The sequence below is a fragment of the Marinobacter maritimus genome (assembly GCF_007671675.1).
GTDB lineage: Bacteria > Pseudomonadota > Gammaproteobacteria > Pseudomonadales > Oleiphilaceae > Marinobacter > Marinobacter maritimus.
This window is the reverse complement of the sequence record NZ_VCGW01000009.1, coordinates 1-57,671: the sequence shown is the minus strand read 5'-3', so window position 1 is coordinate 57,671 and position 57,671 is coordinate 1. Positions and strand designations below refer to the sequence as shown.

Here is a 57,671-nt window from a genome sequence, read left to right as displayed (position 1 = left end):
GTCGGACGGCATCAACAAACGATGGCGGGAACGACCAGCTTTCCAGGACCGCGGTACCAACATCAGCCCGGAGTTCACTGATGGCATTCTGTAGATTTGTGTCGTCGGCAAACAGGTTTACGTGGTGTTCGGCTTGCACCAGAATCGGAACTACGCCTATGTCATGAAGCAGGCCCGCCAGCAATGCTTCCTCCGGGTTCAGACGGGTAGCGTGGTCCGCCAGCACCCAGCAAAGCGCTGCCACTTCGCGAGAATGTCGCCAGAGTTTTTCTATTTCCTGCTGCAGCGACGGGTGTCGGCTTTTGAACACTTCCCGCATGGAGAACACGGTGACAAGCTGGCGAGTCGTCCTCATACCCAGCCGAATAACCGATTCACGAACATTGCGCACATCGCTGAAACCACGGTATAGCGGGCTATTACAGGCCCGCACCAACTTGGCTGCCATAGCCGGGTCGGCCGACACAGCGCTGGCCACCTGATCGGCGGTCGTATCGTCCCGATCCACCATGCGCCGCACTTTCCAGGCTACGTCGGGAACACTGGGCAGCTTGAGCTGGTTCGAGCGGAGTTCAGCATAGAACTCCATCAGGAGGTGGTGTTCTTCGCTCTCACCGCCGTCGTGGCTTTCGCCTGAGTCCATCTCTACCTGTGCAACCGGGGCTGCCCGAAGAAGCTGATTGAGAACATCCTGTTCTACCACCAGAAACTCACACGGCTTTACCGCTGTCACTTCGTACATTCGAGGCTGTAGCCTGGCGATGGGGTTCAGGGCCTTATCGGTTTCGGCTTCAATAACTGTTTTGCGCCCATCAACGGATTCGAGCTCGACCTTCCCGGTTACCAGGAAATAGTCCAGACCATCACGCACACCGCGTTCCAACACCCGTTGGCCCGGGCCATGAGATCTGCGCTCGGCACGACTGGCTAGCAATACCAACTGGTCATCGGTCAGCCGGTTCAATGGCTGAAACTCTTTCAGACGACGTAGCGGCAGGCTTTCCTGGCTAGCCATAGGCAATCTCCTAAGTAAGCTCAAGGCGGGGAATTGATTTGTGGTATCTGTTAATCATTGTAACCATGGAGCAGTAAAACAACCATGCGCCGGGAGTCTAATCTGGTAGACTTTGTCATTTAATCAAAGCTATCACCGAGTATTCCTACAGAGAGACCAGAGCACCATGCCTCAGTATCGTTCGCGGACTTCCACCGCAGGCCGTAATATGGCCGGCGCCCGCGCCCTCTGGCGCGCCACCGGCATGAAAGACGGTGATTTCGGCAAGCCGATTATTGCCGTTGTTAACTCCTTCACCCAGTTTGTCCCCGGACACGTCCACCTCAAGGATCTCGGGCAGCTGGTATGCCGCGAAATCGAGGCAGCCGGCGGGGTTGCCAAGGAATTCAACACCATCGCAGTGGATGACGGCATCGCCATGGGCCACGACGGCATGCTCTACTCCCTGCCCTCCCGGGAACTCATTGCTGATTCTGTCGAGTATATGGTGAATGCCCACTGCGCCGACGCGATGGTTTGCATCTCCAACTGCGACAAAATTACACCTGGCATGCTGATGGCCGCAATGCGCCTGAACATTCCCGCTATTTTCGTTTCCGGCGGCCCTATGGAAGCCGGCAAAACCAAGCTTTCAGAACACAAACTGGATCTGGTCGATGCCATGGTCATTGCCGCAGATCCGACTGCCGATGACGAAATGGTTGCGGAATACGAGCGCAGCGCCTGCCCAACCTGTGGCTCCTGCTCCGGCATGTTTACCGCCAATTCCATGAACTGTCTGGCCGAAGCCATAGGCCTTGCGCTCCCGGGCAACGGCTCCATGCTGGCGACACACGCCGACCGGGAGCAACTGTTCCTCAAAGCCGGTCGCCAGATTGTGGCGAATGCAAAACGTTATTACGAACAGGACGACGCCAGTGTTCTGCCCCGGAGCATCGCCTCCATGGAGGCATTTGAAAACGCGATGATTATGGATATCGCCATGGGCGGGTCCACTAATACCATTCTTCATTTGTTGGCAGCCGCTCAGGAAGGCGGGGTTCCATTCACTCTGAACGAGATTGACCAGCTTTCCCGCCGCGTACCCCAGTTGTGCAAAGTGGCCCCGAATTCTCCCAAGTATCACATGGAAGACGTGCATCGCGCCGGCGGCATTATGGGCATCATGGGAGAGCTGGAACGTGGCGGCCTGATCAATACCGATCTGCCCACGGTACACAGCAAAACCATGAAGGAAGCTCTGGAAACCTGGGACATCATGCGCTCTCCGACCCCAGAGGTTGTTGAGTTCTATAAAGCCGGGCCTGCGGGCATCCCCACCCAAACAGCCTTTAGCCAGAGCACCCGCTGGCCAAGCCTGGACGGCGACCGTCAGACAGGCTGTATCCGCTCTGCAGAGCACGCCTACAGCGCCGAGGGCGGCCTTGCGGTTCTGTATGGCAACATCGCTGTTGACGGCTGTGTGGTAAAAACCGCTGGCGTGGATGAAAGCATTTTCGTATTTGAAGGCAAGGCTAAGGTATTTGAAAGCCAGGATGCTGCTGTAGCCGGCATTCTGGATGACCAGGTCAAGCCCGGCGACGTGGTGATTATCCGCTACGAAGGCCCCAAGGGTGGCCCTGGCATGCAGGAAATGCTTTACCCCACCAGCTATCTCAAATCCAAAGGATTGGGCGCAGCCTGCGCACTGCTCACCGACGGGCGCTTTTCTGGCGGAACCTCAGGGCTCTCGATTGGTCACGCTTCACCTGAAGCTGCAGCCGGTGGCGCGATCGGACTCATCGAAAACGGTGATCCGATCCTTATCGATATCCCCCGGCGATCCATCAATGTACAGCTGGATCAACAGGAGCTCGATCGTCGCCGCGAAGCCCGGGACGCGAAAGGCTGGAAACCCGAGCTGCCCAGAGCGCGTGCAGTATCGGCTGCGCTGAAAGCCTATGCCCTGCTGGCAACCAGCGCTGACAAAGGTGCCGTAAGGGATCTGGAGAAGCTCGGCTGATTCGGGTTGTGGTACAAAAAAGCCCGCGCAGGCAATCTGTGCGGGCTTTTTTGTAATGCGTGCTGGACAGCTGCGCAAAACCGGGAAGGACACCCTAATCAGAACAGGGACCAGCCACCGTCGTCTTCTTCCTCAATGGCGTCTTCTTCGACCGGCTCGGGGTTGCTGGCCGTTGCCGGCTGAGACGCTACCGGCTTGGAGGCCGTCGCGGCCGCCGCAACCCGTACACTGATCATGCCCAGCGCTTTTTTGGTTGCCTCATCCAGAATCCCGTTTGCCTGAAGCCCGTTGTCCTTCTGGAAGCGGGACAGCTCTGCACGGGTGGCATCATCCATTCTGGAGCTGACATTCTTGATATCGTACCCGGCGCCATATAAGGCATTTTTCAGCGCAACCGTTTCATCGGCAAACGCTGTGGGCGCAAAACCCAACACTGCTGCTGCACCTGCTGCAAGCGCAAAGCGGCCCATTCGGGCGGTCGCGTTTTTCATGATACTCACCTGCTTCACTCCTGATATCCAAGCGATATCCGTTTCTTTCTTGTTATGTGGTGCCAATCTCCACAGGCTGGGGCTAACCGACAAAATCCTAACATACTTTTGTCTCATGTCGCCTTAACCGACATCACAGCTTTGACGTCAGACCCTCTGAGACTCCTCACTGAATTCCCGGATGAAGATCCCCCAGAACGCCATGAACAGTGCGGCGACCAGCGGGCCCATCACAAAACCGTTAATGCCAAACATGGCGAGGCCGCCCAAAGTGGAAAGCAGCACAATGTAGTCAGGAAGCTTTGTATCCCGCCCGACCAGAATCGGCCGTAAAATATTATCGGCAAGCCCTATCACGACCACTCCGAATATCGTAAGCACTATGGACTCAGCGACATCACCCACGGCGGCCAGATAAATCGCCGCTGGCACCCAAACCAGCGCGGCACCCACCGCAGGCAGCAGCGAGAATATGGCCATGACCACACCCCACAGTAGGGCTCCACCGATACCCAGAATCCAGAAAATAATGCCCCCCAAAGCACCCTGAATGATGGCTATCAGCAGGTTGCCTTTGACGGTTGCACGGGTTACTTCTGCAAACTTGGCAAACAGCAATCGTTCGCGCTCATCTCCCAGGGGCAGTGCACGAATCAACAGCTCAATCAGCTTTCTGCCATCGCGCAGCAGGAAGAAGGCCAGGTAAACCATGAGCGCCAGCCCGAGGAAAAACTGGAAAGTGTTCTGGCCTATACCCAAGGCCTGCTTGGCCAGGAACTGGCTACCACCCACGAAAAGACTGACCACACGATCACGAATTTCACTGAAGCTGACATCAAACTGCGCCAGAAATGACTGAATGGCCGGGAACGACTGGTTTACCTGATCAATATACTCACCAGGCTTTATTTCTCCGTCCTGAATCTGCTGATAGATTCCCAGTCCCTCAGCCGCAAGGGAGGTCACCAACACCAGCACTGGAATCACCACAATCAACATGCAAACCGTTAACGTAATCAGCGCATTCACGTTTGGCCGGTCACCGAGGCGCCGCACCAGGAACATCTGAAATGGATGAAAAATCAGCGCAATAGCAATGGCCCAGAAGATGGGCCCAAAAAAAGGCTTCATGAGAAGCACGAAAGCCAGGGATACCCCGACCAACATCGCAAGAAAGGTTCGTGTCTCAAGTTTTGCGTACATAGTTCCGTTGTATCCCAGTCAGGTTCAGACACGCATTAGCCTACCACGACCAAATGGCCACTGGCGCCTGCTTCAGGTTATAGTGAAACGTTGTTGGTCAGCTATCAAACAGGTCATGGCATTGGAACTGGAAATCTTTACCACGGAAACTGCTCTGGATGCTGCGACGGAACTGCGCCGGGTGCTGGCCTCCCGAACCCATCGCCGAAAGGTTCTGGGCCAGGAGGTTCTGGTGCCTGGTCAGCTGGGCGAGGCGCTGCAACTGCCGCGTATTATTAATCGCCTGCAGAGCAAACAACAGCGTTTTCGCGAACAGGGTATGGATGATTTTCAGGAGCTCTGGCCCACGCTGTCAGTGACGACGCGCGAGAGGGTGCTCAACGCAATCGGCTGGTATGACCCTAAAGATTTGAGCTGGGAAGACAAGCGCTCTAACCGGCGGCCATTAATCGATCCTGACAGCGCCTGATTCAAAGCCACAACGCTCTGTTACGCAACTCAAACACATGAAATCGTTAACTGCCTTATCCTGAGCTCGCAACCAATCAGTCAGGACAGTCGATGGCATGCGTATTCTGAGAACGGATGAAGACCGCTTCAAAGGTCTCCCGGACTACCCTTTTATTCCACATTATCTGGATGTCGAGCCCGGCCTCCGGATGCACTATGTCGACGAAGGCCCAACTAAGGCATCTCCCGTTCTCATGCTCCACGGGGAGCCGTCCTGGTCATACCTTTACCGTCACATGATTCCTCTGGTAGCTGATGCAGGCCACCGAGTACTGGCACCGGATCTTGTAGGCTTTGGCAAGTCTGACAAACCAGCAGACGTAGACGACTACAGTTATGACCGCCATATGGCATGGCTGACTCACTGGCTGGAAGCTCTGGACCTCAGAAATATCACACTGGTATGCCAGAATTGGGGCTCGCTGCTGGGCCTGAGACTTGCCGCTGAACTTCCTGCCAGGTTCCAACGAATCATCGTCGGCAATGGCATGCTGCCAACCGGCGAAACCCGTGCGCCTGCGGCATTCAGCGTATGGAAGGCGTTTGCTACGCACAGCCCCTGGTTTCCCGTTGGCCGCATCGTGCAACTGGGCACCGAGCGGACACTCAACAAACACGAATTGGCGGCCTACGAGGCGCCTTTCCCCTCAACGGAATACAAAGCAGGCGCACGAGCATTCCCAAAGCTGGTTCCCATGTCACCTGAAGACCCGGCAAGCAGTGCCAACAAGGCCGCATGGAAAGTCCTGGAAAAATGGCGCAAACCTTTCATCACCTGCTTCAGTAGCGGCGACCCTATAACCCGCGGAGGGGACCGCCACATGCAGCGCCGTATTCCAGGTGCACTCGGGCAGCCCCACATTACCCTGCGTGGAGGGCACTTCCTCCAGGAAGATTGCCCCGAAGACTTTGCACGGATCATTATTGACGTGCTAAAAGCAGAAATGGCGGCCTGAGCCGCCATGTCCCGAGAGGCTTTCCGGAGCCATTAACCGAATACAGTCGCTGTTTGGCGGCTGATTGCCAGTAATTCCCCTCGCGGGGTCCAGACCCTGGCATTGAAATGACAATAGCCATCTCCTGCCTGCTCAATCGTCGCCCTGTACAACAGCCAGTCATCGGCCTCCAGGGCCGGCCTTGGGTGAATGATATCGAACGCCCAGGAAAGCGAACTGGCTGGCACACGGGTTTTGAAGTGCTGCAGAACCGGCGCAGGCCAGGCATCAATCAGCGCCACAATGTGGGCATCTGTAAGCACCTCAGGCACCTTCCGGAACCGCATCCAGCCGCCCATTTCGCGGCCGCTTCCACCGCTGAAGGGCAGGCTGCCGTATGCCCAACGCATGTCTATATGACCGATAAAACCGGGGGTCACGCCTTCAATAAACGGCAACCCCTGACACTGATCCACTGGCTTCACCTCCGGAGCTGGCTCTCCGTCAATGCGCACAATTGAATCCCGATCGCCCGCAAAAGCGCCAACACAGACTAGCCGTGGCTCTCCGTTCTGGATAATCCGCCCTTCTACCTGACTGACTGACCCGCCCTCGCGCAGAGTCTGTGCGCCGAAAACAGCGGGAACATCTGCCTCTACCGGCCCAATAAACGACACGTGCATGGATCGCACGGGCCTGTTTTCAGCAACCGATCGCTCCATCCGATCGAATAGCAGAGCTGTCACCAAACCGCCAAACGTTGCGCGGCCCTGAGACCAGGTTGCGGGCATTACCAACTCTTTACTGGCGCGGCCGGCGGCAATCAATTCATCAAAGGTCATAGTGCATTCCTGTTAGCAACCTATCAGCAGAAACAGGAGATTGCACAAAAGGCGCGAGCAATGCAACGGAGCCGCCCCGGCAACTACCTACAGGTCACAATAGATTTTACGTATTAAACCGAGCAAAAAGCGGTTATAATATCGCCACATAATGCATTGCCCGGCAATGCTCTACCTTCCGAATACCGAGTAAATCAATGTCTGAATTGTCCTTTGCCGAACTGGGGCTTGATCCAGCCGTACTTGAAGCTGTATCCGCTATTGGCTATGAAACCCCGACGCCCATCCAGGCCCAGTGCATACCCGCTCTGCTCGCTGGCAAACATCTGCTGGGCGTAGCCCAGACCGGCACGGGTAAAACCGCTGCCTTTGCACTACCTTTGTTGAGCCGGATTGACGCATCTGTCACCGAGCCACAGATTCTGGTTCTGGCACCCACACGGGAGCTGGCCATCCAGGTAGCGGAAGCCTTTACTTCCTATGCCGCAAAATTCCGTAACTTCCACGTGTTGCCTATCTACGGTGGCCAGGATTTTTATCCTCAGATCAAAGGCCTCAGGCGCGGAGCCCAGGTTATTGTTGGTACCCCTGGCCGTATGCTCGACCATCTTCGCAAAGGCACGCTGAGACTTGGCAATCTGAAGGCGCTGGTGCTCGACGAAGCTGACGAGATGCTGCGCATGGGCTTCATTGATGACGTTGAGGCCATTCTCGCCAAAACACCGGAAAACTGTCAGCGTGCGCTTTTCTCCGCGACCATGCCACCGCAGATCAAGAAGGTAGCTCAAACCTACCTGCGCGATGCTGTCGAAGTAAAAATCGAGAGCGAAACCCGCACGGTTGAGCGCATTGCCCAGTTTGTTCTGCCGGTTTATGCAGAGCGCAAGCTGGATGCACTGACCCGCATTCTGGAAGTGGAGCCTATCGAAGGTGCCATTATTTTTGTGCGCACCAAGGCAGAAACCACACTGTTGGCTGAGAAACTCAGTGCCCGCGGACACGCGGTGGCGCCCCTGAACGGGGACCTGAACCAGCGTCAACGCGAACAGACCGTTGAAGACCTCAAGCGCGGTAAGAAAGACATTATCGTTGCGACAGACGTAGCAGCACGCGGCCTGGACGTTCCGAGAATCACGCACGTTATCAACTACGATGTGCCCTACGACACCGAAGCCTATATCCACCGGATTGGACGTACTGGCCGCGCAGGGCGCGAAGGGAAAGCCATTCTTCTGGTAACACCCCGTGAGCGGAGCTGGTTGCGCACTCTTGAACGCGCCACAAACTCGCCCATGGGAGCTTACGAACTGCCTTCGCCTGTTGAGCTGAAGAAAATGCGCGAAGAGCAGTTTGAAACCCAGCTTTTGGGCTTTGCAGAAGATAAAAAGCTCGCGAAGTCGATGGCGTTGCTGGATGAGATCGCTGAGCGCAACGAAATGGACATTGCCATGGTTGCCGGTGCTCTTGCCTGCTGGATGGAAGCCATGCAGCCTGGCTCGCTGCCTTTGGAGCAGCCGGAAGCCCTGCCAGTAGTATCTTCGACTCCACCTCCGCGCCGTGATCGTAAAGGCGGTCGCCCTGGCGAGTTCCGCAAAGGGCCGCCCAAAGGTGGCTACAAGGGACGTGGTGGACCTGGCGGCGCGGGTGCCCGTGGCAAACCACCGGGCAAAGGCGGCAAGCCGGCCGGTAAGCGCCCGCCTCGTCAGTCAGACGCCAAGCGCTGATAGACGACGAAGCTGTAGTCGTAAGGATTGTTATCGGACGCGGAGAAATCCTCCCGTCCGATTTCTTCCCACTCATCCCAGTTCACTTCCGGAAAATACGCATCGCCATCGACCTCGGCGTGCACCTGAGTGATGTATATGCGATCTACCTTGGGTAGCGCTTCCGTATAGATTTGCCCTCCCCCGATAATCATTACTTCGTCACCACCATCGAGTTCGGCCTGTGCTTCTGCTTTTACCAGAGCCTCTTCCAGCGATTGGGCGCCAACGGTTCCTGCGGGTGCTTCCCGGTCTGCATCACGGGAAATGACTACGTTCATTCGGCCCGGCAGTGGTCTGCCAATAGAGTCCCAGGTTTTCCGGCCCATGATGATGGGTTTGCCCATGGTGGCTTGTTTGAAGTACTTCAGGTCGCCTGGCAGGTACCAGGGCAGGTTGTTATTTTTGCCGATTACCCGGTTTCGGGACATGGCTACTATGAGGGCTTTACGCATGCTGGCTCCTTTGACTCGGTGGCTTTTTGCTTCGGGCTTCGGGCTTCGGGGCTGCAAGGATGCGAAAACGGCTCTCCAAAAACCGCTGTGAATACGTCCGTGTACGCTTGGCTCCGCCATCCATGGCTCCGCACATTTTTGGAGAGCCGTTTTCGCATCCTTGCGATCAAATTAAGGTGTTTGCCCGCCCACTCTAGATGGCAATTGGTGCTTTGATACCAGGATAAGGGTCGTAGCCCTCGAATTCGAAGTCTTCCAGCTCATACTCAAAAATGGAGCTTGGCTTACGCTTGATTGAGAGTTTCGGTAATGCTTTTGGCTCGCGCTTTAACTGCTCAAAAACAATGTCGTCTGTCAGGTGGTTTTGGTACAGGTGGCAATCACCAAAGGTATGCACAAACTCACCAACATCTAGGTCACACTGCTGTGCAATCATGTGAGTTAGCAGCGCATAGGATGCAATATTGAATGGTACGCCAAGGAACAGATCCGCACTTCGCTGATAAAGCTGACAGGAGAGCTTGCCGTCGAGCACGTAGAACTGGAACAGGCAGTGGCAAGGTGCCAGTGCCATCAGGCCTTTCTCGGCATTTTCCTGAGGACCAATAGATTCATCCGGAAGCTCGGCCGGGTTCCACGCCGACACGATCAGGCGGCGGGAGTTTGGTTTTTTTCGAATCTGATCGATCACTTCGCTGATCTGGTCCACTACCCGGCCGTCCGGGCACTCCCAGCTTCGCCATTGCTTGCCGTAAATTGGCCCGAGGTCACCGTTTTCCAGCGCCCACTCGTTCCAGATGGAGACTTTGCGCTCTTTCAGCCAGTTGTTGTCTGTGGAGCCTTTCAGGAACCAGAGCAGCTCATAGATAATGCTGCGCAGGTGTACTTTTTTGGTGGTAACCAGGGGAAACCCCTTCTGGAGATCAAAGCGAATCTGGCGCCCAAAGACAGAACGGGTGCCGACGCCGGTGCGGTCGCCTTTGTCGTACCCGTTGTCGACTACGTCCCGCATCAGATCTAGATAGGCTTTCATTCCGCGTTTCTCCGGTAAGCAATAAACATAAGTGCCAACCCGGCCACAAGCATGGGTAAGGAAAGCACCTGCCCCATGGTGAGCCAGTCAAAAGCGAGGTAGCCCAACTGCGCATCCGGCTGGCGAACGAATTCCACCAAAAAGCGGAAGATGCCGTAGCAAATCAGGAAGAGCCCGGACACCGCCATTCTTGGGCGTGGCTTGGCGGAAAACCACCAGAGGATAATAAAAAACAGCACGCCTTCAAGGGCGAACTGGTAAAGCTGGGATGGATGCCGGGCCAGCGCATCTGGCGCTTGGCGGAACACCATGCCCCAGGGCACATCCGTGGGCTTGCCCCAGAGTTCGCCGTTGATGAAGTTACCAATTCGCCCTGCCCCAAGGCCTACCGGCACCAGAGGCGCCACGAAATCGGCAAGGCGCCAGAACCCTGTTCCGATCTTGCGTCCGTACCACCACATCGCAAACATGACGCCCAGCAGACCGCCATGGAAGGACATTCCGCCTTCCCATACCCGCAGGAGCCACAGAGGGTCCGCCAGAAAAGCATCAAAGTTGTAGAAAATGACATAGCCAAAACGACCGCCAAGAATAACGCCGAGCGCGAGGTAGAAGAGGAGGTCGCCCATCTGCTCTTCGGTAATCGGAGATCCGGGTTTGCGGGAACGCAGGCGCCCCAACCACCAGCCGGCGACGAAGCCCACCAGGTAAGTCAGTCCGTACCAGTAAATCTTGAGTGGCCCGATGGCAATAGCAACGGGATCTATCTGTGGATGCTGAAGCATCAATAACCTCTTAGCTCAAAAGAAAACGAAGGCCAACCAGCAAGAGCATGATGGCAAATACGCGTTTCAGCACCTTGGCATTAAGCCGATGTGCCAGATTGGCCCCGACGCGCGCGAACAGCACGCTGGTGAGAATGATCCCGATCAGGGCTGGAAAATAGATAAAGCCAAGGCTGTATTCCGGCAACGCCGGCTCACCCCACCCGGTCCAGGCATTGCCAAGAGCGCCTGCAATCGCGATCGGTAACCCGCACGCGGCAGACGTGCCTACCGCCTGCTGCATCCGGACGTTGCTCCAGCTCAAATAGGGCACGGTGAGCGTTCCGCCACCTATACCAAAAATTGCGGAGGCCCAGCCAATGCCTGCACCGGCCGTCGCAAGTCCCGTCTTACCCGCAACGTTCCTGCCTGGCGAGGGATTTACGTCCAGCAACATTTTGAGGCCCACCAGAATGACAAACAGTCCGATAATAAGTTCCAGCGCTGCACCACTCAAAAGTGCCGCTGTCCAGGCGCCGATGAGTGCGCCGACTATGATGCCGAGGGCCATCGGCCGGAAAATATCCCAGCGGATAGCGCCGTGACCGTGGTGCGAACGAATAGAGCTCAGGGATGTGAAAACGATGGTCGCCAGTGAGGTTCCCACGGCCATATGAGCAGCAATCTCAAGGCTGAAGCCTTGAGCCCCGAAGCTGAAAATCAGCACCGGCACAATAATAAGGCCACCCCCAATGCCAAACAGGCCGGCAAGGGTGCCGGCAAAGGCTCCAAGCACCATATAAATGGCAAATACGGACAACAGGGACATAGTCGCTCACACATCCGGGAAAACAAGGCTGGTATGATACACACCGGCCGTGGCAACTTCACCACTGAGGATTGCCCCCATTAGCCCCGGAGATTGATTTCGCATGTGCCTGATTGCATTTTCCCTTGGCCAAAGCGCCCGATTCCCCATGGTGGTTGCCGCCAACCGGGATGAATTTTATCGGAGACCCACAGCGCCTCTCGATTGGTGGACCACAGAATCCGGCCACCGGGTGCTTTCCGGCAGGGATCTGCAATCCGGAGGAACCTGGCTGGCAGTTTCACCGGACGGCCGGGTTGCCGCTGTGACAAATGTTCGCGAGGGCAGCCCGGAAGCTGGCAAGACAAGTCGTGGCGAGCTGCCCCTGCGGGCGCTCTCGGAATCTGAATCACACTTGCAGAAGAGCCTTGCCAAGACAGCAGCCCAATACGCGGGGTTCAACCTTGTCAGTCTCTCTGAGACGGCTGGCTGGTATTTCAGCAACCGTGACGCCCATCCGGGGCGTTCTATCCATCGTGGCATTTATGGACTGAGCAATCATTTGCTTCAGACCCCCTGGCCAAAACTGATACGCCTCAGGGAAGCGGTGGGCCAAACTGTAAAATCTGCAATTGGCGATGCTGCGGATCTGCACAGCGATCTCGCCATACTGTTGCAAGACAGGACAACAGCGCCGGATCACCTGCTGCCGGATACTGGCGTAAATCGTGAGACCGAGCGGTTTCTTTCGTCTCCGTTCATAACCGGGCCCGAATATGGCACCCGCGCCACGACGGTGGTCAGCCTTTCTCACACCGGTGAAATCCATGTTACCGAACAGAGCTGGGCAGCCGGCGGCGAGGCAGCGGAACACCGCGAGTTCCACTGGCAGCGATAGCGCTCTGCCTCTGATATAATCCGCAAAATTCGTTCACCCGATCGGAGGGCCGCCGATGGCAGGTCAACAAGAAGCCACTTCCATTGCTGATTTTGAGAAATCTCTTGATGAACTGGAAACGCTGGTACGTAACCTGGAGCAGGGAGAATTGTCCCTTGAGCAATCGCTAACAGCCTTCGAGCGTGGTGTTAAATTGACCCGCGCATGCCAGCAAGCTCTCAAATGCGCCGAGCAACGGGTTGAGCAACTGGTGCAGAGCGACGATGGCACTCCCAATGGCGCACTGGAAACTCGTCCATTTTCACCGGATGACGCCGACTGATGCAAAACGGGGCCCCGTCTACTATCGATTTTCTGGATACCTGCCGCCGTCGCGTGGACGCGGAACTGGATCGCCGCATTAAATCCGGCTCTGTCTCTGCACAACTTCAGGACGCCATGCGTTATAGCGTGTTGGGCGGGGGGAAGCGTATCCGCCCTGCATTGGCTATTGCGGCTGCAGGCGCTTTGGGCCAAAGCCCGGATTCAGCGCTGGTTCCAGCCTGTGCTGTGGAGCTGATCCACGCTTATTCGCTTGTTCACGATGATCTCCCGGCGATGGATAACGACGAGTTGCGCAGAGGCCGGCCAACCGCGCACATTGCCTTTGATGAAGCCACGGCGATTCTGGCCGGCGACGCCCTGCAGGCGCTAGCGTTTGGGTGGCTGGCCGAAGCTCCCGGCGTAGAGATATCCGCGCGGCTCGCCATGATTCAGGAGCTGGCCCATGCAAGCGGGCACAGCGGCATGGTAGGTGGCCAGGCGATCGACCTGGAATCCGTGGGCAAAAGCCTGACCCTTGCGCAGCTCGAAACCATGCACAGGCATAAAACCGGCGCCCTTATTGAAGCCAGCGTGCGCATTGGCGCATTAACCGCGCCCGACGTCAGTGAAACCGCTATGGATGCCCTGACGCGCTATGCCAAAGCACTTGGGCTGGCATTTCAGGTTCAGGATGATCTCCTCGACATTGAGGGCGACACAGAAACTATTGGCAAACCCCAAGGTTCCGATGTCGCCCGGGCAAAACCGACTTACCCTGCCCTTTTGGGGCCTAAAGGCGCACGGGAACACCTTTCGTCATTGCTCAACAGTGCTCTTGAGAGTCTGCGGGACTTTGGGCCCGAAGCCGACCCACTAAGGTCCATGGCGGATTACGTGGTGGCAAGAACGCACTAAGCCTTCTTTTGTTGGCCAAGTACAATTTCGTAACATATGACTCCAAGTGTGAAACAGGCCCCCTTGTTCCCCTATAATGGCAGCCAGTTACCGAACTTTCCGGAAAAGACCCGAGTAGATGCAGGACACTTATATTTTCAAAGAAATCCCGTCGCAGCGTCCAAATACGCCGTTGCTGGACAGGGTTGACTTACCCGCCCAATTGCGGGAACTGCCGGCTGATCAGCTTGTTCAGTTTGCCAGGGAGCTGAGAGCATTCCTGCTGTGGTCAGTCGGGCAAACCGGTGGCCATTTTGGTGCGGGGCTTGGCGTACTCGAACTCACGGTGGCGCTGCACTATGTTTTCAATACACCGGAAGACCGCCTGGTATGGGATGTGGGCCACCAGGCCTACCCACACAAGATCCTCACAGGCCGCCGTGAACAAATGGGCGGAATCCGGCGCAAGAACGGCCTGGCCGGCTTCCCGAAGCGGGCTGAGAGTGAGTACGATACCTTTGGTGTGGGCCATTCCAGCACCTCCATAAGCGCGGCTCTGGGCATGGCCGTGGCCGCCCGTCAGCAGAATACCGGTCGGCAGAGCATTGCCGTTATCGGTGATGGCGCCATGACGGCAGGTATAGCGTTTGAAGCACTGAACCACGCCGGCCACCTGCACGCCGACATGCTGGTTATCCTGAACGACAACGACATGTCGATATCACGCAATGTCGGCGGTCTGTCCAACTATTTCGCCAAACTGCTTTCAAGCCGCACCTACAACCAGGTTCGAGATAGCAGCAAAAAGGTCCTTCAGGGCGCGCCGCATTTGATGGCTTTGGCAAAGAAAACCGAAGAGCACTTCAAGGGCATGATTGTGCCGGGCACCCTGTTTGAGGAGCTTGGCTTCAATTACATAGGCCCCATCGACGGACACGACCTATCCTTGCTGGTCGAGACCCTGGAAAATATCCGCGAGCTGGAAGGCCCGCAGTTCCTGCACGTGGTGACCACAAAAGGAAAAGGCTTCGCGCCTGCCGAAGCGGACCCCATCGGCTATCACGCCATTAACAAGATTGAACCGGTTCCTCCCAACAAACCGGAACCGGTTAAATCCGCCCCGACCCGGCAAAAATACGCCAACGTGTTCGGGCAGTGGCTGTGTGACGCCGCGGAGCTGGACGAGCGCGTAAACGGCATTACCCCCGCCATGTGCGAGGGCTCTGACCTGCTGGCATTCTCCGAGCGCTTCCCGGAGCGTTATTTCGATGTTGCGATTGCTGAGCAACATGCCGTAACGCTTGCAGCTGGCATGGCCTGTGACGGCGCAAAGCCCGTAGTTGCGATTTACTCCACATTCTTGCAGCGAGCCTACGATCAGCTGATACACGATGTCGCGATCCAGAATCTGGATGTGCTTTTCGCTATTGATCGGGCGGGCCTGGTTGGAGAAGACGGTCCTACCCACGCGGGGGCCTTTGACATCAGCTATTTGCGCTGCATCCCGAACATGGTTCTGATGACACCGTCTGATGAAAACGAAACGCGTCAACTGCTTCATACCGGCCTGCTGTTTGAGGGGCCAGCCGCCGTTCGGTATCCGAGAGGAACCGGACCCGGGGCGGAGATCCAGAAAGAACTTACCCCGCTGGAGATAGGCAAAGGACGCAAGGTTCGTGAAGGCAGTGGCATCGCCATTCTTAACTTTGGCACCCTGCTAACTCCGGCTCTGGACGCTGCCGAAAAGCTGGGAGCAACAGTGGCCGACATGCGTTTCGTCAAACCGCTGGACGAGGCCTTGGTTCTTGAACTCGCAGAACAGCACGAACTGCTGGTCACGCTGGAAGAGAACGCCGTTGCCGGCGGCGCAGGAAGCGCTGTTACGGAGTTTCTGAACGGGCAAGAAATTTCCATGCCGGTGCTTCAACTCGGGCTCCCGGATACGTTCATTGATCACGGCAAGCACGAGGAGCTACTCACGGGGTGCGGGCTGGATGCTCACGGCATATTCTCCGCCATAAGCGCTCGCATGGAGCGATTGCAGCACCAGCGACTTAAAGCCGTCAAGTAATAAAGCCTGTATGCAAAAAGCCCGCTCCGGCGGGCTTTTTCATGCTTGCGTTTTTAACCTGCACTAAAGACCGCATTTACAGCTGGGGATCATCGTCCTGATGGGTTTCCAGCCAATGCCCAAGTTTGCTCTGCTTGGTGTCCAGATAGTGTTCGTTGTGGGGGTTACGGCCAACGTGCAGCGGAACACGCTCGGTAATTTCAATGCCATAAGAAGTCAGCGCTTTCACCTTACGGGGATTGTTGGTCATCAGGCGCAGGCTTTTGATGCCCAGATGCTCAAGCATATCCTTGCACATGCTGTAGTCACGCAGATCTGCAGCGAACCCTAAGCGTTCATTCGCCTCCACGGTATCCGCACCCTGATCCTGAAGATGGTAGGCGCGGATTTTGTTAAGCAGGCCAATGCCCCGCCCCTCCTGGCGCAGGTACATCAGAATGCCCCGCCCTTCGCGGGCAATGTTGCGCAGTGCTTCTTCAAGCTGATACCCGCAATCACAGCGCATACTGTAAAGAGCATCGCCGGTGAGACATTCGGAGTGCGTGCGGGCCAGCATGGGTTCGTCACTATCCAGAGACCCCAACGTAAGGGCAATATGCTCCTTCCCTGTATCCGGCTCCTCAAAGCCATGCATATCGAATACCCCGAATGGGGTGGGCAACCGACAGGTCTGGATGTAACGAACAGCCACAGTGTTTCCTCGTGGTTCAATAAATCGGGGGGCGCATTCTACCATGGGCCGGCGATGAGGCGTAATCCGGGAGCATGTCTACGAACCCGAACGCCAGGCAGATCATGCTTCACGCATTGGCGGCAACCCAGTGTCCACTGCGCCCACCCTTTTTCTCGAGCAAGCGTACACCGCTGATCTCCATACCCTTGTCGACGGCCTTGCACATGTCGTAAAGCGTCAGTGCCGCAACGCTGGCCGCCGTCAGTGCTTCCATTTCAACGCCCGTCTGGCCGGAAAGTTTGCAGAAGGTCAGTATATGCACCGATGCGCCATCTTCGCCTGGAGTGAGTTCTACTTTCACCGAGGTCAGATTCAGGGCATGGCATAAGGGAATCAGGTCGTGTGTTCTTTTTGCCGCCATGATACCGGCAATACGCGCGACTGCCAGAACGTCGCCCTTCGGATGCTCGCCTTCGGTGATCATCCTGAGGGTTTCACCTTTCATGTGGATACGTGCCTCTGCGCGGGCTTCACGCTCCGTTAAGGCCTTATCCGTAACGTCCACCATGCGGGCTTCGCCCTTGTCGTCGAGATGGGTCAATTTGCTCACGGTGTCTCCCGGGGTTCAGATTCAATAAATGATCGAGAATAGAGTGGTATAAACAAGACACGAGCCAGCGAGCATATCAGAGATACGCTCCGGTCATGATGATCACGCTCAGCTTTGTGGCCACCAGTAACGGATTCCGGCCACGCCTTGGCCGCCCGCCTGTTGCACTTCATCAAGGTCAGCTGGCTCCAGCCCACCCAGCCCGAAAACCGGTATCGGCGCACAGGAAACCAGATCACGGAATGTTGCCCAGCCCAACACCAAGGCTCCGGGATGCGTTGCCGTGGAATTTACCGGGCCCAGCGTCACGTAATCGGCACCAATGGCTACAGCATGATCTATCTGGAGAGCAGAGTGACAGGACACACCGAGCCAGACACCGTCCGGGATGGGTCTCGCCTCAAGTTTTTCGGCTTCTCGCCAAGGTAGATGCAGTCCCGCCGCATCCGGGTTGTCATCAAACACTGCAAGTGACCCGTGAAGCACAAGGCCTGCGCCAGCGGCCTCGCACACTTCTAACGCAGATTCAGCCAGGGACCCATAGACCTCTGCGGCCACACCCGGCACACGCAGAACCACCAGCGGTGAGCGATCACTTGCTGGCAATCGCACAAGCGCCTCGCGCAGTTGCTCAATGCCAATTTCATCAGGGCCAATATCACCGGTTATTGCCAACAAAGAAGGCAATTGCAGCGCCCGGATAATCGGTCGGTTTGCTGCCGGAAAGTCTTCGTCCCGCAGACTCTCAGGGCTCATCCATTCTATGGGCTGCCCTTCACGGCCGTGGGCTTCACCTTGCGCCTGATCTGTTCTCCAGACATCCAGAAACACCCGCTTGTCGCCGTAATCGTGGCGGATACCGATCACAGGCCACAATGTGCCCGGTGGTATCTCTAAACCTGTCTCTTCGGCAATCTCACGGGTGAGTGCAGCCTGCACCGTTTCTTCCGACTCAACTTTGCCGCCCGGAAACTCCAACAAGCCGCCCTGATGAACATGATCCGGCCGGCGGGCGATAAGCACGCGCCCCCCGCGGAAAATAACACCGACCGCGACATGAATTTCCCGGACTTCGTTTTCCGCCATGGCCATGCTTAGCTGCGGTAGTCTGCGTTGATGGTGACATAATCGTGAGAAAAATCGCAGGTCCAGACCGTTTCACTTGTATCACCCCGTTTCAGGTTTATGGCGATGGTGATCTCTTCCTGATCCATCACCGCCTGCCCTCGTTCCTCGGAATAATCGTCGGCGCGGCCGCCATCCCTCACGAGACATACATCCCCAAGATGAATTTCCAGTGCATTGACATCCAGGTCAGCAACACCAGCTCGCCCAACGGCGGCAAGAATCCGACCCCAGTTAGGATCCGATGCAAACAGAGCCGTTTTCACCAGAGGCGAATGGGCTACCGCATACGCCACATCAAGCGCTTCTTGCTGAACCGCCGCGCCACTGACATGAATCGTGACAAACTTGGTCGCGCCCTCACCGTCTCGCACAATGGCGTGAGCGAGATCCAGATAGATGTCCCTCAGCGCATCCCGAAGAAGCGGCAGATGCGGACTTTCCAGAGTAATTTCAGGACCACCATACTGGCCGCTGGCTATCAGCGTGCAGGCATCGTTGGTGGAAGTGTCTCCATCTATGGTGATGCGATTGAACGACTGTTCCCCAAGCTCCGATGCCAATGCCTGCAGCGCGTCCGGCGCAATCAGGGCGTCGGTGGCGATAAAGCCCAGCATGGTAGCCATGTTGGGGCGAATCATACCCGCGCCTTTGCTGATACCGGAAATGGTGACCGTGTGCCCACCCAGATCGACCTGGGCCGATGCGCCCTTTGGGCGTGTGTCCGTTGTCATGATGCCGTTTGCGGCTTCCGCCCAGCGATTATCCCCGGCGCTGGCCAGTGCCTTCGGCAGAGCACTGACGATTTTCTGAACCGGTAAAGGCTCACCAATCACGCCGGTCGAGAATGGCAGCACTTCGGCAGCGCTGACACCCGCCTGCTGCGCCAGCGCCTGGCAGCAGGCAAGCGCATCGTCCATGCCACGTTTGCCAGTACCGGCGTTGGCATTTCCTGTGTTAATCAGAAGGTAACGCGGTGCTTTCTCAGCAAGGTGCTTGCGGCTCAGGGTAACCGGTGCAGCACAGAACTGGTTACGGGTGAACAGGCCGGCTACCCGGCTACCCGGTGCAAGCTCAAACACCACCACATCTTTACGTCCGGGCTTTTTGATACCTGCGCTGGCAATGCCCAGCCTGACACCTGCTACCGGGAAAAATTCTGGTAAGGTTCCTGGTCCAACCGCCATCCTGCCACTCCTTCTGATTCTGAAATAAATAGGCCTGAAAACGAAAAGCCCGCAGTCAGCCATTCAACTGGTCGATTGCGGGCTCCGTACTCTATTTTCTGTCAACGCAACGTGGTCAGCTCACCTTACCGCAACACTGCTTGAACTTTTTACCGGATCCGCATGGGCAAGGCTCGTTGCGGCCCACCTTACGCTCCTGTCGCACGAAGGTTTCGGGCATGGTTTGCCGGGAATCTCCACCGCCACTGTTGCCCGCTCGTTCCGCCTCACTCTGAGCGGTCGCGCTGGTCTCATCGTGGCGCAAGCGGGCCTTGGCAAGTTCTTGCTCAAGCTCTTCCTTGCGACGCCGCTCAACTTCTTCCATTTCTTCCCGGCTCTGAACCCGAACGTGGCAAAGCACGCGGGTTACATCGCGTTTCATTGTTTCAAGCATGCTCTCAAACAGATTAAACGCTTCGCGCTTGTATTCCTGTTTGGGGTTCTTCTGAGCGTAGCCACGCAAATGAATACCACGCCGCAGATGATCCATGTTGGAGAGGTGTTCTTTCCAGAGTGTATCAAGAACCTGCAAAAATACCTGCTTTTCGAACTTGCGCATGGACTCGGCACCGGCCACTTCTTCCTTGGCCCGGTATGCCCCTACAATTTCGTCCAGAATTTTCTGGCGCAGATTGTCCTCGAAAAGCTTGTTGTCTTCTTCCAGCCACGCCTGGATGGGCAGATCAATCGACATCTCCGACTGCAGCTGAGCTTCGAGCCCCGTCACATCCCACTGCTCGGGCATACTCTGGGGTGGAATGTGTTCGCTGATCAACGCATCGACAACGTCCTCACGGATGGTATCAACCATCTCCGAAACGTCCTCAGAGGACATGACCTCGTTACGCTGATCATAGATAACAGTCCGCTGGTCGTTAGCAACGTCATCGTACTCAAGAAGTGTTTTACGCATGTCGAAGTTACGGCCTTCAACCTTGCGTTGGGACTTTTCAATGGCGTTGGTGACCATGCGGTGCTCAATCGCCTCACCCTTCTTCATACCCATGGCCTGCATCAGGCTCTTTACCCGATCCGGCGCAAAAATCCGCATCAGGTTATCTTCCAGAGACAGGAAGAAACGGGAAGAACCCGGGTCACCCTGACGCCCGGCCCGGCCGCGCAGCTGGTTATCTATGCGACGGGATTCGTGGCGTTCGGTGCCGACAATGTGCAGGCCACCGGCTTCCAAAACCTGATTATGGCGTTCCGTCCATTCTGCCTTGAGGCGAGCAACCTCCTCCTCAGAGGCGCTATCCAGGGCAGCAGCTTCGTGCTCCCAATTGCCACCCAGTACAATATCCGTACCCCGGCCAGCCATATTGGTGGCGATGGTAACAGCACCCGGACGGCCGGCCTGAGCAATGATCTGCGCCTCCGATTCGTGCTGCTTGGCGTTGAGAATCTTGTGCTCTATACGCGCCTTTTTCAGCAGCATGGAAAGCAGCTCAGATGCCTCGATAGACGCCGTGCCTACAAGGATTGGCCGCCCCTCACCCGTCACATCCTTGATCTCATCAATGATGGCGTGGAATTTTTCATCCTGTGTCAGGTAAACAAGGTCGTTGAAATCAACTCGTTGGATAGGCTTGTTGGGCGGTATGACCACCACATCAAGGCCGTAAATCTGCCGGAATTCGAAAGCTTCGGTATCAGCGGTACCGGTCATACCGGCAAGCTTTTCATAAAGCCTGAAATAGTTCTGGAAGGTCGTCGAGGCCAGAGTCTGGCTTTCGGCCTGGATTTTCAAGCCTTCTTTGGCTTCCATCGCCTGGTGCAGGCCCTCACTCCAGCGCCTGCCCGGCATAGTGCGGCCGGTATGTTCATCAACTATAACAACCTGGCCGCCCTGAACAATGTAATCCACATCTTTCTGGAACAGGTGATGGGCTCGGAGCGCAGAGTGCACATGATGCAGCAGGCTGAGGTTTGCTGCGGAGTATAGACTCTCGCCTTCCTCCAGAAGCTGGCGGCTCAGCAGCAGTTCTTCAACCCGCTCATGGCCCGCCTCGGTAAGTTCGACCTGGCGCGACTTTTCATCAATGGTGAAGTCACCGGAGGACTCACCCTCCTCACTGACCTCACCTTTTTGCAGGCTGGGGATCAGCTCGTTAATAGCCAGGTAAGCTTTCGAGCTGTCTTCGGCGGCGCCAGAGATAATCAGAGGGGTACGGGCTTCGTCGATAAGGATCGAATCGACTTCATCCACAATCGCATAGTGAAGACCACGCTGCACCTTGTCATCGGTGCTGAATGCCATGTTGTCACGCAGGTAGTCAAAACCAAATTCATTGTTCGTGCCGTAGGTAATGTCGGCCTGGTACGCAGCTCGCTTTTCCTCCGGTGCCTGACCGGCAACGACCACACCTACCTGCATACCAAGGAAACGATACAGTTTGCCCATCCACTCGGCATCACGGCTGGCCAGATAATCGTTAACGGTTACAACGTGCACGCCTTTTCCAGGCAAGGCGTTGAGATATACAGCAGCAGTCGCGACCAGGGTTTTGCCTTCACCGGTCTTCATCTCCGCAATCCGACCCTCATGCAGGGTAATACCGCCAACCAGCTGCACATCGTAGTGGCGCATGCCCATAACGCGCCGCCCAGCCTCACGTACCGTCGCAAAAGCCTCGGGCAAAAGCGCGTCCAGGCTCTCACCTTCATCGAGCCTGCGACGGAACTCCGCCGTCTTGCCCTGCAACTCGGAGTCCGCCAGATTACCAAACTGCTCCTCAAGCTCATTAACACGCAAGGCTGTTTTGCGCATTCTCTTGATTTCTCTGGCATTTTTACTGCCGAACATCTTGGTTGCAAACTTTGAGAACATAGACCACTACTTCTTTGATTAAACGGAGGAAGCCGGCATTCTAACCTTATTTTGTAACAGTACAAAAGGCAGGGCTCACATAGCCAGGATTACGAGGCTATCCTGAGCCAAATACCGGTGGGTAACGAACCTGATGAAACGGACGGGAATAAAGAAAACAACAGGCAAAGCCTGAAATCCTAGCGGCTAGCTCTCTTGATGTAAGTTTCCGGATTCTCGCTTTTTCCATTACGAATAACTTCAAAGTGCACGTGTGGGCCTGTGGAGCGACCAGTGCTCCCCATCAACGCCAACACCTGCCCCTTCTGAATTACATCACCCACATTAACCTTGATCGTTTTGCAGTGAGCGTAACGGGTAATCAGGCCATCACCATGATCAATCTCTACCAGATTGCCATAGCCATAACGCTCATCTGCGTAGGATACAACGCCACCCGCTACAGAGATGATGTCGCTACCTTCCTTCCCCGCAAGATCGACGCCAGCATGCCAGGTACGCTTTCCGGTAAACGGATCGGAACGGTAACCATAACGAGAGGATAGCCAGCCCCAAGTGATCGGGCGGCCTTCCAGGTACAACTCGTCTTCCAGCTTCTGCCGGGAGGAGACCTGATCCAGCAGCCGCAGCTGTTGCTCGCGGTCCTGCATCTTGTGCTCCAGCTCGTCGATCATCCGCGTCAACTCGGGTGCCGAGAAGGAATCTGCAGGCAGTGATTCTTCGGGGCCACCAACCGCTGCCGGTTGGTTGAAATCAAATTCATCACTGGCAACCAGGCCGGACTCTACAAAGCGCTGGCCCAGAGCATCAAGGCGCAGCAAGCGGCCCTGAATTTCTCCAAGGCGCAGTGTCAGAGCATCTACCTGATACTGTACATTCTGCTGCAGCCCAGCAAGCTCTGCTTTTTGTTCGCCAAGTTTGCTCTGCCACTCTGCCACGAGTTCGGAATCTGAAGGCTCAACGGCTTCTGCCTGGCTTACCGCCACGCTGTATCCGCCCCAGCCTGCTGCTGCAACCAATGCAGCGATGGCAAGCGCCAATGCAAAGACAACCGTGCCATTCAGCGCCAGCACACGGGACTTGCCATGGCTCTTGCCTACAAGAATGATATTCATATTATCTTCTGGTTTCATCAATGAGCTGCAACCGTGTCCTGTAGTGTTGCAGTCCTGAATGTTCCGAGTGGGTCTGCCATCCTTGACAACAACTACGTACTGATAAATCGCAGCGCCCGGTAGACATGCTCAATTACAACAAGGTAAAACAAGAGCAGCGCTGGCACTACGAACAAAACGTGCTGAAGTGTAACCAATCGTTATCGTGGCCGTCGAGAAGAAAACGCCTTATGAAGCGAAAAAATGATCAAAAAATGACCTTCAGCAATCTCGGAAGAACACCGGTTCTTCGAGAACTGGTGGCAAAAGCGGATATACACCATCAAGCGGAAGAACAGGTTATGGCCTCATTACCACCTGCGCTTGTGACTGGCACCCGTTTTGTTTGTTGCCACGAGGGAGAGCTCACCTTATCTGCGGAGAGTGCAGGAAACGCCAGCCAGATTCGTTTCCGCCAGCACGAGATCATGGAAAAACTTCGTGAAAACGAGCTGTTCCGTTTTGTCTGGAAGCTCAAGGTAAAAGTGGTGCCGCCAAGGTTTAATGAAAAACCACCGGCGAAAAAAATACCTCTGAGTAAAGAAAATGCCCGACTCCTCAAAGAGGAAGCCGGGCACACGAAGGATAAAAAACTACGCGAGGTTCTCGAAAAACTCGCAAGCCACGTGCGGGATTAAGGCATCCAGCCTTAAGCCGGCACCGCCAGCACAGGTTTCATGTAGGAGATAGGCGCGGTTTCTTCATTATCAAAAGTAACCACTTCCCATGCATCCTCCTCGGCCCTGAGCTTGCGCAGCAGCTTATTATTCAGGTCGTGACCGGACTTGATGCCACGGAACTCACCAATCAGGCTATTGCCTAACAGGTACAGATCCCCGATTGCATCCAGCACTTTGTGCTTGACGAACTCATCCTCATAACGAAGACCGTCCTCGTTCAGAATCTTGTAGTCGTCTACCACAATGGCGTTATCCACACTGCCACCCAACGCCAGATTCATCGCACGCAGCTTTTCAATATCACGCATGAACCCGAAAGTCCGTGCGCGGCTGACTTCCTTCACGAAAGACGTACTTGAAAAATCGACGGTCGCGGTCTGGGCACGGCCTTTGAACACAGGATGATCAAAGTCGATGCCAAAGCTCACTTTGAAGCCTTCAAACGGCAGGAAGGTAGCCTTCTTGTCGCCTTCTTCAATAGTGACTTCCCGTTTGATGCGAATGAATCGCTTGGCAGCTTCCTGCTCGGCAATGCCAGCAGACTGCAGCAGAAAGACGAACGGGCCGGCAGAACCGTCCATGATCGGCACTTCTGCAGCACTCAACTCAACGTAACAGTTATCGATACCGAGACCAGCCATGGCGGATAGCAAATGCTCTATCGTCGCCACACGAACACCGTCTTTTACCAGCGTCGTTGACAGCATGGTCTCACCCACATTTTCAGCGCAAGCCAGAATCTCGACAACCGGGTCAAGATCGGTGCGGCGGAAAATGATTCCTGAATCTACCGGTGCGGGCTTCAGGGTAAGGTAAACCTTTTCCCCCGAGTGCAGCCCGATGCCGGTAGCACGGATCGTGTTTTTAAGTGTCCGTTGTCTGATCATCAGTTCGTTATTCCGTAAAAATGGCGATATTCCAAACAAAAATCTGGGCGCAGAATATCAAAAAATAAGACTGAGTACCATTTGCCCCACCTGATATTGCCTGAAATTCATGCAACACCGGCCCCTGGCTGTCAGCGCTTTTATCCGGTTCTGGGGCCTGACCATTCAAAGGTGAACCCTTACCGGACGTCAATTGCAACAGATTATCAGTCAGCCTGCCTGCGAAGGAATGCGGGAATATCGAGATAGTCCACGCCTTGCTCTTCGCTTTCTTTGCTCTGATCAATCGCCACATTACCATGTGATACCGCACGACGACGCAAGATTGCAGGACGGTCCAGCTGGTTGTAATCCGTCTTGCCATCCAGAGTACGGGTGTTATCCACGACTTTGGTCGGCTTTTCGCGATCCCCCCCAAGGCCGGTAGCAACAACAGTTACCTTCAGCTCTTCGGTCATTTCCGGATCGATAACGGTACCTACTACAACCGTAGCGGAGTCAGATGCAAACTCACGCACAATGTCGCCAACTTCCGAGAATTCGCCCAGATTCAAGTCCATACCGGCAGTGATATTGACCAGAATACCCTTGGCACCCTGCAGGTTGACGTCTTCCAGCAGAGGGCTTCGAATGGCGGCTTCTGCAGCTTCCCGTGCGCGGTTCTCGCCAGTCGCGGTCGCTGTACCCATCATGGCCATACCCATCTCGGACATAACCGTCTTAACGTCAGCGAAGTCGACGTTGATCATGCCGTTACGGGTAATCAGGTCAGCAATACCCTGAACAGCGCCGAGCAGGACATCATTCGCAGCAGCGAAGGCGTCCAGCAAGCTGGTCTTTTTACCAAGAACAGCAAGCAGCTTTTCATTGGGTATGGTGATCAGCGAGTCAACGCATTCTTCGAGCTCTTTGAGCCCCACGTCGGCCAGGCTCATGCGTTTGCCGCCTTCAAAATTGAAAGGCTTGGTAACCACGGCAACGGTCAGTATGCCCATTTCCCGCGCAACTTCTGCAACTACCGGTGCTGCACCTGTGCCTGTACCGCCCCCCATGCCGGCGGTTATAAACACCATATCCGCGCCTTTGATGGCTTCGGCGATACGATCGCGATCTTCAAGAGCGGACTGACGACCGATCTCCGGGTTTGCTCCTGCTCCCAGCCCTTTCGTGATGTTACCACCCAGCTGAATAATCTGACGGGCGTCCATACCAGCCAGTGCCTGGGCGTCTGTGTTGGCGCAGATGAAATCCACACCCTCAATGTCACTGTTCAGCATGTGGCGCACGGCATTACCGCCGCCGCCGCCAACACCAATTACCTTAATGACAGCGTTCTGTTGGACATTATCGACTAGTTCAAACATTCCCCTTCTCCTTCGTGCTGTTTTCAGCCTTTTTCCAGGCTGTTTATTCAAGAGTGTATTTTCGAGATACCTTCGTTTACTGCCTTCCCGGAACCGTCAGAAATGACCGGTGAACCAGGCCTTCATGCGCTCAAACAGCGAGGGTGCATCTTCACCCTTGAGCACGGGTGCCCGGCCAAGATCCATCTGCCGGAAACCATGAATCAATAACCCGACGCCGGTGGCGTAGATGGGGTTATTAACAACTTCTGTCATGCCGGAGACTGCGTGCGGACACGCCAGCCGTACCGGCATATGGAAGATTTCTTCAGCCAGCTCCACTACGCCTTCCATGGTGGAGGCGCCGCCTGTAATAACGATGCCCGCCGGAACCAGATCCTCAAAACCTGAGCGGCGCAGCTCCGACTGCACGAGGGTGAACAACTCCTCGTAGCGCGGCTCAACAACCTCCGCCAGCGCCTGCCGCGAAAGATCACGGGGCGCGCGGTCACCAACGCTCGGAACCTTGATAGTTTCGTCAGCGCCAGCCAGTTGCGTCAGGGCGCAGGCGTATTTGATCTTGATCTCTTCGGCGTTCTGCGTAGGCGTGCGCAGAGCCATGGCAATGTCATTGGTAACCTGGTCGCCAGCAATGGGAATAACCGCTGTGTGGCGAATAGCTCCGCCAGTAAATACAGCGATGTCTGTGGTACCACCACCCATGTCCACAACGCAGACGCCCAGTTCCTTTTCATCCTCGGTGAGGATCGCGTGGCTGGATGCCAGTTGCTCCAGAATGATGTCGTCGGCCTCGAGACCGCAGCGGCGAATGCATTTTTCAATGTTCTGGGCTGCGTTGACGGCACAGGTCACCAGATGCACCTTCGCCTCCAGGCGCACACCGGACATGCCCATGGGCTCCTTGATCCCTTCCTGGTTATCGATCACAAATTCCTGCGGCAAAATGTGAAGGATTTTCTGATCTGCAGGAATGGCAACCGCCTGTGCCGCATCGATAACCCGGTCGATGTCCGCCTGAGTCACTTCCCGGTCGCGGATCGCAACGATGCCGTGGGAGTTGAGGCTTTTGATGTGGCTGCCGGCGATCCCCGCGTACACGGAGTGAATGCGGCAACCCGCCATCAACTCGGCCTCTTCCACTGCACGCTGGATTGCCTGAACCGTGGTTTCAATATTGACCACCACGCCCCGCTTCAGCCCCCGGGACGGGTGGGAACCAATACCCACCACCTCAATGGTTCCGTCCATCTTGCGCTTGCCGACAATCGCAACCACCTTTGAGGTTCCGATATCGAGGCCGACAATCATGTTTTCCGTTTCAACCGATGACATGTGTTCCACCAAACCGTAGGTCTGAATTTACTGTTTCTATGTTTTCGGGCCGGAAGCAGCCTGTGCTGGCTTCCACTGAACCGCTACACCATTCGTGTAGCGGGCATCTACCCGGCTAACTTCGTCCGACCGTGATATAAGCCGGTTTTCGTAAACCGTTATAAAACGTTCAAAGCGCTTTGCGACCTGATCCCGGCCGAGCACTACTTCAATTCCATTCGAGAGACGAAGAGTCCAGGCCCCTCGCCGCTCCAGTGTCAGCCCGGAAAATCCCAGGCCATGCCCTACCAACTTGTCACTCATGGTCCGCGCCATACTGATCACATCACGGACACGCTCATCTGGCCCCGAAAGCCGCGGCAAACGCCCGGCCACGTCGGGATTGGGCGGCATAAACAACTCGCCGGTGCGGCTGACCAGGCGACCGTCGGTCCAGTAGGCCAGCGGCTTTTTCTCCCGGATGTTGATTTCCAGGCGATCCGGCCATACCCGGCGTACCGCAACGGTCTCAACCCAGGGCCGCTTCTCGATATCGGCCTTGATGTCCGAGAGATCGGTGGAGAAATAGCTCTTGCCTATCCAGTTCCCCGCCTGACGTTCAATAGCTACGCGGCTGTCTCCGACAAACTCACCGTTCACATCAATTGCCAGTATTTGCTGGTCCATGGCCCCCAGCACTTTGCCGGCTGCCCAAGGCACCAGACCCGCTGCAAACAGAATCGCAATGCCCATACCTGCCTGAAGCCAAGGCACCGCTGCCAGAACCGCTCTCAACACACCAAACCGGTCCTTTTCCGGTCCGAGGGAGGTTGCTCCCCGGCGCCGGGGAGGGTCGGACGGTATCGCCCGGCTCCGGATCAGCAGTGTTTCAAGCATTGCCCCCCTCCAGCGTGTCGTGAAGAATCCTTACAACCAACTCTTCAAAGCTGATACCGGCCGCTTTCGCAGACATAGGCACCAGGCTGTGATCGGTCATGCCCGGTACCGTATTTACTTCCAGCAGCCAGAATTCACCTTGTGCATCCTGCATGATGTCTACACGGCCCCAAGTGCGGCAGCCCACTACCCGAAAAGCCTCCAGAGCGAGGTTCTGTAACTTCACTTCATCCTGTGGCGACAGGCCACAGGGAATTCTGTAACGGGTGTCGTCCGCCAGATATTTTGCGTCATAGTCGTAGAACACGTGATCCGTGCTCAGCCCTATTGCCGGAAGTGCAGCGTCCTGCAGCAGGCTGACAGTGAACTCCGGGCCTTCAATCCATTCTTCAATCAGCACCAGGGTATCCAGCGCTGTTGCGGCTTCGTATGCCTCAGCCAGTTCGGCAACGGTGTTCACCTTGCGGATGCCGATGCTTGAACCTTCACGGGAAGGCTTGACGCTCAGTGGCGGGCGCAATTCCCGGACAATCTGTTCGGCGTCCTCTACAGATGTCATGGTTCTGAATTTCGGTGTCGGCAAGCCGCAGCCCGCGAACACGTACTTTGTGCGCAGCTTGTCCATCGCCAGTGCAGAGGCCATAACTTCACTGCCGGTAAATGGAATGCCTGCCTGAGACAGGATCGCCTGCAAAGTTCCGTCTTCCCCGCCACGACCGTGCAACGCTATAAAGACCCGATCAAACGCGGGGTTTTCGACGGTTTTCAAGAGGCAGCCCTGAATATCCATGCCAAACGCATCAACGCCGGCGGAGACCAGGGCAGCAAGAACCGCCTTGCCGCTTTTAAGGGAAACATCGCGCTCAGCAGAGTCTCCGCCCATAAAAACAGCCACACGCCCCAGTGCCCGAACCAATTCCGGTTCGGCCTGATACGCTTGTATCCCGGGATGCTGCATATCACTCACCTGCAATCACTCCTGCTGCTGCCAGCCGACTCGCTACACCACCGATGTCGCCTGCACCCTGTGTAATCAAAAGGTCACCGTCCTGAAGCACGCTTTCCAACAAGCTCTCAATCTTGCGGTTATCGTCTACGAATACAGGTTCCACTTTGCCGCGCCGCCTTATGCTGCGACACAAAGCACGGCCGTCTGCGCCAGGAATTGCTGGTTCACCAGCGGAGTAGACATCCATCAGCAACAAGCCATCGACCTCGGACAAAACCCGCACAAAATCCTCATACAGATCGCGAGTACGGGTGAATCTGTGTGGTTGGTACAACATCACAAGCCGCCGCCCCGGCCAGGCATCGTGTGCTGCACGAATCACAGCCTCGACCTCAGTCGGGTGGTGGCCATAGTCATCCACCAAAGTGACTGTGCCCTTGGGCGTTTGGTAATCCCCATTGACCTGAAAACGCCGCCCAACACCCGCGAAAGCTGCCAGGCCCCGGCAAATGGCTTCGTCGGCAACGCCTTCATCGGTAGCCACTGCAATCACCGCAAGTGCGTTCAATACGTTGTGGCGCCCGGGCATCTTCAACTCGACCGTCAGGTCGCTTCGTCCACCGGGGCGTTTCACAACAAAATGGGTCCTCAGACCGTCTGTTACGATGTTCTCGGCGCGATAATCGGCGTCAGGGTTGTCGATGCCGTAGGTAATGATTGCGCGGGCGATACGCGGAATAATTTCCTGTACATAATCATCGTCGACGCACATCACTGCCACGCCGTAAAACGGCAGGTTGTGGAGAAAGTCCACAAAGGTCTGCTTGAGCTTTTCAACGTCGCCGTCGTAGGTATCCATGTGGTCGGCTTCGATGTTCGTGACCACCGAGATCACCGGCGTCAGGTGGAGAAACGACGCATCACTCTCATCTGCTTCTGCCACCAGATAGCGAGAACCACCCAGCTTGGCGTTGGTGCCCGCGCTGTTCAATTTGCCGCCAATCACAAAGGTCGGATCAAGCCCTGCTTCACCAAACACTGAAGCAATCAGGCTGGTGGTGGTAGTTTTCCCATGGGTTCCGGCCACGGCAATGCCATGGCGGTAGCGCATAATCTCCGCCAGCATCTCAGCACGAGGCACGATGGGCACCCGCCGATTGCGGGCCGAAACCACCTCGGGATTTTCGGAACCTACAGCCGAGGACACTACAACCACGTCGGCTTTGGCGCTGTTCTCCTCCCGGTGGCCGATCTGAACCTCAATACCCATGGCCTTGAGGCGGCCTGTAACAAGACCTTCTTTCAGGTCTGAGCCAGACACTTCATAGCCCTGATTTTTCAGGACTTCAGCAATACCACTCATACCGGCGCCGCCGATACCCACAAAATGAATGTGGCGAATCCGGCGCATTTCCGGCACCTGAAAAACAAGCGGCGGGCTGGTTGCATCAACCATTTGCGGCCTCCAGACAATAATTTACGACTCTTTCCGTTGCATCGGGGCGAGCCAGCGTGCGTGCAGCCTTTGCCATATCCATAACCCGGGCGCGATTGTCCGCAAGGTCACCCAGGGTCTCAGCGAGTACCGTCGGCGTAAGCTGTGACTGTGGTATCAGCACGGCCGCACCGGCATTCACCATTTGCTGGCCGTTTTTCGTTTGGTGGTCGTCTACCGCGTGGGGAAATGGCACCAACACTGCACCAATGCCTGCCGCACACAGTTCTGAAACCGTCAGTGCACCGGCTCGGCATAACACGATATCCGCCCAGCTGTAGGCCTCTGCCATATCTTTAATGAACGGCTCCACATCGGCATCGACACCGTGCTGCTCGTAAGAAGCACGCGCGGCTTCGAGGTGCGTTTCACCGCACTGATGGCGAACCTGCGGCCGCTTCTGTTCGGGCAGCATTGCCAAGGCTTCTGGCAGCTGCTGGTTGAACACCTGAGCTCCCAGACTGCCGCCCACCACCAGAATACGCAGCGGGTTGTTCTGCTCACCGTGTTCGCTTGAACGCCCGGCCATTCTCTGCTCCGGTTCTGGCAGAGTTGCAAGATCTTCGCGCACCGGATTGCCTGTGCACCGGGTAATAACGTCCTTCCCAAAACTTCCGGGAAAGGCTTCCAGCACAGTTTTCGAAAACCGGACCAGAATACGATTGGTCATTCCTGCAACGGCGTTCTGCTCGTGAATGACCAGGGGCGTTTGGGTCAGCCATGCGGCCAAACCGCCGGGGCCTGTCACAAAACCACCCATGCCAACCACGCAGTCCGGGCGGATACGACGCATGATGGTGAATGCTTCGACCAATGCTCGCATCAGGCGGAATGGCGCCAGTATCAGTGCGAGCTTGCCTTTTCCCCTGAGCCCGGAGATGTGAATAAGCGACAGCGGAATGCCCGTGTCAGCAATCAACCTCTCCTCCATGCCTCCCATGGCCCCCAGCCAGTACAACTCATGCCCCTTCGCTTCAAGCGCCCGAGCAGTAGCAAGTGCCGGGAACACGTGGCCTCCGGTACCTCCCGCCATCATCAAAAACCGGCGCGGCTCAGTCATAACGCGCTCCTACCCGCTTACGGGAACCGGTCTTTTCCGTAGCCTGTTTTTCCTTGTCGAGCCGTTCCATCTCAACCCTTGCCAGAATCCCGATACAAACGCAGCTGATCATCAGGCTGGAGCCGCCGTAGCTCACCAAAGGCAAGGTCAGTCCCTTGGTGGGCAGCAATCCGGTGCTGACCGCCATATTGATACCGGCCTGCAGCCCGATCAGCAGCGTAATGCCGTAGGCGAAGCAGGCACCAAACGGCATATGCGCCTTCTCGGCGCGGCGGGCAATTACAAAACCGGTTACAACCAGCACGGTAAACAGCCCAAGCACGATCAATGAACCCAACAACCCGAACTCTTCCGCGATAATCGCGAAGATAAAATCGGTGTGCGCTTCGGGTAAGAAAAACAGCTTCTGTATCGAGTTACCCAAGCCAACACCACCCCACTCACCGCGCCCGAACGCGATTAGCGACTGGGTTAGCTGATAGCCGGTATCAAACTGATCTTTCCAGGGGTCGAGATAACTTACTACGCGCTTCAAGCGGTAAGGCTGGGTCAGAATCAAAACGGCGCCGATCACCACCAGCGTCGCAATCAATGGCACAAACCTGCTCAAGCGAACGCCACTAAGGAAAATCATGCCTGCGGCAGCGGTAACAAGAACCACCGTGGCTCCGAAGTCTGGCTGGATAACCAACAGCACAGATGCCACGCCCAGAACCGCCAAAGGCTTCAGAAAACCCGCCCAGGTATTCAGTAATTCATCGCGCCGACGGACGACGTACCCCGCCAGATAGGCAATCAGACAAAGCTTTGCCACTTCCGAAACCTGCACGTTGAACAACCCAAACGGAATCCAGCGAGTGGATCCATTAACCGTGCGGCCCATAGGAGTAAGAACCAGAACCAGAACCAGCAAACCGATACCAAGCAATAACCAGCCACTGCGCTCCCACCAGGCCACCGGGACGTTGACCGCAACCAGTGCAAGCATGCAGCCCATGGCGGCGAATATAAGCTGGCGAATGACATAGTGATAACCATTGCCCATCACCTCGACAGCCATATCCATAGAGGCGGAAGAAATCATCACAACGCCGATGATCAACAGAGCAATCGAAGTGATCACAAGAACGGCCAGGGGCTGTATTTCACCCACCCACTGAGTCCGTGCGGGTGCTGCCGATAGTCCTGCCTGCATCACAGCACCTCCCCGAGCGACTGCACCAGCGTGCGGAATTGATCACCGCGATCAATATAATCCCGGAACATATCGAAGCTTGCGCAGGCAGGAGAAAACAGAACCCTGTCTCCTTCCAAAGCAAGCGCTTCAGACTTTTTCACGGCTTCCGCCAAAGAGGCGGCCCGGAAGACCGGCGGATTCGGCCCCAGAGTCTCAGCAATGCGATCCGCGTCAGCTCCGATCAGTACGACTGCCCTGCATCCGGTTCCGATTGGCCCTGTCAACGCCGAAAATTCTGCGCCTTTGCCTTCGCCGCCTGCGATCAGAACGATTTGTCTGTCGCCCTCAGGGGCCAGACTTTCTATCGCTGCTACGGTGGCTCCGACATTCGTACCTTTGGAGTCGTTGATATAATCGACACCGTTGAACCGGCGTATGAACTCGCATCGATGCGGTAATCCACCAAATTCACGGGCTGCCTTCTGCATGGCATCCATTGGTAATCCGGCTGCCTGGCCCAGCGCCAGCGCTGCCATGACGTTGCTCAGGTTGTGCCTACCCATCAACTTGAGCTCGCTGGCATTCAAAATGTTATCGAACCCGAACGTTACCCAGAGGCCCTGGTCATCTTCCCGGGTGCTGAACGTTTGCGGATTGACCCGATGGAATCCGAAACAGCTAAAGCGCAGATTGTCCCGTGCCATGGGTGTACTCAGAGCATCGTCCAGATTCACAATGGCATTTTTGCACCCACGGAAAATTCTCTGTTTGGCCTGAAAATACGCCAACTTGTCCGGATAACGATCCAGATGATCGTCACTGACGTTCAGCACCGTTGCCGCCAGCGCATTCAGCTCCGCAGTGGTTTCCAGCTGAAAACTCGAGAGTTCAAGCACATACAAATCAGCGCCCCGGCCAAGCAAATCCAGCGCCGGAGTACCAATATTTCCGCCAACTTCAACTCTGCGACCGGCAGCCCGGGCCATTTCGCCCAGCAAGGTAGTGACAGTGGTTTTACCGTTAGAGCCGGTTATGGCCACCACAGGCGCATCCGCAGCCTCTGCAAACAGATCAATATCGCCCCGGATCCACGCGCCTTGCTCAGCCGCCCGGGCGATGGCCGGCTCAGCTACGCTAATACCGGGGCTAACAATCAACTCGTTAAAACCGGCAAACAGTTCCTGGTCAAACTGACCCAGATAGACAGGAACATCCGGCCACCCGGCACGCAGGTCATTCAACCCCGGAGGCGCTTCGCGGCTATCAGCCACCGCAATTTCACGCCCTTGGGCAGACAGATAGCGCACGCAGGAGAGCCCGGTTTTACCGAGCCCTACTATTAAGGTGCGACGATCTGACGTGATGACACTCATAATCAGTCCGGTTTCCTATCGCAACTTCAGACTGGCCAGGCCAATCAGAACGAGAATTACAGTGATCACCCAGAAGCGCACAATCACTCGCGGTTCGGGCCAACCTTTGAGTTCAAAATGGTGGTGCAATGGCGCCATCCGGAAAATCCGGCGACCGGTCAGCCGGAAGGAAGCCACCTGCAGAATCACTGACACTGTCTCCATCACGAACACGCCGCCCATGATGAAAAGAATGATTTCCTGGCGCACGATCACCGCCACCACGCCCAGGGCTGCACCCAGTGCAAGTGCGCCTACGTCGCCCATGAACACCTGAGCGGGATAGGTGTTGAACCAGAGAAAACCCAGCCCGGCGCCAACCAGTGCCCCGCAAAACACAATGAGTTCGCCGGTTCCAGGCAAGTGTGGAATCAACAGATAGTTGGCGAACTGAACGTTGCCGGATACGTAAGCAAAAATACCGAGAGCGCCGGCTACCATCACCGTAGGCATGATTGCGAGGCCATCCAGACCGTCTGTCAGGTTCACCGCGTTACTGCTACCGACGATCACAAAATACGTCAACAGAATGAAGAGCACTGGCCCGAGGGTCAGCGACACGTTTTTGACAAACGGAAGATACAGCGAAGTTTCCTGAGGCAGCGCGGAGCTGAAATACAGCACGATGGCGGCAGCAGCGCCAATCAGCGATTGCCAGAAATACTTCCAGCGCGCAGGCAGGCCGCGAGGGTTGCGCTCAACTACTTTGCGGTAATCATCAACCCAGCCAACCGCACCAAACAGTAGTGTCACCAGCAAGGTAACCCACACATAACGATTGGATAGGTCCGCCCACAGTAATGTGGTGATACCGATAGATACCAGAATCAGAGCTCCCCCCATGGTTGGGGTGCCTGCTTTGCTAAGGTGAGTCTGCGGTCCATCATCACGGATCGCCTGGCCAATCTGGTACTGACTCAGCTTGCGGATCATCAACGGCCCGATAACCAGCGAGATCAGGAGTGCAGTCAATGTTCCCAGAATCCCGCGCACGGTGAGGTACTGAAACACCGTCAGCGCCGAGAAATATTGTGATAGAACCTCTGTCAGCCAGAGCAGCATGCGTTATTCACCTTGTTTTTAATCCCTTCCACCACGAGGTCCATGGCGGCACTTCTGGATCCTTTCACCAACACGGTCGTAGGCGGTTCAATAGTGCGAACGATGGCGTTGACGGCCTCGTCGTGTGTTTGATACATCTCAGTCGCTTCACCAAAACCGTCGGCATAACCTTCGCAACCAACACCCACCGTCAGAAGGCGCTCAATACCCAGTTCGAAGGCAAAAGCGCCAATTTCACTGTGCAGCTCACGAGCAGTGGGCCCGAGCTCGCCCATGCCACCCAAAACCGCAATGCGCTTGCCTTCACGTGTCACGAGAACACTCAATGCCGCCTTCATGGAAGCGGGATTAGCGTTGTAGCTGTCATCAATCACCGACACCGCGCCCGGAAGGTTAATTACTTGCAGGCGCCCGCTCACCGGCTGAACTTCAGCCAGGCCCTCAACAATGGCTGTATCCGGCGCGCCCAATTCCCGGGTGGCCGCAATTGCTAACAGCGCGTTGGTTATATTGTGTTCGCCTTCCAAAGACAGATTGAACGTGCAAGACCAGCTGTCAGGCCCTGCAACCGCAATTTGAGGCTTCCGGGTGGACTGTCGTTTGGTATCAGCGCGGTAATCCGCATCCGGGTGACCAAAACGGCTGACACTGACAACCCGACGCTTGCCAGCACGGGCAAGCCACTGATCGAAGGCAGGATCGTCCCGGTTCAGAACCACCAGGCCGTTTTCGGTAACACCTTCAATAATCTCGCCCTTGGCCTGAACAATATTTTCGTAACTGCCAAACCCTTCCAGGTGCGCCTGGCCCGCGTTCGTGAGAATCACGACCTGAGGCTTTGTGATTGCCACAGTGTGGGCAATTTCACCAAGCCCGCTGGCACCCAATTCGATAACGCCATAGTGGTGTGCCGGTTTCAGGCCAAACAGAGTCAGCGGCACACCAATGTGATTGTTCAGGTTGCCGCGGGTCGCAAGGGTCTCGCCCATACGTACCAGAATGGCGGCAGTCAGCTCTTTCACGGTGGTTTTACCACTGCTACCGGTGATGGCAATCAGCTTCGCATCACTCTCGCCCCGGTTGCCCGCGGCAAGATCGGCCAGTGCCTGAACGGTGTTGACCACGACCAACTGAGGTATATCGAGGCTGCTATCAAATGCATCAACCACCGCGGCACACGCCCCTAGCTCCTGTGCGGTCGACAAAAACTTGTGGCCATCAAAATTCTCACCGCGCAGAGCAACAAACAGATCGCCTAGCTTCAAAGCCCGCGTATCCGTGGACACACGATCGAATCGGACGGCGTCCAGCCCATAAGCTGCACAGGTGGCGTCCGTGAAGCGCAACGCCTCGGAAAGAGCGAAGGCACGCATCATGCGACACCTCCTTCGAGCTTCAGCCAATGGCGAACCTGGGCTGCGTCGCTGAACGGAAGCTTCTGACCGGCGATCTCCTGCCAGGATTCGTGACCTTTACCCGCGATAAGGACAAGGTCTTCTTGCCCGGCCATATTGATAGCGAAGCGAATCGCTTCCGCCCGGTCGTGAATCACCGTTGCGGAGTCCGGGCGGGAGAAGCCAGGCAGAATATCCTGCACAATCGCCACCGGGCTTTCTGTTCGTGGGTTGTCGTCCGTCACGACGATGACATCCGCGCACTTTTCGGCTTCCTTCGCCATTTCCGGCCGTTTTCCACTGTCCCGGTCGCCTCCGCACCCGAACACACAAATCAGCCTGCCGGTTACGTGCGGCCGCAGCGCAGCCAGAGCGTTCGCCAGGGCATCCGGCGTATGGGCGTAATCCACGACGGCACGAACTCCGTCTGCGCCGGAGAATCGTTCCAGTCGGCCGGGAGGCGGCGTCAGTTGCTCCACCGCCCGCTGAACCTGCTCTACCGGCACACCCAGCGTCATAACGGTTGCAATTGCTGCGAGCACATTACTGGCGTTGAAGCTGCCCATAAGAGGCGCCGAGAACTCAAAACGCCCCCACTCGCCGTCGACTATTGCATCAAAGCCGTCGTCCGTTGGGTGGAAGTCTTTCAACCACAGTTCCATCTCGGATTCGTGAAGGCTATAACGAACACGATCACACTTACCTTCGAGCTTTTCGTATAGTTGACGACCGAAAGGATCATCAAAATTGATCACCGAAAAATGCACGTCCTCACGTTCAAACAGCCGTGCCTTGGTTGCTCCGTATGCTTCCATGGAACCATGGTAGTCAAGATGATCCCGCGTCAGGTTGGTAAAGACAGCTGCCGTTATGGTCAGACCATCCACACGCCCCTGATCCAAGCCATGGGATGACACTTCCATGGCCGCCGCACGGCCGCCTTTGGCAATAATTCCCGACAATGCCCGATTGATCTGAACAACGTCTGGCGTGGTGTGTGTGGATTTCTTTAGAGCACCCGGCATGCCATAACCCAGGGTGCCCAGGATGCCGCAGGGCGTACCGGCCTGACTCAGCAGCTGGGCCACGTAATGGCTAACCGAGGTCTTTCCGTTGGTACCGGTAACACCTATCAACCGCAGCCTGCGCGAAGGATGCTCGTAAAAGCGGGCCGCAATTTTGCCTGTCAGCTGCTTGAGCCCAACAACCGGGACAATCAGGGCGCCGTGGTGCTCCGAGCATTCCAACTCTTTATCTGACTCCAGGAGCACAACGGTCGCTCCGGCGGCTATGGCTTTGTCGACGTACTGGTTCGCCAAGGTCGCAGCGCCAGCCAAGGCCACAAATGCATCGCCCGAACTGATTTCACGGCTATCGGTTTGCAAACCATGAATCGTTACGTCAAAAACCGAAGGCACTGAAACAATGCCCTGCAACAAGGTGCTGAGAGATGTCATGCTCATAGGCTTATCCCCTATCCCCTGTCTTTCCTGCTTGCAAGCCTGCAGTGCCGACTTCGAGCTCCGGCTTCACATTAAGCAGCCGAAGGGCGTCACTCATCACCCGCGAAAAGACCGGCGCGGCCACTTCGCCCCCGTAGTATTCGCCAGACTGGGGCGCATCCACCGCTACAACGGTTACAATTCTCGGATTATCAATTGGCGCCATGCCGGCAAAGATTGCCTTGTACTGGCTATCTTCATAACCTTGGGCGCCGACCAGGTGAACCGTTCCGGTTTTGCCCCCGGCGCTGTAGAAGCCTGGCTGGGCACGCTTACCAGATCCCCTGGAAACCACTTCTCCCAGCATGGTTCTTACGTCGCTGGTTACCTGCTCGGAGAGCACCCTCTCGCCAACCGGCTTTTCATTCAACTTCATCAGACTCAGCGGGTACCGCACCCCACCATTGGCAATTACCATGTAGGCCTGAGCCAACTGAAGCGCATTCACACTCATCCCGTAACCGTAGGACAGTGTTGCCTCTTCAGAAGCGCGCCACTTCGGCCGTGCTGGCAACACACCCACAGCCTCACCCGGGAAGCCAATACCGGTTGGCTGACCAAATCCGAGTCGGGCGTAAAGATTACGAATCGTGTCACCACCCAACTCTGTAGCAATTTTGCTGATACCAACGTTGCTGGATTTAACGATAATGTCGGTTAGGCTAATGACGCCGTAATTCCGATAATCGCGAATCGTAAACCTGCCAAAACGCCGATAACCGGGCGATGTATCAATCGTTGCGTTTGTAGAGTACTGCCCGGATTCAAGCGCTGCAGCCATCGAGATCGGCTTCATGGTAGAGCCGGGCTCAAACAGATCGGTGATAGCTTTGTTGCGTAGGTTTTCCGGTGCAAACTGGCTGCGGTCATTTGGGTTATAAGAGCCCTGATTGACCATCGCGAGCACCTCGCCTGTCTCAACATCCAGCATGACGAGAGTGCCGCCGTGGGCGTCATGGGCACTGACTACAGCTTTCAACTCGCGATATGCCAAGTATTGCAAGCGCAGATCTATGCTGAGCTCAAGGTTGTGGCCGGGGGCCGCATCCCGGATGAGCGTCAGATCCTTGATAATTCGTCCGCGGTTGTCCTTCAGCACACGTTTGCGACCAGACTCACCAGACAGCCAGTCGTTGTAAGCCAGCTCCATGCCTTCCTGGCCGCGTTCGTCTATATTGGTAAACCCCACAACATGCGCCGTTACCTCGCCCGCCGGGTAATAACGGCGGTATTCCTGGCGCGTATAAATGCCCGGAATATCCAGCTCCATGACTTTTGCAGCCAATCCGGGCTGGACTTTTCTACGCAGATAAATGAATTCTCGACCGGCGTATGTTGCAAGACGCTCACGCAGCCTTGCCTCGCTGATGTCCAGAACCCGCGCCAGGTTAGCCAACCGCGGTTCAGCAGGGTCTGTCTCTGAAGGGTTGGCCCACAGCGTCTGCACCGGAGTGCTCACTGCCAGAGGCTCACCATACCGGTCGGTGACCACTCCACGGTGGGCATCGATGGTTTCTACACGAATAGTGCGAACATCACCCTGCTTGCGCAGGAAATCGTTGTCGACAACATGCAAGTCAACCAAGCGCCAACCAAGCGCCAACACAACCACCAGGAAAACGCCCAGCACAGAACCGAAGCGCCAGGCTTTCAAGCCTGCCGCCACTCTCTGGCCAAATGTTCTTGCTGATTCCTGAGTGGACAATCAGATCACCCTGCGATTGTGATTATCGTGAATTACCGGGACGCCAACGGTGACATCAAAGGCACCAGCACAATGTCCTGGCGCCCCGGAGCCACCATGTTGAAGCGCTCTGCTGCAAGCTTCTCCACGCGCCCATGGCTACCAATCGAGCTTTGCTCCAACAGCAATTGACTCCACTCCGCCTGAAAACTGTCACGTTCTGCCTGAAGCTGGGACAGCGTATTGAACAGCGTGCGGTTCTCATGGGCGCCAATAACGACGCCAATCGATGAACCCACAAGCAGTGCAGCCAGAACCAGCGATACCAGAACCCGCTTCTGCCGCGTGGCTTTAAAAACACTCCGCGAAATCCGGACGGCGGCAACAACACCCTCGCGAACTTTTTCTTTATTCAGCTTGGCCGGCTTTACCGTCGGCTCTATGGTTACGGCGCCCATATTTACGCGCTCCCCTGCGATGTCTGATTTTTATCGATACGCTCCAAAACCCGCATAACAGCGCTGCGGGCACGAACATTCTCACTGACTTCACCGGCACCGGCCTTGCTGGCCTTGCCAATTAACCGAAAATCCGAGGCTTCCTGCTCTGCCGTCACAGGTATGCCTTTGGGCATCCTTGGGCCGCGAGCGAGATCCCGCATAAAACGCTTCACCAGCCGGTCTTCCAGAGAATGAAAACTAATGACAACCAGCCTGCCACCCGGCGCAAGCCGATCAACGGACGCCTGCAGCCCTGCTTCCAGGTCTTCGAGCTCGCGATTGATAAAAATGCGAACCGCCTGAAAAGTGCGGGTTGCCGGATGTTTGTGTTTTTCTTTTTTCGGTACCGCTTCGCTGACCAGCGCAGCCAGCTGGAGCGTTGTTTCGATCGGCGCTTCTTTGCGACGTTCAACAATCAGGCGGGCGATGCGACGGGAAAACCGCTCCTCACCGTAGCGAAAGATAACATTCGCGATATCGTGCTCTTCTGCGTATGTCAGCCACTCAGCCGCACTAGGCGACTGCAGCGGATTCATGCGCATATCAAGCGGGCCATCACGCATAAAGCTGAAGCCCCTTGATGCATCGTCAAGCTGCGGCGAAGACACTCCCAGATCCATCAGCACGCCATCAACCTGCCCCCAGCCCGCCTCGGACACCGCGCGACTGAGCTCAGCAAAGGAACCATGGAAATATCCGAATCGCGAATCATCTGCAGCCAGCTCTTCCGCTACAGTGATGGCCTCAGGATCTTTGTCGATACCCAGCAACTGGCCAGACACACCCAGGCGCCCGAGAATGAGCTGGCTGTGACCGCCCCTGCCAAAGGTGCCATCTACATACTTGCCATCGGGATCGCTGACCAGATAGTCGACCGCCGAGTCCAGAAGGACTGAGCGATGCGAAAACTCTGCTCCGACCTCCTGACTGCGATCAGTGGTCATAGGGAAAGCGCCTCCATCTCAGGCGGCATATCTTCATCACCAGAGGATTCATCAAGCCATGCAAACCAGCGCTCTTCACTCCAAAGCTCCAGTTTTTTACCTTGCCCGATGAGCATCAACTTTTTCTCAAGGTGGGCGTAGCTGCGCAGCGTGGGCGGCACGAGAATGCGCCCTGCAGAATCCATCTCCATGGGCGCAGCATTACCCAGCAGCAGGCGCTGAAGACGCCGTGCCGCTTTATTCATATTGGGAAGTGCTTCAATTTTGGGGCGGAGGATCTCCCACTCTGGCTCCGGATAAACCAGCAGACAGCGCTCTTCATCGGCGTTCGCCGTCAATACAATGCGCCCACCACAGGCCTGCGCGAGGCCTTCGCGCACCTTGGTAGGGATCGCCAAGCGACCCTTTGCATCCATATTGATGGCATGACTGCCGAGAAAATTGCTCATTTACACCGTCTCTGGGGACCTGAAAACCACAAATAACCACTACAAACCACTTTTTCCCACTTGTGCACACTATAGAAACACGCAATTCACAATGCAAGCGCCGCAAACAGCGGCCCTCTTGGGAAAGTTCCTTTTATGACAACGGGTTACAGAGAATGCTATGAGCAAAACGTGACATTACGAATAAGAAAAGAAGGGAAATCAACCACCTGCAGAAAGGTCTGAAGAAGACAAGTGAGGTTTAAGATTTTTTGGCTATAAGAAGCGCGCCATGAGAATGAACACGCTTTATGCACCAAGGAAAAGAAGGCGAGCTCGCCGATAAGCCGGGTTCTGTCGTGGACAGTCATTCATCTAGGGCCTGCGTCACCACAGGCCTCAAGCAACCTACCCGAGTCCAGCGCGGGCCACGCCATAGGACTCCTATTTGGTCTTGCTCCAGGTGGGGTTTACCATCGCCGTGAACTGTTGCCAGTCACGCGGTGCGCTCTTACCGCACCGTTTCACCCTTACCGGTGTCCGTGAACAAGTCACGAGCACTTAGGCGGTCTGCTTTCTGTTGCACTTTCCGTCGGCTCACGCCGCCCAGGAGTTACCTGGCACCTTGCCCTGCGGAGCCCGGACTTTCCTCCCCCGGATAAACCGGCGGCGACTGTCTGGCGAGCTCGGGCGAGACAATACTCCTGCACCACCCGCCATGCAAGGAAAAGCACCGCCCTCAGATCAACTGTCCTTAAGGTCCAGCGCTCTCTGATACAGTTCGTTTTTTCCCAGGCCGGTCAGGCTGGACGCAATTTTTGCCGTTTTTTTGATCGGCAGCTCCTCCATCAACAGGCTCAGCAGTCTATCGACATCAAGCGCGCCAGCCATCAGGGAGCTTTCCGCTTTCTCAGCGCCCCGCACCATAACAACGAATTCGCCTCGACTGCCGTGCGGGTCGTCTGTAAGGGTTGCCAGTACTTGAGTCGCTCCCCCGGAGTAGAACGTCTCGAACGTTTTCGTAATCTCACGTCCCAACACAATCTCACGATGCTCCCCCATGGTTTCAGCGATGTCGGCCACGGTATCCAGTATCCTGTGGGGCGACTCGTAAAAAACCAGAGTCACAGTCTCCTTGCGAAGCTCTTCGAGGGCGGTACGCCGGCCGGAACGCTTTGCAGGAAGAAAACCGACAAACAAAAAACGATCCGTTGGGAGACCGGCGGCACTCAGTGCGGCGATCAGCGCACATGGCCCGGGAATAGGGCTTACCCGCAACCCTTCAACTCTTGCCTCCCGAACCAGCACATAGCCCGGATCAGAGATCAGCGGCGTGCCAGCGTCTGAAATCAACGCAACATCAGCGCCTGCCAACAATTGATCCAGAATGTTCTGAACTCTGCCGCGCTCATTGTGATCATGTAATGCAACCAACGGCTTGTTAATCCCTAAATGCTGAAGCAAGCGCCCGCTGTGACGGGTATCCTCCGCAGCAATTACCGCCACCCCCGAGAGCACACTCACTGCGCGGGCAGAAATATCCTCCAGATTTCCAATAGGGGTAGCAACGATATAGAGCGTTCCACGGGTATCGCCTGGCTTTATTACCTGCATGGCTGACTGATCCGATTCAGATTTCAAAATGTATGCCTCAAGCGCAGGGGCAGCATTACCATGACACCTGCGTCATGTGAATTGGCCCCGGAGCTGTTAAACTTGCCACCATCAGATCGGCGCCACAAGCCCCAAACCACGGAATCCATAGAGCTTGCCATGACAAAGAACCGTATTAACCATCGCGCCCTGGCCGGTATATTTACCCTGACCCTGCTATTTGCCGGCTGCGCCAGTGTCGACCTGGAGTCGCACGTTGCCCAGTCCCCGTCGCAGGCTCTTGAGCTTGCCGCAAAGGAGCGAAACACCGAAACGGCGCAGCGATACCTGCTGAAGGTCGCAAGCCGGTTTCAGGAGAGTGACGACCATCGGGCGGCCCGCACACTACTGCAGAGCACTCAACTGGCGCAACCTGCGCCATCATTGCAGGCCCAAAAACAGCTACTCGCCATGGCGAGTGCTGTAGCACTGGAAGATCGTGAGTGGGCAGGCAGTATCGTCACAACACTCTCACCAGACAACTTCAGAGGCTACAACTCGGATCTCATTAACCGCGCTGCCGGCCTTCAGGCTGAAACTTACGCACTCGTGGGTGACCGTCTCTCAGCTGCCATGACCCTGATGCTTCTCTCGCAGACAGATGGCAAGGTTAACCCACAACAGATCCACGATCAGATCTGGACTTTTCTGAAAGCGGTTCCGGACCAGAAACTCTCCGACGCAGGCGAAAGCACTATCGGCTTCGAAACCGAAGGGTGGCTTGAACTTGCCGCAAACGTGCGCACTCCCGGACTGAGCATCGATGATCAGGGCAAGGCTATCCGTCGCTGGCAAAATAACTGGCCCGGCCATCCTGCTGCACAGATCCTGCCGTCCGAACTTCAGCTCATTGCCAACCTTGCTGCAAACCGGCCCGAAAAGATTGTTCTGGCCCTACCGCTTCAAGGCCCATTGGCAAGCGCCGGCAAGGCCATTCGCAACGGCTTTCTTGCGGCCTACTATCAGGATAGCTCTGCAGACCGCAGCAAAACCGATATCCGCATTGTGGACACCTCAGATCAACCCTTTGATGAGCTGTACAAGGAACTGGCCACTCAGGATATCGACCTGATTATAGGCCCGCTTGAGAAAGAAGCGCTGGCAAGTCTTACCAGCCTGAAAACGCTTCCTGTTCCCGCTTTGGGCCTCAACTATCTGGCTGCAGACAAGAAAGCTCCAGACGGCCTTTATCAGTTTGGTCTTTCCGCAGAGGACGAAGCCCGGCAGATTGCCGACCAACTCTCGGCGCAGAATATCAACCAGGTTCTGGCACTCATCCCGCAGGGTGAGTGGGGCGATCGCGTAGAGGCAGCATTGCTGAAACGCATGCAGCACAACGGAGCGGTTGCATTGGATATCGAACGATTCTTTCGCGAAGATAACCTGCGCGCGGTGACAGCGGACCTGCTGGGCATTACTGTGTCCCGGGACCGCGCCATTCAGGTAGAACGCACCATTGGCCTCAATGTTGAATTCGAACCACGGCGCCGACAGGATGCTGAAGCGATTGTTATGGTGGCCGAGCCAGCAATAGCGCGCCAGTTCAAACCTTTGTTTGCGTTTTACTTTGGCGGCGATCTGCCTGTGTACTCCCCTTCGATCATTTACGAAGGCGCGCCGGACGGCGCCCGGGACCGCGACTTGAATCAAGTTATATTTACCGATATTCCCTGGGTGCTCGACGCCGAAAACCCATTGCGCGAAGAAGCCACAAAAGCTTTGTCTGGCACTCAGGGCCAGCTGGGAAGGCTTTTTGCCATGGGAGCGGACGCATGGCAGCTGAGCAAACGCCTGCCTCTATTGCGCCAGGTTCAAACCGCAAAAGTGGATGGCCAGACCGGCCAGCTAAGCATGACCCGCGAAGGCAGCATTCACAGGACCCAGCTTTGGGCGCAATTCCGCAGTGGAACGCCCAACCTGCTCCCCCAGCCCAAACCTCTTGGTGCTGAAGATGACAAACCGTCGCAGTCGTTGACGAACTGACGCTAAGCCACGAAAGGACAAGGTAAGGGCCATGGAAGGCAGCAAAGCAATCGGAACACACTTTGAAGGGGTTGCAGCGCGATATCTCAGCTCTCGAGGCGTGGATATACTTGAGCGTAACGTCTATAACCGCGGCGGTGAAATCGATCTGATAGGGAAAGACAAGGACACTCTCGTCTTCTTTGAGGTTCGCTACAGACGTATGAACAGCCTCGTGGATCCGGCAAGCTCCATTTCCTATCCGAAACGACAGCGGCTACTAAAAGCCGCTTCGTTTTATCTGCACCGACACAACCTTTGGAACGCGCTCAGCCGAATAGACGTAGTGGCAATCAGCCCGGGAACCTTAAAAAAATACCGGGTACAATGGATCAAAAATGCAATCCAGGCGGACGTATAGATTCTGATGAACGAAACGGGGAACCTGATCAACCAGTTGTTCGCGAGCCACATGGAGCATACTGCTCAAGCAGCCAGCACCGCAGGGCCCGCTATTGAGCAGGCAGCAGAAGCGTTTGTAAACGCTCTTCTCAATGACGGGAAAATTGTCACCTGCGCCAACGGAAATGCCAACGTAATCGCCCAGTATTTCTGCACAGCCTTTCTGAACCGCTTTGAACAGGACCGACCGGCACTGCCTGCAATCAATCTGGGCGCAGACGCAACAACCTACTCGGCCATCTGCCGCGATAACCGTTTCAACGATACCTTCTCACGCCAGGTCAAAGCTATCGGCAAGCCCGGCGACGTGCTATTCGTGATTGTTGATGATGGCCACAAAGCGAATCTCATTCAGGCCATTCAGGCAGCCCATGGCCGGGAGATGAACGTGGTAGTGTTGAGCGCAAGGGAGAAGTCTGACATCACCTCCCTGATGCATTCAGAAGACCACGAGATCACCCTCAACGATCTCTCGCCAGCAGAGGCCACACCTTTGCTAATGCTTGTAATCAATGCACTGTGCTCGCTGGTAGACGGGAAGCTGTTTGGAGGCTGACAAAAAAGCCGGCAGATGCCGGCTTTTTCAGAGCAGTTGTTAGCTAACGCTTACTTGACAACCTTGAGAGTCGGACGACCCGACGGGCGCTCGTCCTGACCTTCAGACGACCGACCGCCCTCCCGGTCGTTCGTGCCGTCAGGATCCGGAGAGCCTGGCTCACTGCCAAACACCATCCCTTCGCCATTCTCCTTGGCGTAGATAGCCATCACGGCCTGAAGCGGGATAAATACCTGCATAGGTACACCACCGAAACGGGCGCTGAACTCCAATGCACCGTTACCCACTACAAGCCCACGCACCGCACCGGGACTGACATTCAGAACGATCTGTCCGTTCGCAACGTGTTCGGTAGGCACCTGAACACCCTGAATGCCTGCATCAACCACTATATAAGGCGTGCAGTCGTTATCCAGTATCCATTCGTTGAATGCGCGTACCAGATACGGGCGACTGGATGTCATGGTGATCTTGTTATCAGACACTGTTTGCCTCCTGTTGCGAATGGCAGAGCTCCGCAAAATCAGCTACGGATGTCTTCTTCCAGATCAGAAAGACTGGCCTTGAAACCTTCACGATCAAAAATGCTCTCCATATACTTCTGCAGCGGCTTGGCTTGCTTGTCGTTGAGCTCTATACCGAGCGACGGCAAACGCCAGAGAATAGGCGCAATACAGCAGTCTACAATGGTGAACTCCTCAGAGAGGAAAAACGGCATTTCGCCAAACAACGGCGCTGTAGCAAGCAGGCTTTCGCGCAGCTCTTTACGCGCGGTCTCCGACGCCTTGACGTTTGGTTGGTGCAGAATCTGGTCCACCAAGCCACACCAGTCTTTCTGGATTCTGTGAATCATCAGCCGACTGTTGGCGCGAGCAACCGGGTAAACCGGCAGCAACGGCGGGTGCGGAAAGCGCTCATCAAGATATTCCATCATGATGTTAGGCTCATACAGAACCAGATCACGATCCACCAAGGTCGGCAGGGCGTTATACGGATTCAGATCAGCCAACTCGGCTGGTGGACTGTCCGGATCAACATCAACGACGTCAACGGTAACACCCTTCTCTGCCAACACAATCCGAACCCTGTGGCTATAGTGGCTGGCCGGGTCTGAGAAAAACGTCATCGATGACCGCTTGGTCACAACGCCCATAGAACTACCTCACGAGTAAACAAACCGAAATGGTCCTGAAAAACGCAAAAATTCCAGCGGGCCGGTTAACGCCCGCTGGAACTCAGGGAACGAGATTATACCCTATTTTTCAGTGCACGTCCTTCCAGTACTCACGATTGAGCAGGTAGGCGAAGACAAAGAAAATGGCAACAAAGATCAATACGAAAATCCCGAGGCGTTCACGCTCAACTTTGATCGGATCCGCCATGTACGACATGAAATTCGTCAAGTCATACATGGCACGATCAAACTCGGCACCGGACATACTGCCTTCGGTGGCGTATTCCGGACAGGCACTTCCGTTATTGACGTTACCGCTCAGCGGCTCAACACTGGCTTTCTTACCGATGTTGGGCTCAACTGCACACAAGCCCTGCAGGTCAACCAGAACATGGGGCATACCCACCGCAGGGAACACCACATTATTCACGCCGAGCGGACGCGTCTCATCCTTGTAGAAACCACGCAAATAGGAGTATACCCAGGACTCACCGCGCAGGCGGCTTTCCAGCGTAAGGTCAGGTGGCGGAGCACCGAACCAGCCAGCAGCCATATCCTTGTCCATGGAGTTCTTCATCAGTTCGCCAATCTGGGCGCCTGTGAAGATCAGGTTCTCCTCGAACAACTCGGCCGGGATCTCAAGATCTTCAGCAACCCGTTTATAGCGAGCGTACTCCATGGAGTGACACGCCATGCAGTAATTGGTAAACATGGCAGCCCCACGCTGCAGGGATGCCTTGTCTGTGTGGTCCGTCTCAATGTGATCAAGCGGAACGGCGCCACCGGCTGCCAGCCCGAGAACCGGCAGGATTGCGATGAAAAGACCAAAAATCAGCTTTCTCATTATCCTGTCACCCTCTCTGGTACTGGCTTGGTTTTCTCCATGCGCGTATAGAACGGCATCAGAATGAAGTACAGGAAGTACACGCCTGTCAGGATCTGCGCCACAGTGGTACGACCTTCGGTAGCCGGCACAAGACCGAGATAACCGAGAATAACAAAACTCACCGCAAACAGCGTCAGCGCAATCTTGCTCAGCCACCCCTTGTAGCGGATGGAACGTACCGGGCTTTTGTCCAGCCAGGGCAAGACAAACAGAATTGCAATGGCACCGCCCATGATAACTACACCCCAGAACTTCGCCGGCAGCCCGAACAGGTCAATCGTGACCGCGCGCAACATGGCGTAGAAAGGCGTGAAATACCATACAGGCGCGATATGCGCAGGCGTCTTCAGTGCGTTTGCAGGCTCAAAGTTCGGCTTCTCAATGAAGAGACCGCCCATTTCCGGGAAGAAAAACACCACGATAAAGAAGATAAAGAAGAATACCGCCACGCCCACAAGATCGTGCACGGAGTAGTAGGGGTGGAACGGGATACCGTCTTTTGGAATGCCGTTTTCATCCTTGTTTTTCTTGATCTCGATACCGTCGGGGTTGTTGGAGCCAACTTCATGCAAAGCAAGAATATGAAGAACTACCAAGCCAAGCAGAACAATTGGCAAAGCAACCACGTGCAAGGCAAAGAAGCGATTAAGGGTAATACCCGAGATCAGGTAATCACCACGAATCCACAAGGACAGATCTTCACCGATAACCGGAATGGCGCCAAACAGGTTTACGATAACCTGGGCACCCCAGTAGGACATCTGACCCCAAGGCAGCAGATAGCCCATGAAAGCCTCTGCCATCAGCACCAGGTAAATCAGCATACCGAACAGCCAGATCAGCTCACGCGGCTTCTGATAAGATCCGTACATAAGACCACGGAACATGTGAAGATAAACCACTATAAAGAAGGCCGACGCACCCGTGGAGTGCAAGTAGCGCAAGAGCCAGCCCCACTGCACGTCACGCATGATGTACTCAACGGAAGCAAATGCCCCCTCGCCTGTAGGATTGTAACTCATGGTGAGCCAGATACCGGTTACCAGCTGATTCACCAGTACGAGCATCGCCAGAGAACCGAAAAAATACCAGAAGTTGAAGTTTTTCGGCGCGTAGTATTTTGCCAGATGCTTATTCCAGGCATCCACAACTGGCAGACGCTCGTCTACCCAATTAAGAAGCTTCTGCATTACGCTGCCTCCGGATCAAGACCAATCGTGAGAGTCGCGTCATCGTCGTAGCGATAAGGCGGAACCTGCAGGTTCAGCGGAGCAGGCTGCGATTTATATACCCGTCCGGCCATATCATAGCGGGAACCATGACAAGGACAGAACAGTCCGCCAAGCCACTCATCACCCAAGTCTGCCGGCGCCACTTCCGGACGATAGGAAGGCACGCAGCCCAAGTGGGTGCAAAGGCCGACAAGAACAGCTAAATCAGGCTTCAGCGACCGCAGTACGCCGTCAATGTAGGGCGGCTGCTGCGGGGCTTCAGACTGAGGATCGCTCACCTTGTCATTGAGCTTTTCTATGCTGCCGACCATGTCGTCTGTGCGACGGATAAGCCAGACCGGCATACCCCGCCACGAAACAGTGATCTGCTGACCAGGTTCAATCTTACTGATATTGACGGTTACCGGCGCACCAGCTGCCTCCGCTTTGGCACTGGGATTCCAGGATGCCACGAAAGGAACTGCCGCACCGACGACGCCGACTCCACCTACCGCCGCCGTAGCACCGATAAGAAACCGGCGTCGACCTTGGCTCACGTCGCCATTATTCATTATGGTTTTCTCCCATCAGGCGATGTCACAGCCCGCAAGAAAGCCGACAGTGTGCATCGAAAAGGACTTCACAATCCAAAAATATAAGCGCTCAAATGGTAATGAAATTACCATGTCCTTACAAGTCGGAAAGCCGCCGCCAGAGCCTCTTCTCTGCTCCAGATCAATTTGACGAACATTGACCCTGAAACAAAAAAACCCGACCAAAATAGCCGGGTTTTCCTGAGATCTGCTCCAGCGAAACTTAACGCTTGGAGTACTGAGGGCGCTTACGCGCCTTGCGCAGACCAACTTTCTTACGCTCTACTTCACGAGCATCACGAGTTACATAACCCGCTTTACGCATCGCCGGGCGCAGGGCTTCGTCGTAATCCATCAGAGCGCGGGTCAGACCGTGACGAATAGCGCCTGCCTGACCACTGATACCACCACCTTTAACGGTGATATTGATATCAAAACGATCTGCGGATTCTGCAACAACCAGAGGTTGACGCACGATCATGCGCAGAGTCTCACGACCGAAAAAATCTTCGATGGTGCGACCGTTAATAGAAATATTACCGCTTCCCGGCTTGATAAACACCCGAGCCGTGGACGTTTTGCGGCGACCAGTACCGTAATTTTGTGCTACAGACATATCCGCCTTCCGTTAAATGTCGAGTTCTTTGGGCTGCTGGGCTGTATGAGGATGCTCAGCGCCTGCATAAATTTTCAGCTTCTTGAACATGGCACGACCAAGCGGGCCTTTCGGAAGCATGCCTTTGACAGACTTCTGAATAACTTGCTCAGGCGCCTTGTCAACCAGCTTTTCGAAGCTGATAGATTTGATCCCACCCGGAAAGCCGGTATGACTATAGTACATCTTGTCAGATGCTTTGTTGCCGGTAACCCGCACCTGGCCCGCATTGATAACAACAATGTAATCGCCAGTGTCTACATGAGGGGTGTACTCAGGCTTATGCTTGCCCCGCAGACGACGGGCGATTTCGGTTGACAGACGACCCAGCGTCTTGCCGGCTGCGTCTACAACGTACCAGTCACGTTTTACGGTTTCTGGTTTCGCACTCAGAGTCTTCATTGATTCCGCCTTGAACGCTATAAAAAGAAACGTTAAAAACCGCCACCGGAAAGTGTAGTACACCCGGAGGAGGTTCTGTACCTGTAATTTGATCGGCAGTGACACTATTCGGGGCTGAGATAGTGGCATCGCCTTGAAAAGCCAGGGCGCGAAGTATACTCGAACGATTATTGAAAACCAACCCTGAGCCGCACTGTTTTATCATTCCTTAATGCCACAACGCCCTGCCGTATAGCGCGATGGTGTTTGAAAATAGCGCGGAGGCCAGGTATTCCGGATGCTCACCCCGGATTTCAGCAAGACAATCAAGTATCTGGCGCAAATAAACCGGCGAGTTATCACCCGCTGCGACGCCTTCCGGCGCCATATCCGGCGCATCCGTTTCAAGCACCAGACTCTCCAGAGGCAAGCGTGCAACGGTCTCCCTGGTTTTGCGTGCACGCGGATGCGTAATTACCCCACCCACGCCAATAGAGCATCCTTGGCCGATCAGCTTTGTGGCCTGCTCATAACTTCCGGAGAAGCCATGCAGCAGGGCTTTACCATTCCAGTTCCGGCGCCTGAGCGTGGCGTGAACCTCATCGTGGGTCCCCACAGAGTGGATAACCAGCGGATAATCGAGCTTCGATGCCAACTCAATCTGCGCATCAAACCAGGGGCGCTGAGAATCCAACTCACCATGCAGCCTATCCAGCCCACACTCACCAATAGCTATGCAGCGGGCGGGCTGCTTACCTAATAGCTGCTCCAAAACGTCCAAATCCTCGGTGGAATGTTCAGCGACAAACCACGGATGAATGCCGAGACAATAGAACAGACCCGGATGTGCCAGAGCCGTATTGCTGACGCGTTCCCAGTCCGGGCGACGTACACCGGGGATAACCAGGCCGACAACCCCAGCCTGAGAAGCAGCCTCAAGCTCGCTGACCCGGCGCCCTTCGAACCCTGGAAAGTCAAAGTGACAATGGGCATCAACCAGTTTCAAAGCCACCTCCATCCACTATCGGATCAGTGCTCCCGGGTTTTGTGGAACTCAACGTCTGGATATCGTTCCTGAGCAAGATTCAGGTTTACCATGGTTGGCGCGATATACGCGAGTCGGTCACCACCATCGAGCGCCAGATTGTCGTTATTCTTTCGCTGGAACTCATCCAGTTTGCGATCATCCGGGCAGGTTACCCAACGTGCAGTCGCGACATTAATAGGCTCATAAACAGCTTCAACCTTGTACTCAGTCTTGAGACGACTGACCACTACATCGAACTGCAGGACACCAACCGCCCCAACAATCAAATCGTTGTTGCGCACTGGCCGGAAGACCTGCACGGCGCCCTCCTCCGAAAGCTGTATCAAACCCTTCTGGAGCTGCTTCGCCTTCAGCGGATCTTTCAGCCGTATACGGCGGAACAGCTCCGGCGCAAAATTGGGAATGCCGGTAAACTTCATGTCTTCGCCAGCAGTAAACGTATCCCCCAACTGAATCGTGCCGTGATTGTGCAGGCCAATAATATCACCTGCATAGGCTTCCTCAGCGTGCGCACGATCACCGGCCATAAACGTCAAGGCGTCAGAGAAACGCACTTCCTTTGCGATCCGCACGTGCCGGGCTTTCATGCCTTGGGCGTATTTACCAGACACAATGCGCATAAACGCAACTCTGTCCCGATGCTGAGGATCCATATTGGCCTGAATCTTAAAAACAAAGCCGGTGAAGGCTTCATCATCAGGCTGTACCAGCCTCTGGTCCGTCTCACGAGGCTGAGGCGCGGGAGCCCACTCAACAAGCCCATCCAACATGTGATCGACACCAAAGTTACCTAATGCGGTACCAAAGAACACCGGAGTCAGCTCACCGGCCAGAAATGCCGCCAGGTCAAACTCATGGGACGCGCCCTTCACCAATTCAACTTCATCCCGCAAATCACTCGCGTAAGTGCCAATCGCCTTATCGAGTTCAGGATTGTCCAGCCCGCTAATTACCCGGACGTCTTGAATAGCGTGGCCTTGGCCGCTCTGGTACAGAATTACCTCATCCCGAAGCAGGTGGTAAACACCTTTGAAACTTTTACCCATACCAATAGGCCAGGTAATAGGCGCGCAGGCAATTTTCAGTACATCTTCCACTTCATCCATAAGCTCTACCGGATCACGGGTGTCACGATCCAGCTTGTTCATGAATGTCAGAATAGGTGTATCCCGGAGCCGGGTCACCTCCATCAGTTTGATGGTACGCTCCTCAACACCTTTTGCGCTGTCGATAACCATCAGGCAGGAATCTACTGCCGTGAGTGTGCGATAGGTGTCCTCAGAGAAATCCTCATGGCCCGGGGTATCCAACAGATTCACCAGTTTGCCACCGTAAGGAAATTGCATCACGGATGTGGTTACCGAGATACCCCGCTCCTTCTCCATCTCCATCCAGTCAGACTTCGCATGCTGACCGGATTTTTTCCCCTTGACCGTACCCGCCCTCTGTATAGCGTGCCCAAACAGAAGGACTTTCTCGGTAATCGTGGTTTTACCAGCGTCCGGGTGAGAGATGATTGCAAAGGTGCGGCGTTTAGCCACTTCCTGGGAAAGGTGAGACATAGTTTAAAAGAAACCTGCGTCGGATGTTCGTAAAAGGCAGCCATTATAGGGGCTAAGAGGTCATTACGCGAACAGAAGCAACTACCGTCAAGACTGCAGCAACAGCGTCATTATTCGAGCATCTTCTCGCCCGGAAGCAGCGGGATAGTACCGCGGGCGACGGCCTGTTTCCTCAAAGCCCTCCGCGCGATAGAGCTTGCTTGCAGCTTTGTTGCTCAACCGCACTTCGAGGATAATCTGATTCATACTCTCGCGGGCTGCCTCTGCAAGAAGGTGACGCAACAGGAACCTTCCAGCCCCCAGACCACGATATCCCGGATGAACACAAAGGTTCAGGAGCTGCACCTCATCCAGAACATAGGATACTACAACATACCCAACTAACGAGCCGCCCTGGCAAGCCCCCCATAAACGGTAGCTCGGCTTGAAACAGTCCAGAAAGATTCCTTCGGTCCAGGGATGGGAGTACCCCTGCCGCTCAATATCCAAAATTTCGGGTAAATCCCCCGGCTCCAAAGGCCGTACTGTCAGATCCGCCCCCGAGGCATCACGGTTTAAGCCAACCTTTTTCTGCGTCACGCTTTGACCAACGGTTTCAGCTGCCCCCACAAAGAGCGCTTGGCGCCCGGATTACTGGCAAGCTCGGCCAGAGAATACTCAAACTCAATATCCGGAGAGCGCTCAAGCGCACCTGCCAACCAGCCATCACGCCCAGCTTCCGGATCTGCTCTGCCGATAGGACCCAGAACAATCACTTTCTTGTGGGCAGAGCCTTCCAGCACATGTTTCATAACGGACACCAGGTCAGCAACCGAACCTCCCGACACCAAGCGATTATTGAAGACCGGCCACTGGACCCATTCCGCAGCTTTTGTCTCCTCCTCCCCCAGACTCCTCAATATGTTTACAGCGAGCGTCTCCTGCAAACGAAGGCTCGCTTCTTTGGATATCGCGGCTATCAGGATGCAACTGTCACTGGAAAATACGCCAACGTGCAGGCTGACAGCCTTACTTGGCTGTGCATGAGAAACCTGAGCCGGCACAGCATTGCGTTGCTCATCATCCAACGGCAACTCTGCCCCGACCGAAGGCTGCTGTACTGGCCGCTCCTTGCCCGAGACCTCTCCGTCTTTGCCCTCCATCAACGCCTGAAGGCTGGCAATGCGCTGGGCTCCGCGCTGGTCAGGCTTGGAGGGCGAAGGGGCCGAGCGGGGCTGGCCTGCTTTTTCTGGAGCTGAAGCAACTGGACCATGAACTTCGATCAGCGATTGAATCAGCTCGTCCGACTCCGGAAACTTGAACTCAGGGCTGGGTGCGGCACCCGGCAGGGCTTCACGCGCATACCACATGCGGATACCTGCAACACCGAGATAAAATTGTCTTTGCGCTTCAGTGTGCATCATTCAAACCACATACCGCCCGCTGATATGGAAAGAAGGCTCGGAGTAATTCAGACATCCGCCACCTGGGGATGCTGCCGGATGCCGCCGCGGCTAATCAGGTTAAGGGCTTCGATATAGGCTTTGGCCGACGCAATAATAATGTCCGTATCGGCGCCCACCCCGTTTACGATTCGGCCACCACGCTCCAGCCGGACAGTCACCTCGCCTTGCGCATCTGTGCCACTGGTAATGTTGTTCACGGAGTAGAGCTGCAGATTACAACCCGAATCGACAAGCGACTCGATAGCCTTGAACGTCGCATCGACCGGACCACTGCCCTCAGCCTCTACGTGATGTTCTTTTCCGTCCATCGTAAGGGTCATGTTTGCCTTGGGCACCACCCCGGTTTCAGAGCAAACCTGGAGGCAAACCAGCCCATACCGACCGTCTTCATCCTTTTGCCGGGTGTCGCTGGCAATCGCCTGCAGGTCTTCATCAAAGATTTCATGCTTCAGGTCAGCCAGAGCTTTGAAGCGGGTGAACGCCTCGTTAAGCTCGGTTTCTGTCTCAAACTGAATACCCAGCTCAAGCAAGCGTGTCCGGAATGCGTTGCGCCCGGAATGCTTGCCTAACACCAGACTATTGGTATGCCAACCGACATCCTCCGCCCGCATTATTTCGTACGTTTCGCGATGCTTGAGCACGCCATCCTGATGAATACCGGATTCATGGGCAAATGCGTTCGCACCAACTATGGCTTTGTTCGGCTGTACCGGAAAACCGGTAATAGTAGAGACGAGCCTTGAAGACGGAACGATGTGGCGGGCGTCTATGCGGGTATCAATGTTGAACAGGTCCTGCCGGGTACGAACCGCCATCACGATCTCTTCCAGCGACGCATTGCCGGCGCGCTCGCCCAAACCATTAATCGTACACTCTACCTGTCGGGCTCCGCGGGCTACCGCGGCGAGTGAGTTGGCAACGGCAAGCCCCAGATCATTATGACAATGTACGGAAAATATGGCTTTATCCGCATTGGGAATGCGATTGAGCAACTGATGAATAGTTTCAGCAAACTGCTCCGGAATCGCATAGCCAACAGTGTCAGGAATGTTAATGGTATTGGCGCCCGCATCAATGGCAGCTTCAATGATTCGACAAAGAAAATCCAGCTCGGAGCGACCGGCGTCTTCACATGAGAATTCAACATCATCGACGTGGCTGCGCGCGCGTTTTACAGCCCGAACAGCCTGCTCGATAACCTCACCCGGCTGCATTTGTAGCTTGTGCTGCATATGGATGGGCGACGTAGCAATAAACGTATGAATACGGCCTCGTTCGGCCGGCCGAATCGCCTCAGCCGCTCGATCAATGTCTTTATCCAGAGCCCTTGCCAGGCTGCAAATCGTTGAACCTTTGATGGTTTCAGCAATGGATTTAACGGCTTCAAAATCGCCTTGGCTTGCGATTGCAAATCCGGCCTCTATGACGTCCACGCGAAGCTTTTCAAGTGCTTTGGCGATCCGAAGTTTCTCCGCCTTGTTCATGGTGGCACCAGGGCTTTGCTCTCCATCCCGGAGTGTCGTATCAAATATGACCAGATGATCGTTGCCTGACATTGAGGAGCTCCATATCGCATTTTGTTTTATAGGAAACAGTATATCACCGGGAGGTATAAGGAGCAGTGTTCCGCTGCCCGGCGGGTCGATTTTCAGACAAAAAAAAGCCCCGACAGCAACGCTGTCGAGGCAATTCTAATTAAGAGTCTGACGATGACCTACTCTCACATGGGCAAATG

54 protein-coding genes, 1 other RNA gene and 1 pseudogene (1 of these 56 running past the window's edge) are annotated in these 57,671 nt (G+C 55.5%); 12 read left to right on the top strand and 44 right to left on the bottom strand.

What is annotated here, in order from left to right:
* Positions 1-1,015, bottom strand: the 5' portion of a protein-coding gene (locus FFI90_RS19760; RefSeq protein WP_144780480.1) for an HDOD domain-containing protein. 242 nt of this gene lie to the left of the window's left edge; the window shows 1,015 of its 1,257 coding nt (coding positions 1-1,015); the start codon lies at positions 1,013-1,015; its stop codon lies off the left edge, out of view.
* A 166-nt stretch (positions 1,016-1,181) separates the two neighbouring features.
* Here FFI90_RS19760 and ilvD point away from each other — a divergent pair, with 166 nt between their 5' ends.
* Positions 1,182-3,017, top strand: coding sequence for a dihydroxy-acid dehydratase (gene ilvD / locus FFI90_RS19755; RefSeq protein WP_144780479.1), 1,836 nt, complete (start codon positions 1,182-1,184; stop codon positions 3,015-3,017).
* A 98-nt stretch (positions 3,018-3,115) separates the two neighbouring features.
* Here the strand turns inward: ilvD and FFI90_RS19750 are convergent, their stop codons facing one another.
* Positions 3,116-3,508 carry a peptidoglycan-binding domain-containing protein gene (locus FFI90_RS19750; RefSeq protein WP_144780478.1) on the bottom strand — a complete coding sequence of 131 codons (393 nt, stop codon included), beginning with the start codon at positions 3,506-3,508 and terminating at the stop codon, positions 3,116-3,118.
* A 147-nt stretch (positions 3,509-3,655) separates the two neighbouring features.
* Positions 3,656-4,711, bottom strand: coding sequence for an AI-2E family transporter (locus tag FFI90_RS19745; protein WP_144780477.1), 1,056 nt, complete (start codon positions 4,709-4,711; stop codon positions 3,656-3,658).
* Positions 4,712-4,826: 115 nt separating this feature from the next.
* Between FFI90_RS19745 and FFI90_RS19740 the strand changes: the two genes are divergently transcribed.
* The gene (locus FFI90_RS19740) at positions 4,827-5,180 is read left to right on the top strand and encodes a hypothetical protein (RefSeq protein WP_144780476.1); all 354 of its coding nucleotides are present in this window, start codon (positions 4,827-4,829) and stop codon (positions 5,178-5,180) included.
* Positions 5,181-5,277: 97 nt separating this feature from the next.
* Entirely contained in the window at positions 5,278-6,177 is a 900-nt protein-coding gene (locus FFI90_RS19735; protein ID WP_144780475.1) for a haloalkane dehalogenase, read from the top strand.
* A gap of 32 nt (positions 6,178-6,209) precedes the next feature.
* On the opposite strand, the gene FFI90_RS19730 is transcribed toward FFI90_RS19735, so the two are convergent.
* The gene (locus tag FFI90_RS19730; protein ID WP_144780474.1) at positions 6,210-6,998 is read right to left on the bottom strand and encodes an acyl-CoA thioesterase; all 789 of its coding nucleotides are present in this window, start codon (positions 6,996-6,998) and stop codon (positions 6,210-6,212) included.
* 197 nt (positions 6,999-7,195) lie between these two features.
* On the opposite strand from FFI90_RS19730, the gene FFI90_RS19725 reads away from it, so the two are divergent.
* Positions 7,196-8,722: a DEAD/DEAH box helicase gene (locus tag FFI90_RS19725; protein WP_144780473.1), complete on the top strand. Its 1,527-nt coding sequence runs from the start codon at positions 7,196-7,198 to the stop codon at positions 8,720-8,722.
* Here FFI90_RS19725 and FFI90_RS19720 read toward each other — a convergent pair.
* From FFI90_RS19720 to FFI90_RS19705, 4 genes are all read right to left on the bottom strand, one after another.
* Complete coding sequence (locus FFI90_RS19720) at positions 8,701-9,216, bottom strand: dihydrofolate reductase (protein ID WP_144780472.1); 516 nt, start codon at positions 9,214-9,216, stop codon at positions 8,701-8,703. The genes FFI90_RS19725 and FFI90_RS19720 overlap by 22 nt on opposite strands.
* A gap of 193 nt (positions 9,217-9,409) precedes the next feature.
* On the bottom strand, positions 9,410-10,249 hold the full coding sequence (locus tag FFI90_RS19715; protein ID WP_144780471.1) for a thymidylate synthase: 840 nt from the start codon (positions 10,247-10,249) through the stop codon (positions 9,410-9,412).
* Entirely contained in the window at positions 10,246-11,034 is a 789-nt protein-coding gene (gene lgt, locus FFI90_RS19710; protein ID WP_144780470.1) for a prolipoprotein diacylglyceryl transferase, read from the bottom strand. The genes FFI90_RS19715 and lgt overlap by 4 nt, the downstream gene beginning before the upstream one ends.
* Before the next feature lie 10 nt (positions 11,035-11,044).
* A complete protein-coding gene (locus FFI90_RS19705; protein WP_144780469.1) occupies positions 11,045-11,842 on the bottom strand; it encodes a sulfite exporter TauE/SafE family protein in 798 nt (265 codons plus the stop codon).
* A 103-nt stretch (positions 11,843-11,945) separates the two neighbouring features.
* Between FFI90_RS19705 and FFI90_RS19700 the strand changes: the two genes are divergently transcribed.
* From FFI90_RS19700 to dxs, 4 genes are all read left to right on the top strand, one after another.
* Positions 11,946-12,719 carry an NRDE family protein gene (locus FFI90_RS19700; RefSeq protein WP_144780468.1) on the top strand — a complete coding sequence of 258 codons (774 nt, stop codon included), beginning with the start codon at positions 11,946-11,948 and terminating at the stop codon, positions 12,717-12,719.
* A gap of 55 nt (positions 12,720-12,774) precedes the next feature.
* Positions 12,775-13,041, top strand: a complete 267-nt coding sequence (locus tag FFI90_RS19695; RefSeq protein ID WP_144780467.1) for an exodeoxyribonuclease VII small subunit — start codon at positions 12,775-12,777, stop codon at positions 13,039-13,041.
* Complete coding sequence (gene ispA / locus FFI90_RS19690) at positions 13,041-13,937, top strand: (2E,6E)-farnesyl diphosphate synthase (protein WP_144780466.1); 897 nt, start codon at positions 13,041-13,043, stop codon at positions 13,935-13,937. The genes FFI90_RS19695 and ispA overlap by 1 nt, the downstream gene beginning before the upstream one ends.
* Positions 13,938-14,055: 118 nt before the next feature.
* Positions 14,056-15,987: a 1-deoxy-D-xylulose-5-phosphate synthase gene (dxs, locus tag FFI90_RS19685; RefSeq protein ID WP_144780465.1), complete on the top strand. Its 1,932-nt coding sequence runs from the start codon at positions 14,056-14,058 to the stop codon at positions 15,985-15,987.
* A gap of 76 nt (positions 15,988-16,063) precedes the next feature.
* On the opposite strand, the gene ribA is transcribed toward dxs, so the two are convergent.
* From ribA to FFI90_RS19655, 6 genes are all read right to left on the bottom strand, one after another.
* Positions 16,064-16,678 carry a GTP cyclohydrolase II gene (gene ribA, locus FFI90_RS19680; RefSeq protein WP_144780464.1) on the bottom strand — a complete coding sequence of 205 codons (615 nt, stop codon included), beginning with the start codon at positions 16,676-16,678 and terminating at the stop codon, positions 16,064-16,066.
* A 109-nt stretch (positions 16,679-16,787) separates the two neighbouring features.
* Positions 16,788-17,270 carry a cyclic pyranopterin monophosphate synthase MoaC gene (gene moaC / locus FFI90_RS19675; RefSeq protein ID WP_144780463.1) on the bottom strand — a complete coding sequence of 161 codons (483 nt, stop codon included), beginning with the start codon at positions 17,268-17,270 and terminating at the stop codon, positions 16,788-16,790.
* Positions 17,271-17,378: 108 nt separating this feature from the next.
* A complete protein-coding gene (locus FFI90_RS19670; protein ID WP_144780462.1) occupies positions 17,379-18,362 on the bottom strand; it encodes a Nudix family hydrolase in 984 nt (327 codons plus the stop codon).
* A 2-nt stretch (positions 18,363-18,364) separates the two neighbouring features.
* Positions 18,365-19,582: a bifunctional glutamate N-acetyltransferase/amino-acid acetyltransferase ArgJ gene (gene argJ, locus FFI90_RS19665; protein WP_144780461.1), complete on the bottom strand. Its 1,218-nt coding sequence runs from the start codon at positions 19,580-19,582 to the stop codon at positions 18,365-18,367.
* A 115-nt stretch (positions 19,583-19,697) separates the two neighbouring features.
* Positions 19,698-22,448, bottom strand: a complete 2,751-nt coding sequence (secA, locus tag FFI90_RS19660; protein ID WP_144780460.1) for a preprotein translocase subunit SecA — start codon at positions 22,446-22,448, stop codon at positions 19,698-19,700.
* A gap of 179 nt (positions 22,449-22,627) precedes the next feature.
* The gene (locus FFI90_RS19655) at positions 22,628-23,581 is read right to left on the bottom strand and encodes a M23 family metallopeptidase (protein WP_144780459.1); all 954 of its coding nucleotides are present in this window, start codon (positions 23,579-23,581) and stop codon (positions 22,628-22,630) included.
* A gap of 212 nt (positions 23,582-23,793) precedes the next feature.
* Between FFI90_RS19655 and FFI90_RS19650 the strand changes: the two genes are divergently transcribed.
* On the top strand, positions 23,794-24,240 hold the full coding sequence (locus FFI90_RS19650) for a DciA family protein (protein ID WP_144780505.1): 447 nt from the start codon (positions 23,794-23,796) through the stop codon (positions 24,238-24,240).
* Between the two features lie 11 nt (positions 24,241-24,251).
* On the opposite strand, the gene lpxC is transcribed toward FFI90_RS19650, so the two are convergent.
* From lpxC to rsmI, 18 genes and pseudogenes are all read right to left on the bottom strand, one after another.
* Entirely contained in the window at positions 24,252-25,169 is a 918-nt protein-coding gene (gene lpxC / locus FFI90_RS19645; RefSeq protein ID WP_144780458.1) for a UDP-3-O-acyl-N-acetylglucosamine deacetylase, read from the bottom strand.
* 322 nt (positions 25,170-25,491) lie between these two features.
* Positions 25,492-26,533: pseudogene (ftsZ, locus tag FFI90_RS19640) on the bottom strand (cell division protein FtsZ); the annotation flags it as partial.
* A 96-nt stretch (positions 26,534-26,629) separates the two neighbouring features.
* Positions 26,630-27,865, bottom strand: a complete 1,236-nt coding sequence (gene ftsA / locus FFI90_RS19635) for a cell division protein FtsA (RefSeq protein WP_144780456.1) — start codon at positions 27,863-27,865, stop codon at positions 26,630-26,632.
* A 36-nt stretch (positions 27,866-27,901) separates the two neighbouring features.
* Positions 27,902-28,741: a cell division protein FtsQ/DivIB gene (locus FFI90_RS19630; RefSeq protein WP_144780455.1), complete on the bottom strand. Its 840-nt coding sequence runs from the start codon at positions 28,739-28,741 to the stop codon at positions 27,902-27,904.
* Positions 28,734-29,699, bottom strand: a complete 966-nt coding sequence (locus FFI90_RS19625) for a D-alanine--D-alanine ligase (protein WP_144780504.1) — start codon at positions 29,697-29,699, stop codon at positions 28,734-28,736. Before FFI90_RS19625 ends, FFI90_RS19630 begins: the two co-directional genes overlap by 8 nt.
* A gap of 1 nt (position 29,700) precedes the next feature.
* Positions 29,701-31,146, bottom strand: coding sequence for a UDP-N-acetylmuramate--L-alanine ligase (gene murC / locus FFI90_RS19620; RefSeq protein WP_144780454.1), 1,446 nt, complete (start codon positions 31,144-31,146; stop codon positions 29,701-29,703).
* Positions 31,139-32,245 carry an undecaprenyldiphospho-muramoylpentapeptide beta-N-acetylglucosaminyltransferase gene (murG, locus tag FFI90_RS19615; protein WP_144780453.1) on the bottom strand — a complete coding sequence of 369 codons (1,107 nt, stop codon included), beginning with the start codon at positions 32,243-32,245 and terminating at the stop codon, positions 31,139-31,141. The genes murC and murG overlap by 8 nt, the downstream gene beginning before the upstream one ends.
* Positions 32,238-33,440: a putative lipid II flippase FtsW gene (gene ftsW / locus FFI90_RS19610; RefSeq protein ID WP_144780452.1), complete on the bottom strand. Its 1,203-nt coding sequence runs from the start codon at positions 33,438-33,440 to the stop codon at positions 32,238-32,240. Before ftsW ends, murG begins: the two co-directional genes overlap by 8 nt.
* Positions 33,440-34,795: a UDP-N-acetylmuramoyl-L-alanine--D-glutamate ligase gene (murD, locus tag FFI90_RS19605; protein WP_144780451.1), complete on the bottom strand. Its 1,356-nt coding sequence runs from the start codon at positions 34,793-34,795 to the stop codon at positions 33,440-33,442. Before murD ends, ftsW begins: the two co-directional genes overlap by 1 nt.
* A gap of 15 nt (positions 34,796-34,810) precedes the next feature.
* Positions 34,811-35,896 carry a phospho-N-acetylmuramoyl-pentapeptide-transferase gene (gene mraY, locus FFI90_RS19600; protein WP_144780450.1) on the bottom strand — a complete coding sequence of 362 codons (1,086 nt, stop codon included), beginning with the start codon at positions 35,894-35,896 and terminating at the stop codon, positions 34,811-34,813.
* On the bottom strand, positions 35,881-37,272 hold the full coding sequence (locus FFI90_RS19595) for a UDP-N-acetylmuramoyl-tripeptide--D-alanyl-D-alanine ligase (RefSeq protein ID WP_144780449.1): 1,392 nt from the start codon (positions 37,270-37,272) through the stop codon (positions 35,881-35,883). Before FFI90_RS19595 ends, mraY begins: the two co-directional genes overlap by 16 nt.
* The gene (locus FFI90_RS19590; protein WP_144780448.1) at positions 37,269-38,753 is read right to left on the bottom strand and encodes a UDP-N-acetylmuramoyl-L-alanyl-D-glutamate--2,6-diaminopimelate ligase; all 1,485 of its coding nucleotides are present in this window, start codon (positions 38,751-38,753) and stop codon (positions 37,269-37,271) included. The genes FFI90_RS19595 and FFI90_RS19590 overlap by 4 nt, the downstream gene beginning before the upstream one ends.
* A 4-nt stretch (positions 38,754-38,757) precedes the next feature.
* Positions 38,758-40,497 carry a peptidoglycan D,D-transpeptidase FtsI family protein gene (locus tag FFI90_RS19585; RefSeq protein ID WP_144780447.1) on the bottom strand — a complete coding sequence of 580 codons (1,740 nt, stop codon included), beginning with the start codon at positions 40,495-40,497 and terminating at the stop codon, positions 38,758-38,760.
* Positions 40,498-40,529: 32 nt separating this feature from the next.
* Entirely contained in the window at positions 40,530-40,934 is a 405-nt protein-coding gene (ftsL, locus tag FFI90_RS19580; RefSeq protein WP_144780446.1) for a cell division protein FtsL, read from the bottom strand.
* A 2-nt stretch (positions 40,935-40,936) separates the two neighbouring features.
* Positions 40,937-41,920, bottom strand: a complete 984-nt coding sequence (rsmH, locus tag FFI90_RS19575; protein ID WP_144780445.1) for a 16S rRNA (cytosine(1402)-N(4))-methyltransferase RsmH — start codon at positions 41,918-41,920, stop codon at positions 40,937-40,939.
* Complete coding sequence (gene mraZ, locus FFI90_RS19570) at positions 41,917-42,369, bottom strand: division/cell wall cluster transcriptional repressor MraZ (RefSeq protein WP_144780444.1); 453 nt, start codon at positions 42,367-42,369, stop codon at positions 41,917-41,919. The genes rsmH and mraZ overlap by 4 nt, the downstream gene beginning before the upstream one ends.
* A gap of 306 nt (positions 42,370-42,675) precedes the next feature.
* Positions 42,676-43,037: RNase P RNA component class A (rnpB, locus tag FFI90_RS19565), an RNA gene on the bottom strand.
* A 55-nt stretch (positions 43,038-43,092) separates the two neighbouring features.
* Entirely contained in the window at positions 43,093-43,962 is an 870-nt protein-coding gene (gene rsmI, locus FFI90_RS19560; protein WP_144780503.1) for a 16S rRNA (cytidine(1402)-2'-O)-methyltransferase, read from the bottom strand.
* A gap of 102 nt (positions 43,963-44,064) precedes the next feature.
* Here rsmI and FFI90_RS19555 point away from each other — a divergent pair, with 102 nt between their 5' ends.
* Genes FFI90_RS19555 through FFI90_RS19545 form a run of 3 tightly spaced genes read left to right on the top strand, consistent with a single transcriptional unit; the run spans position 44,065 to position 46,981 of the window.
* Positions 44,065-45,984, top strand: a complete 1,920-nt coding sequence (locus tag FFI90_RS19555; RefSeq protein ID WP_246123689.1) for a penicillin-binding protein activator — start codon at positions 44,065-44,067, stop codon at positions 45,982-45,984.
* Between the two features lie 31 nt (positions 45,985-46,015).
* Positions 46,016-46,384: a YraN family protein gene (locus FFI90_RS19550; protein WP_144780443.1), complete on the top strand. Its 369-nt coding sequence runs from the start codon at positions 46,016-46,018 to the stop codon at positions 46,382-46,384.
* A 6-nt stretch (positions 46,385-46,390) separates the two neighbouring features.
* Positions 46,391-46,981, top strand: a complete 591-nt coding sequence (locus FFI90_RS19545) for a D-sedoheptulose-7-phosphate isomerase (protein WP_144780442.1) — start codon at positions 46,391-46,393, stop codon at positions 46,979-46,981.
* A gap of 50 nt (positions 46,982-47,031) precedes the next feature.
* Here the strand turns inward: FFI90_RS19545 and FFI90_RS19540 are convergent, their stop codons facing one another.
* The 12 genes from FFI90_RS19540 to FFI90_RS19485 form a co-directional block, all read right to left on the bottom strand.
* Positions 47,032-47,445 carry a ClpXP protease specificity-enhancing factor gene (locus tag FFI90_RS19540; RefSeq protein ID WP_246123692.1) on the bottom strand — a complete coding sequence of 138 codons (414 nt, stop codon included), beginning with the start codon at positions 47,443-47,445 and terminating at the stop codon, positions 47,032-47,034.
* A 59-nt stretch (positions 47,446-47,504) separates the two neighbouring features.
* Positions 47,505-48,134 carry a glutathione S-transferase N-terminal domain-containing protein gene (locus FFI90_RS19535; RefSeq protein ID WP_144780440.1) on the bottom strand — a complete coding sequence of 210 codons (630 nt, stop codon included), beginning with the start codon at positions 48,132-48,134 and terminating at the stop codon, positions 47,505-47,507.
* 109 nt (positions 48,135-48,243) lie between these two features.
* Positions 48,244-48,999: a cytochrome c1 gene (locus FFI90_RS19530; protein ID WP_144780439.1), complete on the bottom strand. Its 756-nt coding sequence runs from the start codon at positions 48,997-48,999 to the stop codon at positions 48,244-48,246.
* Positions 48,999-50,231, bottom strand: coding sequence for a cytochrome b (locus tag FFI90_RS19525; protein ID WP_144780438.1), 1,233 nt, complete (start codon positions 50,229-50,231; stop codon positions 48,999-49,001). Before FFI90_RS19525 ends, FFI90_RS19530 begins: the two co-directional genes overlap by 1 nt.
* Positions 50,231-50,824 carry a ubiquinol-cytochrome c reductase iron-sulfur subunit gene (gene petA, locus FFI90_RS19520; RefSeq protein ID WP_144780437.1) on the bottom strand — a complete coding sequence of 198 codons (594 nt, stop codon included), beginning with the start codon at positions 50,822-50,824 and terminating at the stop codon, positions 50,231-50,233. The genes FFI90_RS19525 and petA overlap by 1 nt, the downstream gene beginning before the upstream one ends.
* Positions 50,825-51,068: 244 nt before the next feature.
* Positions 51,069-51,461, bottom strand: a complete 393-nt coding sequence (gene rpsI, locus FFI90_RS19515) for a 30S ribosomal protein S9 (protein ID WP_144780436.1) — start codon at positions 51,459-51,461, stop codon at positions 51,069-51,071.
* 12 nt (positions 51,462-51,473) lie between these two features.
* Entirely contained in the window at positions 51,474-51,902 is a 429-nt protein-coding gene (rplM, locus tag FFI90_RS19510; RefSeq protein ID WP_144780435.1) for a 50S ribosomal protein L13, read from the bottom strand.
* A gap of 208 nt (positions 51,903-52,110) precedes the next feature.
* Positions 52,111-52,887, bottom strand: a complete 777-nt coding sequence (locus tag FFI90_RS19505) for a TatD family hydrolase (protein WP_144780434.1) — start codon at positions 52,885-52,887, stop codon at positions 52,111-52,113.
* 23 nt (positions 52,888-52,910) lie between these two features.
* Positions 52,911-54,491, bottom strand: coding sequence for a peptide chain release factor 3 (gene prfC, locus FFI90_RS19500; RefSeq protein ID WP_144780433.1), 1,581 nt, complete (start codon positions 54,489-54,491; stop codon positions 52,911-52,913).
* A gap of 87 nt (positions 54,492-54,578) precedes the next feature.
* Positions 54,579-55,070, bottom strand: a complete 492-nt coding sequence (gene rimI / locus FFI90_RS19495) for a ribosomal protein S18-alanine N-acetyltransferase (RefSeq protein WP_246123687.1) — start codon at positions 55,068-55,070, stop codon at positions 54,579-54,581.
* On the bottom strand, positions 55,067-55,894 hold the full coding sequence (locus FFI90_RS19490; RefSeq protein ID WP_144780432.1) for a 2-isopropylmalate synthase: 828 nt from the start codon (positions 55,892-55,894) through the stop codon (positions 55,067-55,069). Before FFI90_RS19490 ends, rimI begins: the two co-directional genes overlap by 4 nt.
* 47 nt (positions 55,895-55,941) lie before the next feature.
* Positions 55,942-57,492 (bottom strand): 2-isopropylmalate synthase, encoded by a 1,551-nt coding sequence (locus FFI90_RS19485; RefSeq protein WP_144780431.1) that lies wholly within the window; start codon positions 57,490-57,492, stop codon positions 55,942-55,944.
* Positions 57,493-57,671: the final 179 nt, after the last annotated feature.

Excerpts from the sequence above, each read along its gene's own strand:
- FFI90_RS19490 (WP_144780432.1), bottom strand. The coding sequence starts at position 55,894 with ATGATGCACACTGAAGCGCAAAGACAATTTTATCTCGGTGTTGCAGGT.
- rpsI (WP_144780436.1), bottom strand. The coding sequence starts at position 51,461 with ATGTCTGTAGCACAAAATTACGGTACTGGTCGCCGCAAAACGTCCACG.
- FFI90_RS19630 (WP_144780455.1), bottom strand. The coding sequence starts at position 28,741 with ATGCTTGAAACACTGCTGATCCGGAGCCGGGCGATACCGTCCGACCCT.
- FFI90_RS19720 (WP_144780472.1), bottom strand. The coding sequence starts at position 9,216 with ATGCGTAAAGCCCTCATAGTAGCCATGTCCCGAAACCGGGTAATCGGC.
- ftsA (WP_144780456.1), bottom strand. The coding sequence starts at position 27,865 with ATGTCATCGGTTGAAACGGAAAACATGATTGTCGGCCTCGATATCGGA.
- FFI90_RS19590 (WP_144780448.1), bottom strand. The coding sequence starts at position 38,753 with ATGAGCATGACATCTCTCAGCACCTTGTTGCAGGGCATTGTTTCAGTG.
- FFI90_RS19745 (WP_144780477.1), bottom strand. The coding sequence starts at position 4,711 with ATGTACGCAAAACTTGAGACACGAACCTTTCTTGCGATGTTGGTCGGG.
- mraY (WP_144780450.1), bottom strand. The coding sequence starts at position 35,896 with ATGCTGCTCTGGCTGACAGAGGTTCTATCACAATATTTCTCGGCGCTG.
- FFI90_RS19595 (WP_144780449.1), bottom strand. The coding sequence starts at position 37,272 with ATGATGCGTGCCTTCGCTCTTTCCGAGGCGTTGCGCTTCACGGACGCC.
- FFI90_RS19695 (WP_144780467.1), top strand. The coding sequence starts at position 12,775 with ATGGCAGGTCAACAAGAAGCCACTTCCATTGCTGATTTTGAGAAATCT.
- FFI90_RS19485 (WP_144780431.1), bottom strand. The coding sequence starts at position 57,492 with ATGTCAGGCAACGATCATCTGGTCATATTTGATACGACACTCCGGGAT.
- FFI90_RS19650 (WP_144780505.1), top strand. The coding sequence starts at position 23,794 with ATGAAGCGAAAAAATGATCAAAAAATGACCTTCAGCAATCTCGGAAGA.
- murD (WP_144780451.1), bottom strand. The coding sequence starts at position 34,795 with ATGAGTGTCATCACGTCAGATCGTCGCACCTTAATAGTAGGGCTCGGT.
- FFI90_RS19550 (WP_144780443.1), top strand. The coding sequence starts at position 46,016 with ATGGAAGGCAGCAAAGCAATCGGAACACACTTTGAAGGGGTTGCAGCG.
- murG (WP_144780453.1), bottom strand. The coding sequence starts at position 32,245 with ATGACTGAGCCGCGCCGGTTTTTGATGATGGCGGGAGGTACCGGAGGC.
- murC (WP_144780454.1), bottom strand. The coding sequence starts at position 31,146 with ATGGTTGATGCAACCAGCCCGCCGCTTGTTTTTCAGGTGCCGGAAATG.
- FFI90_RS19535 (WP_144780440.1), bottom strand. The coding sequence starts at position 48,134 with ATGGGCGTTGTGACCAAGCGGTCATCGATGACGTTTTTCTCAGACCCG.
- FFI90_RS19715 (WP_144780471.1), bottom strand. The coding sequence starts at position 10,249 with ATGAAAGCCTATCTAGATCTGATGCGGGACGTAGTCGACAACGGGTAC.
- lpxC (WP_144780458.1), bottom strand. The coding sequence starts at position 25,169 with ATGATCAGACAACGGACACTTAAAAACACGATCCGTGCTACCGGCATC.
- FFI90_RS19655 (WP_144780459.1), bottom strand. The coding sequence starts at position 23,581 with ATGAAACCAGAAGATAATATGAATATCATTCTTGTAGGCAAGAGCCAT.
- ftsW (WP_144780452.1), bottom strand. The coding sequence starts at position 33,440 with ATGCAGGCAGGACTATCGGCAGCACCCGCACGGACTCAGTGGGTGGGT.
- mraZ (WP_144780444.1), bottom strand. The coding sequence starts at position 42,369 with ATGAGCAATTTTCTCGGCAGTCATGCCATCAATATGGATGCAAAGGGT.
- petA (WP_144780437.1), bottom strand. The coding sequence starts at position 50,824 with ATGAATAATGGCGACGTGAGCCAAGGTCGACGCCGGTTTCTTATCGGT.
- rsmI (WP_144780503.1), bottom strand. The coding sequence starts at position 43,962 with ATGCAGGTAATAAAGCCAGGCGATACCCGTGGAACGCTCTATATCGTT.
- FFI90_RS19545 (WP_144780442.1), top strand. The coding sequence starts at position 46,391 with ATGAACGAAACGGGGAACCTGATCAACCAGTTGTTCGCGAGCCACATG.
- FFI90_RS19700 (WP_144780468.1), top strand. The coding sequence starts at position 11,946 with ATGTGCCTGATTGCATTTTCCCTTGGCCAAAGCGCCCGATTCCCCATG.
- secA (WP_144780460.1), bottom strand. The coding sequence starts at position 22,448 with ATGTTCTCAAAGTTTGCAACCAAGATGTTCGGCAGTAAAAATGCCAGA.
- prfC (WP_144780433.1), bottom strand. The coding sequence starts at position 54,491 with ATGTCTCACCTTTCCCAGGAAGTGGCTAAACGCCGCACCTTTGCAATC.
- FFI90_RS19740 (WP_144780476.1), top strand. The coding sequence starts at position 4,827 with ATGGCATTGGAACTGGAAATCTTTACCACGGAAACTGCTCTGGATGCT.
- FFI90_RS19750 (WP_144780478.1), bottom strand. The coding sequence starts at position 3,508 with ATGAAAAACGCGACCGCCCGAATGGGCCGCTTTGCGCTTGCAGCAGGT.
- FFI90_RS19625 (WP_144780504.1), bottom strand. The coding sequence starts at position 29,699 with ATGCAGCATCCCGGGATACAAGCGTATCAGGCCGAACCGGAATTGGTT.
- FFI90_RS19725 (WP_144780473.1), top strand. The coding sequence starts at position 7,196 with ATGTCTGAATTGTCCTTTGCCGAACTGGGGCTTGATCCAGCCGTACTT.
- ftsL (WP_144780446.1), bottom strand. The coding sequence starts at position 40,934 with ATGGGCGCCGTAACCATAGAGCCGACGGTAAAGCCGGCCAAGCTGAAT.
- FFI90_RS19525 (WP_144780438.1), bottom strand. The coding sequence starts at position 50,231 with ATGCAGAAGCTTCTTAATTGGGTAGACGAGCGTCTGCCAGTTGTGGAT.
- rplM (WP_144780435.1), bottom strand. The coding sequence starts at position 51,902 with ATGAAGACTCTGAGTGCGAAACCAGAAACCGTAAAACGTGACTGGTAC.
- argJ (WP_144780461.1), bottom strand. The coding sequence starts at position 19,582 with ATGGCGGTTGGACCAGGAACCTTACCAGAATTTTTCCCGGTAGCAGGT.
- dxs (WP_144780465.1), top strand. The coding sequence starts at position 14,056 with ATGCAGGACACTTATATTTTCAAAGAAATCCCGTCGCAGCGTCCAAAT.
- FFI90_RS19705 (WP_144780469.1), bottom strand. The coding sequence starts at position 11,842 with ATGTCCCTGTTGTCCGTATTTGCCATTTATATGGTGCTTGGAGCCTTT.
- ilvD (WP_144780479.1), top strand. The coding sequence starts at position 1,182 with ATGCCTCAGTATCGTTCGCGGACTTCCACCGCAGGCCGTAATATGGCC.
- FFI90_RS19530 (WP_144780439.1), bottom strand. The coding sequence starts at position 48,999 with ATGAGAAAGCTGATTTTTGGTCTTTTCATCGCAATCCTGCCGGTTCTC.
- FFI90_RS19730 (WP_144780474.1), bottom strand. The coding sequence starts at position 6,998 with ATGACCTTTGATGAATTGATTGCCGCCGGCCGCGCCAGTAAAGAGTTG.
- rsmH (WP_144780445.1), bottom strand. The coding sequence starts at position 41,920 with ATGACCACTGATCGCAGTCAGGAGGTCGGAGCAGAGTTTTCGCATCGC.
- lgt (WP_144780470.1), bottom strand. The coding sequence starts at position 11,034 with ATGCTTCAGCATCCACAGATAGATCCCGTTGCTATTGCCATCGGGCCA.
- ispA (WP_144780466.1), top strand. The coding sequence starts at position 13,041 with ATGCAAAACGGGGCCCCGTCTACTATCGATTTTCTGGATACCTGCCGC.
- FFI90_RS19540 (WP_246123692.1), bottom strand. The coding sequence starts at position 47,445 with ATGACATCCAGTCGCCCGTATCTGGTACGCGCATTCAACGAATGGATA.
- FFI90_RS19735 (WP_144780475.1), top strand. The coding sequence starts at position 5,278 with ATGCGTATTCTGAGAACGGATGAAGACCGCTTCAAAGGTCTCCCGGAC.
- FFI90_RS19670 (WP_144780462.1), bottom strand. The coding sequence starts at position 18,362 with ATGGCCATGGCGGAAAACGAAGTCCGGGAAATTCATGTCGCGGTCGGT.